The following is a 57671-nucleotide window of genomic DNA, read 5'->3' as shown; positions in this document are numbered from 1 at the left end:
GGTTGTCTCTGTGGTTGCATGCGCTCGGCGCGGACGTGACCGGGCTTGCATTGAACCCGGCCTCCGAGCCCAATCACTGGGGCTTACTGAACCTGCCGATCCGGGCTCGCCACATCGACGTACGGGACGAAGAAGCGGTACGACGGATCTTCGACGCGGACAAGCCTGAGATGGTTTTTCATCTGGCTGCCCAACCGCTGGTCCTTCGGTCCTACCGTGAGCCGGTGACAACATGGGCCACCAATGTTTTGGGCACTGTGCACGTACTTGAGGCGGCTCGTCACACGCCAGGAGCGCGAGCGGTCGTCGTGGTGACAACCGACAAGTGTTATGAGAATCGCGAATCGCCCAGGCCCTACCGCGAACATGATCGGCTGGGAGGGCACGACCCGTACAGCGCATCAAAGGCCGGCGCCGAGTTGGTTGCGTCGAGTTATCGGACCGCATTCCTCCAGGAGACCGGCGCCCCGCTCTTGGCGACCGCGCGAGGAGGCAATGTGATTGGCGGAGGTGACTGGTCAGAAGACCGGTTGATTCCCGATCTGGTGCGTTCGGCGGTCGCAGGTGATCCACTCACGGTTCGATCACCACATGCCGTTCGGCCTTGGCAGCACGTATTGGACTGTCTGAGTGGATATTTGTTGTTGGGTCAGCGGCTTCTGCATGGCGACACCACTTGTGCCGAGGCGTGGAACTTCGGACCTGACACAGAAGAGAATCTCACGGTCGAACAGATACTAGAGCACCTCCTGTCGACCTGGCCACAACTTCGATGGCAGGTGGCCGCCACCGCGCATCCGCACGAAGCGACCTTGCTGCAACTCGACATCTCGAAAGCAAAGACGCATCTGGACTGGCGCCCCGTGTGGAACATCGGAGAATCCGTTCGCCACACGGCCAATTGGTATCGGCACCTGATCGAGTACGGCGAGGTGACCAGTATCCGTGAGTTGGCCGAATATACCGAGGACGCAGCCGATCGAGGCCTGAACTGGGCGATGTCATGAACCTGGTCGAGACCGGACTGCCCGGTCTGACCGTTGTGCAGTCCGCGCCGCACCGTGATTTCCGCGGGTCATTCACTCGTCTGTTCTGCGTCGAAGAACTTCAACCGCTGCTCGGCAGCCGACAGATAGTTCAGGTCAACCACTCTGTGACGACCAACGTCGGGACCGTACGCGGCCTACATTTCCAGTCGCCACCGCACGCGGAGATGAAGATGGTTCGCTGTGTGCGTGGGCGGGTCTGGGATGTTGCGGTCGACCTGCGATCAGGTTCCCCGACATTCTTGGAATGGCACGCAGAAGAACTGAGTCACGACGACGCGCGGATGATGGTCGTGCCAGAAGGCTTTGCCCACGGCTTCCAGGCCTTGGAGCCGGAAAGTGAAGTGCTGTATCTGACCACGGCCGCCTATTGTCCCGGCTCCGAAGGCGGACTTCGTCACGACGACACCCGGCTCGCCATTGCCTGGCCGCTGCCGATTCATGCCGTCTCACCGCGGGATCTGGCCCATCCACTGATTAATCCGGATTTCGGCGGAGTCGTACTGTGAACGGGTTTGCGGCACGTGTCGTCGCTGTGCGGCGAAGAACTCAGCCGACCCGTTTCAAGTAGCCATCCGGTGCCACCGTTATGAGCAACTTGTGTTGGATACTTTTGTCGATCTCGAACTCCGGGTGGTTTGTGAGGTATTGCCGCACTGCGGTTCTGGGGTTGTTACCGGGAGACCACGGGCGGTCCGGAAAAGTGTCAGCTGACACATCGTCGATGATGGTGTCGAAAACCACGCAGTAACTTCCTACCGACGTCAGGGGCGCATAGGCCTCCAGCTCGGCAAGCACGTGTGTGTGCGTGTGGTTGCTGTCCAGACACACGAGCACATGCTGGTAGCCGGCGGTGATTTCGTGCACTTGCCCGATCACCTCGGGGGCAACGCTGGAACCTTGGATCATCCGGATGCGCGATGCCATAGGGTGCGCGGCGATCGCCTCGCGGTTGTGAGCCCGGACATCGATGTCAATTCCCAGGACCTTACGTCGAGGTTTCGCGGGGTCGAGCGTGGTACCGGACTCGATGGCGTCGGCCAAGTCCAGTAACGCCAACATCGACGCGCTGAAGATGAGCGATCCCCCGTGGGCGATGCCGGTTTCGATGATCAGATCCGGGCGAACCTGCCAAATCAACTCCTGCATGGCGACAATGTCCTGTGGATACTGGATTATCGGCCGGGACATCCAGGCGAAGTTGTAGGAATATCTGGATAGCAACGACGTCTGCATAAATTCAGCGGCGCGGTCGTTGAGGGCGTCGTCGCGTGACATCGCCTCGATTCGAGCTACCACTTCTTCGGCGAACTCAGTCATTGCCCACCCCGACCACGTTGAATCGACCTCCGGTGATCTTGCGAATCTCATCCAGATAGTTGAGATTCATGGCGCAAATGTCTGATCCCGGCTCGAGCGCATCCATCCCCTCTTCGGGAGACATCACTTGCACGCCGGCTGCCGGAATGAACCCGCCGCGTTTGGCTGGACTGATGTCTATCAGGACGGACACCGCATTGCCGCAGCGTTCCCGCAGCAGCGAATAGATCACGCCTTTTGATGAAGCACCCCATACGGCTGGAGGTAACGGCGATTCGGTTCGCGTAGTGGGGGCGGTCTTCAGAAAATCTGCAGGGAAGTCCACACGATCTGTGGGGATCCTTTTCGGAGCCTGCAGTGTGCCCAGGTCCGCGACGACATACAGATATTGGCCGCCGAACAGATGTCCACCTTCGATCACTCGGCCGAACATCCGCGAAAAGTCGTCGAGGCGGAAATAATTGACGTGTTCATAGAAGATGTCAAACCAGGTTCTGGTCCGCATGATCCATTCGAAGCATGGCACTTCGATGTAAATCAGCCCTCCGCGATTGGCCTGCCCCAAGCGGTCGAGGAAACCAACGGGATCATGGACATGCTCCAACACATGACGAAGGATGATGCCGTTGGCCGACGGCGCCATGCCCTCGCCGAAATAGCAGCGTTGAACGGCCGGATTTTCGCCTTCATAAGTCGGATCACAGCCGGTGATCGAGCAGCCGCGAAGCTGGAGTAGCTCAAGGAAATAAGCCTTGCCGCAACCCACCTCGACCAACCCGTCGGTCCCGATGGTGCGCTCGACGATTGTGGCGACGCGCTCCAGATGCCGTCTGAACGCCGGACTGTGCGCCTGCTCGTTCTGGTAGTCGGCGCCATAGGTCATCAATTCCGGACGGAAGGCCTCGTTGTAGACGAGTCCGGTAACCTCGTCTTGCACCAGGCGAATATCTCCCCGTGGGCAGGCACGTGCATCCTTCTCCGAGCCGTACAGTCGGTTCTGGAAGATCGGAAATTCCGACTGCGTGTAAAGCGTTGTCGGCGTATCCATTACGCACCCTTCCTGGCATTGGCCGGCAGCGGCAGGTGCAGACGCCGGCGAGTGCTCGGGAGGCCATGGGAACTTGTATCGATTTTCGTTCTCTTCTCCGAGTGCTCGATCGACCGGCGTGTTAGCCTCCGCCTTGCGGGTGTGGGGCTTACCCACGCATACCTCGTGCGAACGCAGCGCAGGAAGGGTTCCGTGAATACTAGGACTCTTGGACGGACAGAGTCGTCGAAATGACGGCATTATGTCTTCCACGCCGTCAGGGCGGACCGCTTCGACCGAACGAGTTGGCCCATGCCGCGGTCATCGGCGCGCTCTCGGCGGTGGTGGTGATCATCGCCGTCGTCGTCCCTTTCACGCAGTCGTTGGGAGTGTTGGGTGTCGCGCTTCCCGGGCTGCTCGCTTATCGGTACCGCCTCCGTGCGGTGCTCGCTGCGACGTTCGTCGGTGCGATGATCACCTTCCTGGTCGCCGGGCTCGGCGGTGTGTTTGCGATCCTGAACTGCGCCTCGGTCGGCGGGTTGACCGGATCCGTCAGACGAAGAGGCGGTGGCACGCCGACTCTGCTTCTGATGTCGTTGCCGATCGGCATCCTCGTCTCCACCGGCTGGGTTGCGATCTTCGCGGTTTCGGTCGAACTGCGACACTTGATGTTTCGGGTGATCACCGCGACGGTGAACGGTCTGGCGACAGTCCTCGGCTGGATGGGACTCGACGAGGTGGGTACCGGGTTGCAGCACGGCCTTGCCGAGGGACTGCGCTATTGGCCGGTACTGCTCCTCGGTTATCTCGTTCTCGCGTATGTCTTCGCGTGTTTCGTCGCCTGGTCCGTGTTGTCCAAGCTCCTGGAGCGCCTGCGCGACATCTCGCCGAACGTGTCGAAGTTGGACATCCTCCAGGATCAACCGATTCGAGCCGACCAACGTCCGATAGCTCCGGTACCGGTGCGATTGGACAACGTGCGGTTCCGTTATCCAGGTGCTGAAGAAGACGCATTGCGCGAGGTCAGCTTGGATCTCCGGCCCGGAGAGCATGTCGCCGTCACGGGTGCGAACGGCTCTGGCAAGTCCACGTTGACGCTGATTCTCGCCGGCAGGGAACCGACGTCCGGCACTGTTCACCGCTCCGGTGCGGTGGGTCTGGGTCAGCCGGCCGGCACCGCAATTGTGTTACAGCATGCCAAGAGCCAGGTTTTGGGTACCAGGGTTGTCGACGATGTGGTGTGGGGACTGCCACCAGACGCCGATGTCGACGTCAACCGACTGCTGGCGGAGGTCGGCCTCGAGAATCATGCCGGCCACGAGACGGCAAGCTTGTCGGGTGGCGAACTACAGCGCCTCGCGCTCGCAGCCGCGTTGGCTCGGGAACCGGCCCTGTTGGTCGCCGACGAGGTAACCGCGATGATCGACGAGGAGGGCCGCGAAGCCATCCTGCGTGTGATGTCCGGTCTGACCGAGCGGCACAAGACCACTCTTGTGCACATCACGCACGACAACGATGCTGCCGCATCGGCGGATCGAACGATCGTCCTGGGCGATGGTCTGGAGACGACCGATTCGCTCGACACCTCGATGACCACGTCTGGGGCCGTTGTGGTGCAACACAGCTCGAGTACACCGGTCATCGAACTCGTGTGCGTCGGGCATGAGTACGGCATGGGCACGCCATGGGCGAAGACCGCATTGCGGGACATCAGCTTCGCGGTGGAACAGGGTGAGGGCGTACTGATCCAAGGTGGCAACTCCTCGGGTAAGTCGACACTGGCGTGGATCATGGCCGGCTTGACGATTCCCACGTCCGGCGTCTGCATGATCGACGGCGCCCCCGGCTATGAGCATGTCGGAGCGGTGGCGCTGTCGTTCCAGGCCGCTCGTCTGCAACTGATACGCAGCCGCGTTGGAGCGGAAGTAGCGTCGTCTGGCGGTTTTTCAGACCAAGATGAAACCCGTGTGGCTGAAGCGCTGGCAGCAGTCGGATTGGATCCCTCGATTGCCCAGCGGAGGTCAGACCAACTCAGTGGGGGCCAGCTGCGTCGAGTGGTGCTGGCCGGGCTGCTCGCTCGTTCTCCGCGGGCGTTGGTCCTCGACGAACCTCTGGCAAGCTTGGACGCCGCCAGTCAGCGTGGCCTGCTGCAGCTGCTGGCTCGACTGCGACGTGACCTGGGTCTGACAGTCGTCGTCGCCTCGCATGGCTCCGCTGGTCTGGAGGACGTCTGTCCCCGAACCCTGTATCTGCGCGAGGGTACGGTGGACGAAGTCTCGACGAGGGCGGGGAAATCGGGATGACAACCACATCGGATTCGACCACAGCCCGGGCACGACGTGGTTCTCGTCGGGTGCGATTACTGGTTCCGGTTCCTGGGACATCGGCTATCCACGAGTTGTGGGCAGGCACCAAACTCCTTGTTGTCTTCGCGTTCTCGGTGCTGTTGTGGTTTTATCCGGGTTGGCTGACGATCGGTCTCGGCTGGGCGCTGGTGCTCGCAGCCGCCTGGATCGCCCACATTCCGCGCGGCGTTTTGCCGCCGCGGCCGCGGCGGGTGTGGATCTTCTTTGCGCTGGCCTTCGTTTTCTCGACGCTGGCCGGAGGAAGTCCGGTCATCTCCTTGGGAGACATCGACCTCGAGCTCGGTGGCGCGTTGCATTTCCTGCGGGCCATCAGCGTGGTGTTCTTGCTGTTCGGTTTCGCGGCGATGGTCTCGTGGACCACGAATGTCGCTGAAATCGTTCCCGCGATGACCACATTGGCCCGCCCATTCGGATGGATTGGGCTGCCGATCCATGAGTGGGTGGTCGCGTTCGCGCTCGGGTTGCGTTCTTTCCCGATGCTGATCGATGAATTCCAGGTTCTCTACGCCGCCTACCGGCTACGGCCGAAACCGAAGCAGTCGAGTCGTAGGGCTCGCGGTCGGCAGCAGGCCGGCGACGTCATCGACCTGATAGCCGCGGCCATAGCCATGACCATGCGACGGGCCGACGAGATGGGTGATGCGATCACTGCTCGTGGCGGCACGGGCCAATTGGCTGCAGCTCCAGGACGACCGAAGATGGCGGACTGGGTGACCCTGGCGATTGTTGCTGCAGCCGGTGGTGCTGCTGTGACTGTCGAGACGATTTTCCACGTTTCCTGACCAACCGCAGCGTCGACGGTGGTCGACGGGACAGCCGATGCGAAGACAGCCAGTGTGCCGCCCGAAACACGGACAGCTCATCGAAACATCTTTTATGACTTGGCATCTGGCTTGGCAACGGGGAGTAACGCAATACCAGTTGCCTGGTACCTGATCAGAACCCTACTGAGGCGTCAAAAACGCCAACAGTCCGGTACCAACGCAGGTAGTGTTCGGGGCCGTGTGGGGTGTGCTGTTCGGGATGGCGATCATGTTCGCTGTCAATCCGGTGCTCCTCGCCGTGATCGTTCTGATGATCTCGCGCCCACGACCGGTGCAGAACCTCGCCGCGTACTGGCTCGGCAGCTTGATCGTCAGCCTCGCGGGTCTGCTGATTCCATTGATGGTGCTGCACATCGCGCCCGCTTTTCGGTCTTTCTCGGAGAACCTGACGACCTCGGGCAAAAACCCCACGGCACAACTGGTCCAGTTCGGTATGGGCGTCGCCATGTTGGCGGTCGCAGGAGTGGTGTCGGTGCGGGCCGTACGGGAGAGATCCCGCCAACCGGTACCCGCCGGTCGCACCGCGGACGGGACGCAGGAGGCGGCGGCGCCCGCTCAGATGATGTCACCGTTCGGCACGTCGCCCGATACGGCGCCGGCTGACGGGTCGCCGTTTCGCCGTCTCGTCGGTCGCCTCCAAGGCGCCTGGGAAGGCGGAGCCTTGTGGGTCGCGTTCGCGTTCGGCCTCGCCGGACTCCCGCCGCCAATGCTGGTTCTCTTCGTTCTCACCCCCATTGCGACCTCCGGATACCCGGTCGGTGTGCAGATTCTCGCCGTCATTCTGTTCGTGATCGGCATGTTCGCCGTTGTAGAGGTCACCCTGGTCAGCTATTTCCTCGCTCCGGCGAGGACCGTTGCAGTACTACGACCGCTACATGATTGGGCATTGGCTCATCGTCGGCATATGTTGATAGCGATTTTCTCGGTGGCCGGAGTGGTGCAGGTGATCAACGGACTCACGTGAGTAGCTCTCAGTGCCGCAACAAGACTCAGGCCCAGGTTCCACGGCGGCGGTGAGAGATCGCACGGATCTCGTATACGGCTTTCGCGACCGAGGGCCGGAAGAACCGGTTGACCTTCTCGAAGCGCTGGAAGTTATCGAACGCCATCCGGAAGCCACGTTCGGTCCCCCGGTACGACTCGAATACACGGTCCAGAGCCGACGGATCCCAGTGCTCGTCACGCGATGCCGCGCTCAACGCGTCGTACACCGTGGCAATCCAATCTGTACCGAAGGGCTCTGCCACCGGGCCGCAATATCGCTGACGATGGAGATCGGTACTCAAAAATGCCTCGATAGCGGCGTCCTCGCGACGGCCGAGGTCAATGTTCAGGGCCGTCGAGATCCGCTTCATCTCCCGCTGCCAGTCCTCCAGAAAATTGGCGTACTCCACAAACACCCTTGGTACGCCACGTGTTCCCGCCTCAGCCAGCAGACTGCCTTTGAGCCATAGAGCGCCGGCCAGTTCCGGCGAAGTACGGTTCAACGCCGCCAGCGAGGCGACAACTTCCTCCGGGTGGCGCACGGCGATGACGGCCGACACATCAAATCCGGCCAGATGAGCGCCCTCGAACCAAAGTTCGGTCAGCGAAGTGATATTCAAATCCTTGACGACCAGGAACGGTGCGCCCGTCAACGGTTCCAGAAACGCCTTGATCTCGTCGAGGCACGCGTCCTTCTCATCGACGTCGATCGTGCCAGGCTCCTGCAATCGCAGTGTCGGGTCGAACCATGCCGACCTGTGGCGACGTAGGATGGTGAAATTGATTCGGTGAGAGCCAAACGGTTCCCAATAGCCGCGGGGATTGCTGGAGTCCGACCCTACCAACTTGGGCGGCAACCCACCCCCGCACAACGACAGAACCCGGGTGAGCGCAGAAGTACCAGAACGGTTCACGCCCAACACGAACAGGACAAGTGGGCGGGCTGAACGGATCGCTTGCCCGTCCGCCGGTGTCATGCGCAGAACTTCGCCATCGCTGTTGCATTCAACGTAGGGCCGTCGTGTTCACCCATGAGCACCTCCAGCGGTGGACCGGTCGTGCCGGCGAGACATTCCGGCCAATAGAATTTCGAGGTCAAGTGACCGCGGCGACATTGAATCACGCGAGCCTCACACGTGTGGCGGCATCGGCGTGATTGTCAAAGTGGAGTTCTGATTTCCCCTCCTTGCCGGGTGCGACTGGCAACCGCGACGGTCGGCCCCAATCCTCGCCGGGTCCGGAACTGTATATCGATGTCTGGATCGGCGTGGTGGGCAAGCGCACGCAACGCCGACGGACTGTAGGCACGTAGTGAACTGATGACACCATCGTGTTGCAACGGCGAGAGCCGTATGAACGGCAAAGCCATCGCCAGCAATCCGATGTGGAGCGGCGCCGGGGGTCTGGGAAGGTCGACGATCAACAACTTCGTGGCTGCCCTGGTTCCGGAGTCGAATACCCGTGCGGCAAGCTCAGGTGGCAGGTGATGCAAGGACAGCGCAAACACCGCGAGGTCGTAATGGCCCTCGGGCACATCGATTGCAGTGGCGTCCATTTCACATATCTTGGCCCGCGGATGAGAGCCGAGATCGCCCGCAGCGGCGATGGCCACAAACGTGGGGTCGATGTCAGTGACCGTGACCTCCGCGGTGGGGTGCTTCTGAAGTAACTTGCGCGACAGTCCGCCAAGGCCGGCACCGAGTTCGAGGATTTTGGGAGCGTGTACACCGGCCACTTCCCGGAGCGCGAACCGGGCGCACTTCTCGTGAACGCCGATCCGCCGCCGTCGCCCGGCGCGGTCGAGTGAATCCATCACCGTGCGCTTCAGATCCGCCACATCGTCGCGGTCCAAGTACTCCAGCCGCTTGGTCTGCAGCCGTCGATCCAACCACGAAGCCGCGGGTCCCCCTCGGGGCATGCTCGCAATGTCATCGGTACCACTCGACACGTAGAACATGATGGATCATCAGAGCGTCACGTGGGTTCACACTCGCAAACTCAAAGCAGTTGCAGTCAACGTGGGTGGCTCAACGTCGGCTGTGAATCCATGCCGATGCAGGTTTTCCGCACCGCATCGCCGAAGACTCGTTAGGCTACCCACAATTCAGTGAATTCATCTCGTCTAACGGCGCCCGCGCACAAACATAGGGGCTGCTCGAGCGAACAGCTGAGGACGAAGGGAGTTGTGGTGCCCGGGCAGACACATCGTGTGCGTCAGGCCTTGATCGAGCGGCGCGCCGCCAAAGCGACTGCAAGACCGGACAATCGGCTGGCATTGGCCGATGAAGCACTGTTGGCAGAGCATCAGGCCGCGGGCATGAACGTGGTCATACAGGTGACCTGGCTTTACGAACATGCCATCGACTCAGATGAGCTGCGTCGGTTCCACCGTAATCTCGGCCTTGGGTTGTTGGGGCGCCGTATCGAGCAACCAGCACTACCAATTGCCCGCCACCGTTGGGTCGTGGATCGGGGACCTTCGGATGCCGACTTCATCGAGCACATCCGTCCCCGCGCCGAATTCAGCGACTGGGTCGACGAACGCTCGCAGCTGCCGATCGACGCTGTGGCGGGGCCCGGCTGGCATCTCGGCGTCGTTCCTCTCGACGATGGATCGACCGCGGTGAGCCTCGTTTTGTCGCACAACCTGATCGATGGCTTGGGGTTGGCACTGGTGATCATCGAAGCGGCCCTGGGCAAGACACGCGACCTTGGATACCCGGCGCCGCAGTCACGGACTCGGCTGCGTGGAGTTGTCCAGGATGCGCGGCAGACAGCGCGAGATGTGCCCGAGGTGGCCCGAGCACTGACAACGGCCGTCAAGTTGGCCCGAAGTCAGTCCCGTGCTGCAAACAGAAGTAACCCCACCTCGGCGGCAAAGCCGGACGCCCTCAGCGAGATTGGGCGCGACGACGTTGTGCTCGTACCTGCCATCACGGTCTACGTCGATCTCGATGACTGGGATGCCCGGGCCGAAGCGCTTGGCGGAGCGAGTCACACGCTGGCCGCGGCCTTCGCTGCCAAACTCGGGGAGCGTGCGGGGCGCAGGCGCGCCGCCGACGGTGCCGTCACGCTGCAGATCCCGATCAGTGACCGCACCGAGGAAGACACGCGCGCGATGGCGCTGTCCTATGCGCGCGTCACCATCGACCCCTCGCCTCTCACCACAGACCTCCGCGACGCGCGGGCCGCCATCAAACAGACGCTCAGGACGATGAAGGACACACCGGACGAGTCCAGACAGCTGCTGTGGATACCGTCATTCGTACCGAAGCGGTCGCTCAAACGGATGGCCGCCAGGGTGCCGGCCGATCCTGATCAGTCAGTGTTCTGTTCATATCTCGGCGATCTCGATTCGGTTATCGGCTGCCCCGACGGCACCGTCGCCGAGGTGGAGAACGCACGAGCAACTGGCCAACGCGAGTCGCGACATCTGTTGGAGCGTATCGGTGGTCGAATGTTCATCTTGTCCGGGCGTATCAACGGCAAGATCTTCATCAGTGTCGGCTCCTACCAGCCTGGCGCAGTGAACACGAAGTCGGCCCTGCGTGATTTGGTGCAGGCCACACTCGACGATTTCGAGTTGACGGGCGTAATCGAGTGATGCCCGAAGGCTGACAACTTCGCCGGGTTCGTGCGCAGCCTGGCGCGATGTCAGAAGTTGTGGCAGGTGTTGAATGCCTGTTCGATGGTGCCGAGGTACGGTTGAAACATCGGCGCATTCGCCACGTCTTGTGCTGTTTGTACCCGGCCTTCCGGTGGCGCAGCAAGAAATTCACGGAGGCCGCGCTGCAAGATCGGCGACTTGCTGAATGCGTTGGCGACTTGCGGATCCTGGGCATTGAGCGCCGATACCAACTGGGGATAGCTGCACGTCGTGTTGATTGCGGCGTCCAAGTTGGGCGCCGCCGATGCGATGCCCGATCCCCCGGCCAACAACAGTGCCAGTCCTCCGAGTCCGACGGACAATCTGGTCAACGACAGACGGAACATGGTCAATTTTCCTCTCTCCCATTGGTTGTGCTTTTCACCGGTACGACAACAGTGTGAAATCACACCTCCTGCTTGATCAGTGGGCTGGCGGACGTCGTGACCGGCCCCAGCACCGCACTTGCCGGTCGCTGCCGAACTCGCAGCGGCCACCAGAACCACCGGCCCAACAATGCCGCGATCGCCGGCGTCATGAATGCACGTACCACCAAGGTGTCGAACAACAACCCCAATCCGATGGTGGACCCGACCTGCCCGATGATGCGCAGGTCACTGACCACCATCGACAACATGGTGAACGCGAACACCAGGCCGGCAGTGGTCACCACCTTCCCGGTGCCGCCCATCGCCCGGACGATGCCCGTGTTGATGCCTGCGCCGACTTCCTCTTTCATTCGCGACACCAGCAACAGGTTGTAATCAGATCCCACGGCCAACAGCACGATCACCGACATCGCCAGCACCAGCCAGTGCAGCTCGATGCCCAGAATGTGTTGCCAGACGAGCACCGAGAGCCCGAACGCCGCACCCAGCGAAAGAGCCACCGTTCCAACGATCACCAACGCGGCCACGAAGCTTCGCGTGACAACCAGCATGATCCCGAAGATCAGACACAGCGCTGCGACACCAGCGATCAAGAGGTCATATCTCGACCCGTCACGCAGGTCCTTGTAGGTTGCGGCAGTACCGGCCAGGCGGATCGAGGCGTTCTCCAAGGGTGTCATCTTGATTGCCTCCTCCGCGGCCGTCCGCACGGCATCGACCCTGGAGATACCCTCGGGCGTCCCGGGATCACCACGGTGGGTGAGGATCAATCGCACCGCCTTGCCGTCCGGCGAGAAGAACAAGCTCATCGCGCGTTGGAAGTCTTTGTTCTCGAACACCTCTGGCGGAAGGTAGAACGAGTCGTCATTCTGTGCGGCGTCGTAGATTTTTCCCATCGAGGTGGCATTGGACGTGGTGTCGTCCATAATGGCGATCATCCCGGACATGGTGCTGTGCATCGTCAGCATCATGGTCCGCATCGATTTCATGATCGCGATCATCGGCGGCAACTGCGTGACCAGCTGTGCCTGCAACCCGTCGACCCGGACGAGGTTGTCGAGAAGCTTGTGGAGTTGAAGGCTGAGCTTGTCGGTGCCGTCGAGGGCGTCGAACACCGATCGGATCGCGAAGCAGACCGGAATGTTGTAGCAGTGGCCCTCCCAGTACAGGTAGTTGCGCAGTGGCCGGTAGAAGTCGTCGAAACTCGCCACTGTCGCCATCAGCTGATCGGTGAGTTCTGCAGTCTCGCCGGTCAGTTCGACTGTGTTGTGGGTGATCGAGCCCATCAACCGCATCAGGTTGTAGGTGCCCTCCATCTGCGTGATCATCTTCTGCATGTCGTCGGCCTGCTTCACCATGTCGTTCATCCGATCCTTGGCGAACGGCATCACCTGAAGAAGTCCCGCGCTTTGCAGGCTGATCTGAAACGGGATCGACGTGCGTTCGATCGGACTGCCTTCGGGCCGAGTGATGGTCTGCACCGTGGCGATACCCGGCACCTCGAAGATGCGTTTGGCCAGCTTGTGCAGCACCAGAAAGTCGGTGGGGTTGCGCATGTCGTGGTCGGCCTCGAGCATCAGGATGTCGGGCGTCATCCGCGACTCGGGAAAGTGTCGTTCCGCTGCGGCATATCCGACGTTCGCCGGGATGTCTTGGGGCACATACAGTCGGTCGTCGTAACTGGTCTGGTATCCGGGCAGAGCCAGCAGGCCGACGAATGCCACTGCACAGGCGGCGGCCAGGATCGGCACCGGCCAGCGGACCACCGCGGTGCCCACCCCACGCCAGCGCCGGACCATGAGCTTCCGCCTGGGCTCGAACAGCCCGAATCGACTACCGACGGCGATGACCGACGGAACCAGCGTGACAGCCACCGCGACGGCCACGGCCATACCGACAGCCGAAGGAATGCCCATCGTCTCGAAATAAGGCAGGCGGGTGAAACTCAGGCAGTAAATGGCTCCGGCGATCGTCAAACCCGACGCCACGACCACTTTTGCGACACTGCGATACGTGGTGTAGAAAGCGGATTCTGGGTCTTCGCCGGCTTGCCGGGCCTCGTGATAGCGGCCGATGAAAAATATGCCGTAATCCGTTCCGACCGCGATCCCCAGCGATACCAGCAGATTGACCGCAAATGTCGAAAGTCCAAGGACCTGATGGTCGCCGAGGAACGCGACGACGCCCCGGGCCGCCTGCACTTGTATTCCGACCATGGCCAGCAGAAGGACGACGGTGGTGATCGAGCGATACACGAAGAGCAACATCGTGAAAATGACCACCAGGGTCACCAGCGTGATCTTCATGATCGAGGAGTCACCGGCGTGGTTCATATCCGTCACCAGTGGAGCAGGGCCGGTGACATAGGTCGTGACGCCAGACGGTGGCGGTGTTTTGGCCACGATGCCCCGGACCGCTTCCACAGATTCATTTGCCAACGCTTGACCCTGGTTGCCGGCCAGGTTCAGCTGCACATAGGCGCTGCGGCCGTCTGCACTCTCGACACCCGAGGCGGTGAGCGAGTCGCCCCAATAGTCCTGTACGTGCTGCACATGGACGGTGTCTGCCCTCAGGTGACGAATGAGTTCGTCGTAATAGCGGTGCGCGTCTTCACCAAGGGGGTGCTCCCCCTCCAAGACGATCATCGCGACGCTGTCGGAATCGGATTCGGCGAACACGTCCCCCATGCGCTGCATCGCCTGAAACGACGGAGCGTCCTTGGGCACCAACGGTACGGAGCTTTCCCGCCCCACCTGTTCCAGCGACGGAACCGCAAAGGTGACCACGGCGATGAGTGCCAGCCAGCCGAGGATGATCGGCACGGCGAGCCGATAGATCATCGCTGCCATGCCGCTCAGCGCTCTTGCCTCTGCAGGATGGACCGCACGAGCTGACCACGGCCGGGTGTCCGCCGTGCTGCGCTGAGCGGGCGTGGGTGCACCCGTTGCGGCCACCAGAACCATCGTCCGAGCAGCGCCGCGATCGCCGGCGTCATGAACGCCCGCACCACCAACGTGTCGAACAGCAATCCGACACCGATGGTCGCGCCCAACTGGCCGATCGTGACCAGGTCGCTGACCACCATCGCCAACATGGTGAATGCGAATACCAGGCCGGCGGCAGTCACCACCTTGCCGCTACCGCCCATGGCCCGGATGATGCCGGTGTTGATGCCGGCGCCGATCTCCTCCTTCATCCGTGACACCAGCAGCAGGTTGTAATCCGAGCCCACTGCCAACAACACGATCACCGACATGGCCAGCACCACCCAGTTCAACGGCATACCGAGGATGTGCTGCCAGATGAGCACCGAGAGCCCGAATGCCGCGCCCAGCGAGAGCGCCACGGTACCCACGATCACCAGCGCCGCGATCAAGCTCCGCGTGACGATCAGCATGATCCCGAAAATGAGACACAGTGCCGCGACAGCCGCGATCAGCAGATCGTAGGTCGAGGCTTCCACCAGATCTTTCACCGATGCTGCGGTGCCGGTGAGATAGATGCCGGCGTTCTGGAGCGGTGTGCCCTTGAGCGCTTCCTGCGCTGCGGTTTCGATCGGGTCCACCAACGACATGCCTTCGGTCGTCGCCGGGTCGCCGCGTTGGGAAATCAGCATGCGGGCCGCCTTCCCGTCCGGCGACAGGAAGATATCCATCACACGTTGAAAGTCCTTGTTGTCGAAGACTTCTGGAGGGAGGTAGAAGGAGTCGTCGTTCTGCGCGGCGTCGAATGCCTTGCCCATCGCGGTGGCGTTGTCGGACGTCGCCTCCATCTGCTCCATGATTCCGGACATGGTGCTGTGCATCGTCAGCATCATCGTGCGCGTGGATTCCATGGTCGAGATCATCACGGGGAACTGGGCCGCCAATTGGGGCAGGATTTCATCGAGCTGATCGAGATTGGCAACCAGATCGACCATCTTGACGGTGATCTGGTCAATGCCGTCGAGTGTGTCGAAGACCGATCGAATCGACGAACAGATGGGGATCGTGTAACAGTGCGGTTCCCAGTACAAGTAGTTGCGGATGGGCCGGAAGAAGTCGTCGAAATTGGCGACGTGGTCACGCAATTGGTTCGTTGTCTCTTGCAGCTCATGAGTGTCGGCGACCATCCGATGGGTCGTGTCGACCATCTCTTCGGTCAGCGCCTGCATGCGCTTGACGATTGCGATCGTCTTGGTCATGTCGTCGGCCTGGACCAGCAGATCGTTCATCCGGTTCTTCTGAAACGGCATCAGATGCGTCTGCGAGGCATTGCTCATGCTGAGCATGAACGGGATCGTGGAATGCTTGAGTGGCTCACCACCGGGTCGAGTCGGTGCCTGAACCGTCGACACGCCCGGCACCGACAACACGCCCTTCGCCAGTTTGTTCAGCACCAGAAAATCGACCGGGTTCCGCATGTCGTGGTCGGCCTCGATCAACAAGATGTCGGGCGCCATCATCAATGACTGCGGGAAATGCCGTGTGGCCGCTGCGTAGCCGACATTGGCCGGGATGTCCTGGGGTATGTACTTCTGATCGTTGTAGCTGGGCTTGTAGGCGGGAAGCGCCAACAGGCCGATGAGCGAAACGGCGCAGGTGGCAATGAGAATGGGACCCGGCCACCGAACGACCGCTGTTCCCACCTTTCGCCAGCGACGGACCGTGATCTTCCGCTTGGGCTCGAACAACCCGAAGCGGCTTCCTACCGCGATGACCGCGGGTACCAAGGTGACGGCTACCAAAACCGCAGCCACCATGCCGACCGCGGTGGGGACGCCGAGAGTCTGATAGACGGGTAGCCGGGTGAAATGCAAACAGAGGATTGCTCCGGCAATCGTCAATCCGGAACCCACGACCACCTTCGCGACGCTTCGGAACGTCGTGTAGAACGCCGCCTCTTTGTCCTCGCCGGCCTGTCGCGCCTCTTGGTAGCGTCCGGTGAAGAATATGCCGTAATCCGTTCCGGCCGCGATCGCGAGCGCGACCAACAGATTGACGACGAACGTGGTTATTCCGATGACCCCGAGACTGCCCAGCAGTGCGACGACCCCGCGAGCCACCGTCAGTTCGATACCCACGACCACCAGCATCAAAATGACGGAGACGATCGATCGGTAGACGAGCAGCAACATCACGAAGATCACCGTGAGGCTCAACGAGGTGACCAGTGCCACCGTCCGGTTGCCGGCCGGACCCAGATCCGCAGCGAATGCCGCCGGTCCGGTCACATAGGCCTCGACCCCTGACGGCGCCGGGATACGGTCGACGATTTCCCGCACGGCCGCAACGGATTTGACCGCTGACATCTCCTGGTTGCCGATCAGGGTCACCTGCACATAGGTCGCCTTGCCGTCGAGGCTCTGCGCGGCGCCCTGGGTCATCGGGTCGCCCCAGAAATCCTGGACATGCTCGACGTGGGTGGTGTCGGCTTTCAACTGACGAACCATCTCGTCGTAATAGCCGTGGGCCTCGTCGCCGAGGGGTTGTTCACCCTCCAGGACGATCATCGCGACCGCACCCGAACCGGCTTCACCGAACAGCTCGCCCATGCGCTGCATCGCCTCGAACGAGGGTGCAGCGGTGGGATCCATGGCTACCGCATGCTCTTTCTCCACCTGTTCGAGCGACGGGACCGCGACGCTCAACAAGACTGTGATCGCCAGCCAGCCAAGGATGATCGGTATGGACAGCGTGCGAACCAGGCGCGCGATGACCGGCCGGCGTCCGCCGATCGGCAGCGGCTCCGTCACCGGTTCGCTGTCGGTGCTCATGCGGCCTTCAGCTGGCAGAAGGTGAACGCGCTGACGCCGGACCGGACTTTCTCATCCTTCACCTCGTCGCCGACCAGGATGCGACACCCGATCGACTCTGTGTTTCCCTGTGCGGTCACGTTTCCCATCGCCGTGGCATCCGAGATCGGGAATTCCAGTGACCAGGGCAGTATCGCCTCCCTGATGAGTTGCGGCTCGGCATCGGCGTCGAAGTAGCTGATGGTCGCCACCGTCCCCGGGGGTCCGAATACCTCGTACACCAGATGCTTGGGGTCGTGCGGGCGCTTCTCCTCGCGCTCGGTACTGGTGTAGGTCGGACGGCTGTGGCTGCCGAAGACACCATGCAACCGCGAGACCGTGAATCCACCTGCGACAGCGACCACCACGAGCACCAGCGGAATCCACAGCCGCTTCAGAATCCTGAAAATCGCGAGTTCCTCCGCCTGTCTCCGTGCCGGCACCACGAGAGGTGCGCGAACATGCATCTACAGATCGGATGCGAACTCGGCGCAATGCCCAAGCCTGGGACGCGGTGGCAATCCAGGCCCGACCATGCGCACACCGCCGCGAACGCGTGGTGCGCCATGGTGAGCGCGACCCGATCCCGACGAGTAAATCACGCCGGTGCGTCAATAAAGGCGCAAACGACAGAGTTCGTCGGAATCGCCTCGACGCCTTGATAATCACCCGGTAGCGACGGGTGCTGGCACACCCTCCACGCACGCACCACCACATGATTCGGCCCCACGATTGCCGGTGGTGATTACCGGCCCAGCGCCCGTCGTACATATGCAGCAGGTTGTGAATCTGGCGAATGGACCACGAAGAGAGCCATTGCTGCACAACCGGTCGGCATGACCGAGAGATCCATAATGAATCTAACTGACCTTCATAAATGCCGGCGGCCGCGTCGTCCGTATGTGTTCGTCGCGTTGCGGCCGTGTTTGCCGTCCGCGACCTGACCGCAGTTCACCTCGATGTCGGCGCGACGTCGAGGTCGGCGCTACATCCCGACACTTGCTACGGCAGGAACCGGGCAATCTGCGGCGACGGCAGTCGCTGTGCGGCCCTGGCCTGGCGGAATCCGGCGGCACCGCCCACGGCGGTCAACAACACCATTCCACCCAATCCGGGCAGCACTGCGAAGAGAAGATCGGTGGTATCGGCGGTACGCAGGTAATCGGCGTAGCCCACTCGGAAGGACTCGGGCATTGCCGGTGCCGTAAGGGGCTGGGCCGCAGGAGGTTCCGATCTGGGCACCGCCACCCTGGGCGCATTCGGGGCCGAGGGTGCACTGATCGGAGGTGCGGACGGCGCGGGTGGCGTGATGACCGGAGCCGGCGGCACGACCACCGGTGCCGGCGCAGCGGGTGCGGCCGGCACTGCCGGCCCGACGGGTGATGCCGGCGCCGGAGCCTTCGGCGGGGACGAGCGGATCACTATTTTCCGACTGCTCGGCGCGGTGGGTACCGGAGCCAGGTTGGGAGCCCTGCCGATGTTGCCGTTGCGAGGTATCCCGGCTGCCCCGCCACCGCCGGAGGTGACGGCACCCCCGGTGGTTACGGCCGCCGATGGAACCTCCCCCACGGATACGACTGCGGTAGGAGCCTGCCCGTCACCCACGACGCCTGCGGACTGCGAAACCGGCCCGGAGGTGGCCGCACGAGCTGCCGGCCCGGCCACTTCGCCGGCACCGACCTTGGCGGTCACTCCGGCCGACCGTGTCGATGCCGGTGGCCCGCCGATGCGGCCCTTGCGTTGCGCACCGACCTGGGCCCGACGATCGGACTTCTTCTTCTTGTGCTTGTGGTCGAAGATATGGAGGACATCGACGTCGATGCCGAACAGGCCGGCGGAAGCCACTGCCGTGCCGGCCACTCCGGGGCCGGCCACCATGGCTCCACAAGCAATTGCACAGCCGGCAGCGGTGGTACGCATCCATGACCGGTCCACGACGGGATCCCCCCGGAAGAGATAGCGGCTCAGCGGCCGCGTTCACTGAAACAGGTTCCTATTTTGGCATACGGATTGTGACATACCGGTTGCGGCGTACGGGGCGCCGGGTGTTTGCTGGCATGCTTCGCCGGTAGCGGCCTTGCCAATTCGACCAACCGTGCTGCCAGCGGCGATACCCTTTTATCCGTGGTGGTCGAGGTCCGCCGCTCGGTGTGCATGCCCGAGGTGGCGCTGAACAACCGCGTACCGGCCCGCACTCGGCACTACGCCGAGAGCGTGTCGAGCCGACTGCGGGTGTTGAACATCGCGGCCTGGATCGCGGCGGCGGTGTCCGGCGGATTCGGAATTTTCCAACTTGTCCTCGGCGGGCCGATGTGGCGTTTCGGCTTCGTCAATCTCGTGACCGCCGCGTTGTTCCTGTTGGTGCCACTGCTCTACCGGTTCGGCGAATTGCTCGCGCCGCTGGCGTTCTTTCTGGTGGCCTTCACATCGGTGTCGGTCATGTGTTTTGCCATGGGGACCGGTTCGGGTCTGCAGTTCTACTTCGTCGTTGCAGCGTCCCTGGTGGTGCTGGTGTTGGGAATCGAGCGGATCGCGTTGGCGGCGACGCTGGCCGCCGTTGCCGTGGCGGCCACGATCACGCTGGAAATGCTGACCCCCCGCGACCGCGGACTCGGACCGCCATGGGCCATGACCGCCGGCTTCGTTCTGTCCGCCGTGTCCGCTGCCGTCATGGTGTTTGCCACGGTGTGGGTGGCGATGCGGGAGGTGGCGCGGGCCGAACACGCGATGGAAGCCGAATATCAGCGTTCCGAGCAACTGCTGGCCAACATCCTGCCGACCACGATCGCCCGGCGACTCAAGGACCCGTCGCGCACCATCATCGCCGACAAGTACGACGATGCCTCGATCCTGTTCGCCGACATGGCCGGCTATACGGAGCGGGCCAGCGATATCTCGCCGACCGATCTGGTGCGCTTCCTGGACCGCCTGTACACCGACCTCGATGCGCTGGTGGATCGCCACGGTCTGGAGAAGGTCAAGACGAGCGGCGACTCCTACATGGTGGTGTCCGGCGTGCCCAAGGCGCGCACCGATCACATCGAGGCGCTGGCATGTCTGGCGCTCGACCTGGCCGACGCGGTGGCCGATCTCAAGGATCCGCGCGGTCGGGCGGTGCCGTTGCGGATCGGTCTGGCCGCCGGGCCGGTGGTCGCCGGAGTGGTCGGCGCCCGAAAGTTCTTCTACGACGTCTGGGGCGACGCGGTCAACGTCGCCTCCCGCATGGAGAGCACCGATGTGGCCGGCCGAATTCAGGTGCCGCAGAACGTCTATGACCGGATCAACCACGCGTTCGTGCTTGAGGAACGTGGCGATGTGGAGATCAAGGGCAAAGGACTCATGCACACCTGGTATCTGGTCGGACGTCGCGACGACGAGGCGCTACGCGGTGGGCTCGACGGCACGAGCCAGGCGCGGACCGCCTCCATCGTGCCGCCGGCGACGGGTTAAACCTTGCGGTTCTCCGACTTGATCAACCACGCCAGCTTCTCCAGTCCGTCGATCAACTGGTGCAGGATGTCGGCGGTGCTCGGGTCGTGTGCATCGACGGGATCGTGTACCGCCCGCAAGGTGCCGACGGTCGCATAGATCCGGGTGGCGATCAGATCGACCACCTCATCGGTGCTGCGTTCGTAGCCCGGGAACTCCGGGAGCGTGGTGGTGGCTGCGACCGTGTCCGTGCGGCCGTCGGGAACAGCGTCCAGCGCGCGCATCCGCTCGGCGACGGTGTCAGCGCCTTCCCGGGCGAAATCGACGACTTCATCGAGCTGCAGATGCAGATCGCGGAAGTTGGTGCCGACGACGTTCCAATGGGCCTGCTTCCCTTGCAGACCCAATTCGATCAGGTCGACAAGCACTTGTTGCAGGGCCGCACTCAGCTCGGGTTCGGCCTGGTGACCCCGGATATCGGTTTCAGTTCGACGTGTACTCATGCCATTGATAACGTCACCCATTTTGGAATCATTCCAAATTAGACGACGTCCTGGTCCTGCTGGCTGAGCAGCCGGGCGTACCCCGCGCCCATGCCCAACAGCGCCAATCCGACCACGATGAACACCGCCACCCGGAACATCCCGTCGAGGGTGCCGAGATCGAAGAGGAACAATTTGGCAGTCGCGGCCGCGACCAGCGTCATGCCGCCGCCGATGAGCAGTGATCGCTGTGTTCTGGGTTGTCGTGCCGCGTACCCGAGCAGTCCGGCCGCCGCAGCGATCCAGCAGATGGTCGCGGCCATGTGGCCACCGAAGAAACCGGCCTCGACACCGCCGATGGCCACCCCGGCGGTCACGGTGAAGACGGTGACCGCATACCCCGCCACTACCGCCGCGGCTGCCCACGCCAACCGGATGACGTCACGGTCGGCCCACTCACCTTTCGAGAATGCCCAGCCGAGCGCAGCCACGGCAGCGATCACCAGCAGGCTGCCCAGCAACACCGAAACCATGTGTCCCCCAGATAGTCTCGTGGCTTCGATCAGCTTTTCCGGCCCGGCAGAGTCCAGGTAGATGACGCCGCCGACGGCAGTCAGTCCGACAGCGATCCACCGCGTGACACCGTCGTGGCGGCCGCCGATCGCAACCACCGTCGCCATGGCCAGCACCACCGGACCTGACACCTGGCCGTCGAACGCCACCAACACCGCGATCAGGGCGGCGACCGCGGCCAGCACCGACCACACGTGCCGAACCGCCGCGCTCACGCCGGGCAACCGGTCGCCCAGCGCCACGATGGCCACCAAGGCGGCGGCCAGCGCTGCGATCATGAGGGCCGCAATAACCCGGTCAACAGCTGCCGAGACGCACAGCAACGGCAGGACACCACCGGCAGTCCACACCGCCGTGGCCGCCGGTCTGGTGCTCCAGCGCAGTAGCAACAGCCCACCGCCCAACGCCAGCACCGCCGCAACCGCGCACGCCAGCGCGAGCAGCAGATCGTCGCGACCACCGACAGCGGTCGCCACCAATGCGACCATCAGCGGCCAGGTGGCGGCGACCGTCCGCGCGGCGTGCAACCACAGCCAGTCCCGGCCCCACGGCACCGGCAGCGCGGCCGCCGACAAGGCCAGCATGAATCCGACGAGCAACAGCGTCACCCCATCGGTGATGGCAGGGGCCAACGCGATCAGCGGCACCAGTACCAACAGGGCGAGGTTCTGGGCGTTCCACCGGCGGGCCAGCATCAGGCCCGCGCCACCGACCGCCGCAGCCAAGGCCAGCCCCATCGGCGCCGGCACCCAGTGGTAGATCGACGTCACCGCGATGACGTCCATGTAGGCCGCAGCAATGCCGGTGGCCGCCAACGCGATTGCACCGGTTCGTCCACCTGGACGGCGGTGAAGCGCCCACCCGGCGCCCACCAGACCGGCGGCCAGGACCGTGCCTGCAGCCACGCGGAACTCGGGGCGCAGGATGCCCGCCTGGGCGGCCAGCACCAGCAGCAACACCACGCCCGTGAGCGTCACGGTCACGCCCACCGCCGCGAGCGCCTTGCCGATCCAGCCTTCCGAACGATCGGGAGGTGGCACCGGTGCCGGCGGCCGCACCGCCACAGCGCGGACAGGCGCGGGCGGCGCAGTGGGCACCGGCGTCTGGTCGAGCATCCGGCCCAATTCCCCCAGATCGGTGGCGACCCGGTTCAGGTATGCCGAGATCGCGGCCAGATCCGACGACATGCGGGCGATCACCACGCGATTTGGTTCGCTCATGCGCTCATCCTGGCAACAAACTCTGTCGCCGTGATGAGTAGGACTACTCGTCGAGGCCGTGTTCGATGGCGTAGCGCGCCAGCTCGACTCGGTTGGCAACCTGCAACTTACGGAACGTCGCCTGGACATGGTTCTCCACCGTGCGGTGGCTCAGTGACAGCCGGGTGGCGATCTGCTTGGCCGTCAACCCTTTTGCCACATACCGCAGCACCTCGGTTTCGCGTTCGGTCAGGCTGGGTGTGGCCGGACCGTCGTCCGGCCGTTGGGCGATGCGTCGATACTCGCCGAGGACCAGTCCGGCCAGACCCGGGGTGAACACGGCACGCCCTTCGGCGGTGGCGCGTACCGCCGCGGTCAACTCCGCTTTGGACGCACTCTTCACCAGATAGCCGGTGGCCCCGGCCTTGACCGCCTCCAGGACGTCGTCGCGCTCGTCGGAGGCCGACAACACCAGAACCCGTGACGACGGTGAGACCGTGAGCACCTCGGCGGTGGCGGTCGCACCGCTGCCGTCGCACAGGCTCATGTCCATCACCACGACATCCGGCCGTACCACCTCGGCTCGCCTGCGCGCCGCACCCACCCCGTCGGCGGTGGCGACGACCTCGAACCCGTCGTCGGCCAGATCGCGCGCCACCGCGTCGCGCCAGATCGGATGATCGTCGACCACCATCACGGTCAGTGCACCCTCGGCCATCACTGTCCCTTCTCGCGCTTATCGAAGGCGGCACGATCCCCCGCCGACCGCGGTAACGTCAGCTCCCATTCGGTGCCGCACCCCGCGGCAGTGCTCAGCTGCGCCTCACCGCCCAACCAATCCATCCGGCCCACAATAGATTTCGCAATCCCCACATGGCCTTCCCGGACCGCCTCGTCCAACCGTCCGTCGGCGATGCCGACACCGTCGTCGCGGATGCTCACCGCCACCGAGTCGCCCAGATCTTCCAGCAACACGAAGATCCGCGCGTCGGGACCGGCATGGGCGACGGCGTTGTCCAGGGCATTGCGCGCGGCGGCGAACAACTCCTGAGCCGCTTCGCGGGCGAGCAGTACTGGTTCTGCGGGCAGGCTCACCGCAATCCGATCCGATGCACGCGACCGCAGGAGCGCCCCGATGTCGGCGGTCGAACCGGATTCGACGTCTGGGTCGGGAGCGCTGACCAGCCGGCGCAGAGCGCGTTCCTGCTCGGCCGCCAGCTCGGCCAATTGTGCTGTGTCCCCACCGATTTCGCGACCCTTCCGAGCTACGAGGGCCAACACCTGGATGGCGCCGTCGTGGACCCGTCGCGACAACCGCTCGCGCTCTTCCAACGAAGCCGCCAATCGCGCTGCCCGCTGCAACTCGGCATGTGCCCGGCGGGCGGTCTGGGCCGCCATTCCGACCGCCAGACCCACCGCCAATTCGATGACGATCGTCGCGTTGCGGCCCAGATTGATGCTGATGTACCCCTTCAACGCGGCCGCTGCCGCCATCACGGCGAGCCCGGCCGACATTCCACCGACCGGGCCGAACTGCAGCGCCGCCGAGATCGTCGCATTGGTGGCCCACAGCGTGGTCGGCCAAGACTGGTTGTCGGCGATCCACGGGTCGGCCGCCACCAGTTCGGTGGACAGCATGAGCACCAGCACCACGACGACCTCGGCGACCACCCACCACGGGCGTCGGCCGAACCCCTGCAGGTAGGCCAACGCGCAGGCGATGCTCCACAGGATCAACGCCGCGCACAGCACTCCGGCGAGGACCGGACGCGCCAGATCGTCGTTGATCGCGATCTGGAATCCCACGGCGTACAGGCAACTCAACAGCCGAAAGATCTGCGCGGCACGCCACAGCGGCGTGACCGGGTCCGGGCTTCGCGGCATTTGCCCAGGCTAACTCGGTCCCTGCGCCACGGGCCGCTGCGGATTCGATGTCCACTCGGACCACGACCCGGGATACAGCGCAGCGTCGACTCCGGCGGCAGCCAGGGCGGCCACCGCCAGCGCCGCGGTGACACCTGACCCGCAGTACGCGCCGACAGCGGCGCTGCCTGCCACACCTCGATCCGCCAACAGGGCCTGCAGTCGGCCCTCCGGGACAAGCCTGCCGTCCTCGGCCAGCAGTTCGGTACTGGGCAGGTTGACCGCCCCGGGGATGTGGCCGGCCACCGGATCGACGGGTTCGACGTCTCCGCGGAACCGTTCCGGCGCGCGGGCATCCAGCAGCACGTCTGCCCCGGCGGGAATCTCCTCGGCCGTCAGGGTGCGGCGGGCCCCGCGGTACAGGTTTTCGTGGCGGACCTCGACATCACCGGCCTCGGGCGTGACCTCGCCCGACTGCACGATGCCACCGGCGGCCGACCAGGCCGCCAGACCGCCGTCGAGAATCTGCACGTCGTCGATGCCGGCCGCGGTCAGCACCCACCAGGCCCGGGCCGAGCCGGCACGGTTCCAATCGTCGTAGACGACGGTGGGCACACCGGTGCGTACTCCCCAGCGCCGGGCTGCTGCCTGCAGGTCGGTCCCGGACGGCAGCGGATGACGTCCGCGGCCGGTGACACGGTGATCACTGAGGTCCTCGTCGAGCGAGACATATACCGCGCCGGGCAGATGACCGTTGAGATATGCCGGCCGGCCGTTCGGTTCCGCGAGGGTCCAGCGGACGTCCAGCAGCGTGACGGGGCTGCCGGAGGCGAGGCGTTCACGAAGTTCGTCCGCCGCGACGAAGACGTCAGCGCGTGCACGAGTCACCCCTCCGACGCTACATCACCTTCGACAGAAACTCCTTTGTGCGTTCATGTTTGGGGTTGCTCATCACCTCGCGCGGCGGGCCGGACTCCACCACGACGCCGCCGTCCATGAACACCAATTTGTCGGCCACTTCACGGGCGAACCCCATCTCGTGGGTCACCACCACCATGGTCATTCCCTCACCGGCGAGCCGCTTGATGACGGTCAGCACCTCCCCGACCAGCTCGGGATCCAACGCCGAGGTCGGCTCGTCGAACAGCATCAGCTTGGGGTTCATCGCCAGTGCCCTGGCGATCGCGACCCGCTGCTGCTGACCGCCTGACAGCTGCGCCGGATAGGCATCGGCCTTGGCCGCCAGTCCCACCTGGTCCAGCAGATCTCTTGCCCGCGCCACGGCGGCGTCCTTTTTCACCTTCTTGACCTGGATGGGCGCCTCGATGATGTTCTCCAGTGCCGTACGGTGCGGGAACAGGTTGAAGTGCTGAAACACCATGCCGATGTCCCGGCGTTGCCGGGCCGCTTCGCGGGGAGCCATTTCGTGGAGCTTGCCCCCGCGTTCGTGATAGCCGACGAGTTCTCCGTCGACGTAGAGTCGGCCGGCATTGACCTGCTCAAGATGATTGATACAGCGCAGGAACGTCGACTTGCCCGAGCCCGACGGGCCCACCATGCACAACACCTCGCCCTTGCCGACGTCGAGGGTGACCCCCTTGAGGACGTGCAGGGCACCGAAGTTCTTGCACACGCGCTCGGCCCGCACCATCGGTTCGGCGGCGGTCACGGCGTCTCTCCCATCTGTGCCCTGGCCAGGGCTTCCAACTGCTTGGACGTCAACTTGCGCGACGCGCCGCGGGCGTAATACCGCTCTAGGTAGTACTGACCGACCATCAGGACGCTGGTGATCGCCAGATACCAGGTGGAGGCCACCAGGAGCAACGGCACGGGCTGAAACAGGGCCACCCCGATATCCTTTGAGCGGCCGTACAACTCGAAGCTGTAGGGAACTGCCGTGACGAGCGAGGTGGTCTTGAGCATGCTGATGAACTCATTGCCCGTCGGCGGGATGATCACCCGCATCGCCTGCGGAAGCACGGTGCGCCGCATGGTTTTTCCCCATGACATGCCCAGCGCCACCGAGGCTTCCGTCTGCCCCTCGGGAACCGAATTGATGCCGCCCCGGATGATCTCGGCCATATAGGCCGCCTCGTTGAGCCCCAGGCCGAGCACCGCCAGCCAGAACACATTCGGATCGGACAGGCTGAACTCGAACAGCCGCGGGCCGAACGGGACGCCGAGCTGAATGTTCTGGTAGATCACCGGGACCAGGCCCCAGAGCACCAACTGCACGTAGATCGGGGTGCCACGGAAGATCCACAGATATGTCCACGACACGGCCTTGAGCACCGGATTGGGCGACAGCCGCATCACGGCGAGGAGCACGCCGAGGACAAGGGCCAACACCATCGAGTAGATGGTCAGTTGCAGCGTGTTCCAGGCGGCTTGCGAGATGCGTTTGTCGAAAAGGTACTTGACGTAGGTATCCCACCCGTAGGCCTCGTTGGTCGCCGCACCGTAGACGAAGAGGGCGAGCAGGATCAGGATGACCGCTGCCGCCACCCACCGCCACGGATGCCGCAGCGGGACAGCGTCGATGGCGGGTGGCGGCGATCCCTCGGTCATCGGCAACTCAGCTGACTGCGCCGTTGATGACCGGTTTGTCGATCATGCCGTTCTCGGCGCCCCAGTTCGCGGCGATCTGCTTGTACGCGCCGCTGTCGATGAGATGCTCAAGGGCCTGTTTGAGGGATTGGGCCAGCGGTGAATTCTTCTGCACCGCCCAGCCGTAGGGCGCGGAGTCGAAGATCTCCCCCGCGGCCTCTAGTTTGCCCTCGCTCTGCTTGATCGCGTAGGTGGTCACCGGCGAGTCGGCGGACATCGCATCAGCCTGGCCCAACATGACCGCGCTGGTGGCCGCAGTCTGATCGTCGAACTTGACGACGTTGATCGCGGGCTTACCCGCTGCGGCACACTTCTGGTTACGGGCCGGCATTTCCTCGGTGTCCTGCACGGTCGCGGTCTGCACGGCGATCTTCTTACCGCACGCGTCGTCCGGGTTGATGCCGGCACCGACCTTCTGCGCCCATGCCGAACCGGCGTTGAAGTAGGTGACGAAGTCGACCTGCTGTTCACGCTCCTTGGAATCGGTGAACGAGGACATCCCGAGGTTGTAGTTGCCACCCTGAACGGACGGGATGATCTTGTCGAACAACGAGGCCCGATATTCCGGCGTGAGTCCCAGTGTGGCGGCGACGGCATTCATCAGATCGACGTCGAAGCCGATGATCTTGCCGCTGGGGTCCTTGAATTCGTTCGGCGGGTACGACGGGTCGGTGCCGACGATGAGCTTCCCGCTCGATTTGATCGGCTCCGGCACGGAGCCGGCAATCGAATCGACCTTGTCCACTTTCGCGGCGGTGGTCTCGGCGGCCGGTCCGCTGGAATCGGTGTTGGTGGCACAACCCGACATCACCAGTGCACCGCTCGCGGCGAGCACCATCGCAGAACGCCAAATCCTGCGCCGACGGGGCTGTCGTCCAACTGTCACGATTGCCTCTTTTCTCAGTCTGCGGCCACGGTCCGTCGCCTCCGAATCGGAGACGTTAACGGCCCCGGGCCGGGTGTGCAGCGCCGGTAACCGAACATTAACGACCACGCATCGGCGCCACAGCCGTACCGTGAAATCCGTGTTCAGGGCCGCACAGTGTGCCACACTTCGGGCATGGAAACCACCGCTGCCCCAAGCCTGTTGCCTCATCTGTGGAAGACGGCATTGGTCACCGGCATCCTCGCCATCGTCCTGGGCATCCTCGTCTTCATCCGTCCCGGAGCGGCAATCTTCGTCACGGCCATATTCTTCGGCGCCTACCTGCTGATCACCGGTATCTCGCAGCTGGTCCTGGCATTCAGCCTCCGCTCGTCGGTCGGGGGCCGGGTACTGCTGTTCATCGGTGGCGCGGCCGCGCTCGTGCTGGCCGTGCTGTGCTTCGTCAACCTGGAGAACTCGGTGCAGTTGCTGGCGATCTGGATCGGCGTCGGCTTCATCTTCCGCGGTGTGGCGACGGCGATGTCGGCCATCGGCGACAGCTCCCTGCCGGGACGCATCTGGGAGATCATCGTCGGCGTCGTCAGCGTCATCGCCGGCATCATCATGTTCGTTGCCCCGTTGGAGGGTCTGGTCGCCCTCACTCAGGTCACCGGCGTCATCCTGGTCGTCGTGGGTGTGCTCGAGGTCATCTCGGCCTTCGGAATTCGCAGCGACGCCAAGAAGCTCGACGCGGCGCTCTCACCGCAGGCGCCCACCGTGACGTAACACACCGTCGAGGCGAGCGGTCGGTGTCCGATTCTCTACTACACTCCGTCGTAGATTGATCTGAGACCTCGAAAGTAGGGCCAGATGGACGCTTTGGACGTGTCACGGTGGCAGTTCGGAATCACCACCGTCTACCACTTCATCTTCGTTCCGCTGACGATCGGATTGGCACCGCTGATCGCCGTCATGCAGACCGCGTGGATGGTGACGGGGAACGACCACTGGTATCGACTGACCCGGTTCTTCGGCAAGCTCTTCCTGATCAACTTCGCCATCGGTGTGGCGACCGGCATCGTGCAGGAATTCCAGTTCGGCATGAACTGGAGCGAATACTCCCGGTTCGTCGGTGACATCTTCGGAGCGCCGTTGGCCTTCGAGGGTCTCGTCGCCTTCTTCGTCGAGTCCACCTTCATCGGTCTGTGGATCTTCGGCTGGACCCGGCTACCGCGTGCCGTCCATCTGTTCTGCATCTGGATGGTGGCCTTCGCGGTCAACGCATCCGCGTACTTCATCATCGCGGCCAACTCATTCATGCAGCATCCGGTCGGAGCCCGGTTCAACCCGGAGTCCGGACGCGCGGAGCTCGTCGATTTCGGCGCCCTGCTGAGCAACAACACCGCCATCTGGGCAGTGCTGCACGTCATCGGCGGGGCGCTGCTGACAGCAGGAACGTTCGTCGCCGCGGTCAGTGCCTGGCTGATGGTGCGTGACCGACGCAGGGCGGTCCGGGCCGACGACGCGGATGCGATCGACGCCGAGACCGCCAATGACTCCGCCGGGATGTACCGGCCGGCAACGATCCTGGGCAGCATGGTGGCGCTGGCGGCCGTGGTGGTGCTGTTCTTCACCGGCGATGTTCAGGGCAAGTTGATGTTCGTCCAGCAGCCGATGAAGATGGCCTCGGCCGAATCCTTGTGTGACACCCAGACCGACCCGAATTTTTCGATCCTGACCGTCGGCACACACAACAACTGCGCCAGTGTGACCCACGTTCTCGAGGTTCCCTACGTCCTGCCCTTCCTGGCCGAAGGCAAGTTCAGCGGTGTCACCCTCGAAGGTGTCAACGACCTGCAGCGGGATTTCGAATCACGTTTCGGCCCAGGCGACTACCGGCCGAACCTGTTCGTCACCTACTGGTCGTTCCGGGCGATGATCGGTCTCATGCTGATCCCGTTGGCCTTCGCGCTGGTGGCGCTGTGGCTCACCCGGGGACGCCGGCTCCCCGACCAGAAATGGTTCGGCCTCGCCGCCCTGATCACCTTGCCGACACCGTTTTTGGCCAACTCCGCCGGCTGGGTGTTCACCGAAATGGGCCGCCAACCCTGGGTGGTGGTCCCCAACCCCACCGGTGACCAGATGGTGCGGTTGACCGTGCAACAAGGCGTTTCGGATCACTCCGCGGGCACGGTGTTCTTCTCGCTCGCCGTGTTCACCCTGCTCTACGGTGTGCTCGCGGTCATCTGGTTCTGGTTGATGCGCCGCTACGTGGTCGAAGGTCCATTGGAACACGACTCCGAGCCCGCGCCGCCCAAGCCGCCCGGGGAAGAGGATTCTGCCCCCTTGTCTTTCGCGTACTGAGAGGACTGATCGCAGATGGGACTCCAAGAACTTTGGTTCCTGCTCATCGCCGCACTGTTCCTCGGCTTCGTGGTGCTGGAGGGCTTCGACTTCGGGGTCGGCATGCTGATGGCCCCACTGGCCGGCGTCGGTGACGGTGATCCGGAAAACCGTAGGCGCGCAGTGCTCAACACGATCGGACCGGTGTGGGATGCCAACGAGGTGTGGCTGATCACGGCCGGCGCAGCCATGTTCGCGGCCTTCCCCAACTGGTACGCGACCTTGTTCTCGGCCCTGTACCTTCCCCTACTGGCGATACTGTTCGGAATGATCCTGCGCATCGTGGGGATAGAGTGGCGCGGCAAGGTCGACGACACCAAGTGGCGTTACTGGGCCGACTTCGGCATCGCGGTCGGATCTTGGCTGCCGGCCATCCTCTGGGGCGTCGCTTTCGCAATCTTGGTGCAAGGCCTGCCGATTGACGCCGATCATCGCGTTCACGCGTCGATCGGAGACGTGCTGAACGCCTACACCGTGCTCGGTGGCCTGGCGACCGCATCATTGTTCGCGTTCTACGGCTCGGTGTTCATTGCGCTGAAAACCTCTGGGACCGTGCGTGACGACGCGTTCCGCTTCGCCAAGATCCTCACCCTGCCGGTGATCCTGCTGGCGGGCGGCTTCGGACTGTGGACGCAGCTGGCTCACGGTAAGCCGTGGACCTGGCTGGCGCTGGGCACCGCCGTCGTCGCGCTGTTGATCGCGGTGGCACTCATGTGGTCACGTGCGCGGGAGGGTTGGGCCTTCGTGGCCACCGTTGTGGTGGTGGCCGCCGTGGTGGTCCTGCTGTTCGGTTCGATGTATCCGCATCTGCTGCCGTCGACGTTGAACCCGGAGTGGGGCATCACCATCTACAACGGTTCGTCGACGCCGTACACCTTGAAGATCATGAGCTGGGCGTCGTTGACCCTACTGCCACTGGTGCTGGTGTACCAGGGTTGGACGTACTGGGTGTTCCGCAAACGTATCTCAGCGGACCGCATTCCGGCCTCCATCGGACTGTCACGGCGGTCGGTCTGAACCTCTGGCGCGCACTGGGCATCCGCGGCGCCACCGGGTCCACCGGCACGTTGCGGCGCTACCTGGTGGCCGCGGTGGCCTGCGGCGTCACCATCAGCGTCAGCACCATCGCCGCGGCCATCGTGCTGGCCCACATCGTCGCCGGGATCATCGTCGAACCGGGCTCGGCCGCCCACCATGGCGGCGCGCTGCTTGCGCTGTCCGCGCTCTGGGGCCTGCGCGGGGTGGCCCACTGGCTGCAAGGGCGGCTCTCACAACGCGGCGCGACCGCGGTGATCGGTGAGATGTCCGGTCAGGTTCTGCGGTCGGTAACCTCCTCTCCCCCACGGCGATTGACGTCCCAGCGGGACAGCGCGGCCACCGTCGTCACCCACGGTCTCGACGGGCTACGCCCCTATTTCACCGGCTATCTGCCCGCGGTGGTGCAGGCCGCGGTGCTCACGCCGGTGGCCGTACTGACCATGGCGTGCTATGACCTGCAGGCGGCGGCAATCGTGATCATCGCCCTACCGTTGATCCCGCTGTTCATGGTGCTGATCGGGCTCGTCACCGCCGACCGTTCGGCGGCCGCGCTCGCCGCCATGGCCACGATGCAGGGCCGGTTACTGGACCTCGTCGCCGGTATCCCGACCCTTCGCGTGCTTGACCGGGCCGCCGGATCAGTCCGTCGCATCACCGAACTGGCGGCGGCACACCGACGTTCGGCGATGGCAACCCTGCGGATCGCCTTTCTGTCCTCGCTCGTGCTGGAACTGCTGGCCACCCTGGGGGTCGCCCTCGTTGCGGTCAGCGTCGGCGTGCGACTGGTCTACGGCGAGATCACATTGACTGCCGGGCTGACTGCCCTACTGCTCGCCCCCGAGGTGTTCTGGCCGCTTCGCCGCGTCGGCGCCGCATTTCACGCCGCACAAGACGGGAAGACCGCGGCACAAGAGGCGTTCAGCCTGTGCGACGCGGGTACCTTGACCCAAGGCAGTGTCCAGTTGCCGGCTTCCGCACCGACAATCGAATTGAGTGGCCACCGACCGGCGATCGAACCCGGTCGCGTGACGGTGCTGACCGGCCCCAACGGCGCCGGTAAATCGACGGCACTGCAGGCGATTCTCGGATTGGCCGCGCATGAGTCGAACTCCGTGCGGGTCGACGGGGTGGCGGTCGACGACCTGGATCTCTCGGCGTGGTGGCGTACGGTCGCCTGGCTGCCGCACCGGCCGGTGCTGATTCCGGGTACCGTCCGCGAGAACCTGGATTTGCTCGGCCCGATAGCCGATCTCGACTTGGCCTGCCGCGACGCCGGATTCGACAGTGTCATCGCCGATCTGCCCGAGGGGCTCGATACCCGGATCGGCCGGGGCGGCGTCGGCCTGTCCCTGGGACAACGGCAACGCCTCGGCTTGGCTCGCGCTCTCGGCTCGTCGGCGCGGGTGCTGCTGCTCGACGAACCCACGGCGCATCTCGACGCCGCCCTGGAAGAACGCGTGCTGGCGGCCATCGTGGCGCGGGCTCGTGCGGGCGCCACCGTCGTGGTGGTCGGACACCGGGATCCGGTACTGCGTATCGGCGACGAGGTGATCACGATTGGGGCTGCGCATGTTTCGCCGTGATCCGTTGCTGCGCCTGACACTGGAATTGTTGCAACCCCGATTGAGCCGGCTGATCCTGGCCAGTGTGCTCGGCGTGCTGTCGCTGGGCAGCGCGTTGGCGTTGGCCGGCGTCTCGGCCTGGTTGATCACCCGGGCCTGGCAGATGCCGCCGATCCTCGACCTTTCCGTGGCCGTGGTGGCGGTGCGGGCCCTGGGCATCTCGCGGGGTGTGCTCGGCTACTGTCAGCGCCTGGCCGCACACGACACCGCGCTGCGGGCGGCGGTGAATGCTCGCACCGGACTGTACCGCCGACTGGCTGACGGCCCCGACGACCAGGCGATGCGGCTGCCCAGTGGCGAACTCGTGGCCCGGGTCGGCAGTTCCGTCGACGAACTCGCGGACGTGGTGGTGCGCTCCGTGCTTCCCATCGTCGTCGCCGGCGTGCTCAGCACCGCCGCCGTCGTCATCATCGCGGTCATCTCGCCGAGCGCCGCTGTGGTACTGGCCGTGTGTCTCGTGGTCGCCGGAGTGGTGGCGCCGGCGATCACCGCGCGCGCGGTGACCGCTGCAGAAACCGTTGCGGTGCAACACAGGACAGACCGCGACGCGGCGGCGATGCTCGCCCTCGAGTACGCGCCCGAACTGCGGGTGAGCGGACGGCTGGACCAGGTGATCGACAACTGGAAACGTCACCACCGCGACTGGGGCACGGCCGTCGACCGCGCCGCCGCGCCCGCAGCGCTGGCCGCGGCCATGCCCAGCATCGCCATCGGTGCCAGCGTGCTGGGCGCTGTCGTGGCAGGCATCGCCCTGGCCACCACCACCGCGCCGACCACCCTGGCCGTGCTGATGTTGTTGCCGTTGTCGGCATTCGAAGCGACGACCGCGCTGCCTGATGCCGCCGTCGGGCTCACGAAGTCACGCATCGCAGCGAGGCGCCTGTTGGAGCTCACCGAAGCCGACGACCGGGTGCGCAGTCGGCCCGCGGCGCCTGCGGTCGAACTACCCGCCGGACGGCGGTTGGCGGTGATCGGACCCAGCGGCTCGGGAAAGACCACGCTGTTGATGGCACTGGCCGAGAAGTTGAACGAAACCCCGGGCCGGGCGGCGTTTTTCGCCGAAGATGCGCATATCTTCGAAACCACGGTCCGCGACAATCTTCTCGTCGTCCGTGGCGACATACCCGATTCCGAATTGCTCTGGGCACTCGAGAAGGTGGGCCTCGCCGATTGGCTGACCCGCCTGCCCGACGGACTGTCAACCGTGCTCGAGGGGGGCCACACCGCATTGTCGGCCGGACAACGACGCCGGCTGCTGTTGGCCCGGGTGTTGTTGTCGGATTTCCCCGTCGTACTGCTCGATGAACCCACCGAGAATCTCGATGCGGCCGACGGCCGGCGAATCCTCACCGAAATCCTCACGCCGGGCGGATGGTTCGCGCCCGATCGGACTGTCGTCGTCGCCACCCACCACTTACCGGACGCACTCGACTGCCCCGTCGTGCGCTGTCCACAACCGCGCTCTGCCGCAGGCGGGTAGCCTCGCAGACATGACCGACGAGCGAGCCACCCCGCCCGGGTCTGACGAGCCGCAGCCCAGCGGGCCGGCCCCAACGCCGCCGTACCCCTACGGAGCACCTGTCGGGTCCTATCCGCCGGGTTATCCGGCGCCGGCGCCGTACGGGGCCTATCCCCCGGGTTACCCGCCGCCGGCCCCTCGTCGGCCGGCGAACGGACTCGGCATCGCGGCGCTCATCGTCGCGGTGATCGCCCTGGTGCTGGTGTGGTCGGTCATCGGTGGCCTGATGTTCGGTATCACCGCGGTGATCCTCGGATTCCTCGGCCGCGGCCGCTGCCGGCGCGGTGAAGCCACCAACAACGGGGTGGCCGTCTCCGGGATCGTGCTCGGCGCCATCGCCTGCGTGCTGTCGCTGGTGTTCGTCGGTATCTGGGTGTACTTCGGGCAACGGTGGTTCGACGAGGTCGGCGGTAACGACTACATCCAGTGCCTGCAGCAGGCCGGCGACGACACCCAGGCCCAGCAGATGTGTGAAAACGAGTTCGAGCGACGGGTCGAGGACACGTTCGGCGTCACGCCGACCCCGACCCGCTGAGCCCGCTCACGACCCGCCGGTGCCCGGGAAATACTTGACGATTCCCTCCTGAACCACCGTCGCCAGCAGGCGGCCCGACACATCGAAGAAATGTCCGGTGCTCAACCCACGAGATTCTGCGGCCACCGGCGATGTCGTGGAGTACAACACCCACTCGTCGAATTTGATCGGCCGGTGAAACCACACCGAGTGATTCATCGTCACCGCGAAGATCCGGTCATGCCCCCACGACAACCCGTGCGTGGTGATGATCGGATCGAGGATCGTCGTGTCCGATGAATACACCAACGCCGCGCCGTGCAGTACGGGATCGCTGGGCATCACGCCTTCGGTCTTGAGCCACACCCGGTTGTGATCGAGCTTGCCGCCCTTGTCGCGCATGATCCAGGCGGGATCATTGGTGTACCGCCACTCGATCGGTCGCAGCGCCTCGACGAACAGCGGCACGGTCTTCTCATAACCGCGCAGCAGCTCGTCGATCCTGGGCAGCGTGTCCGGATGCGGAACCTCGGGCGCCGGCACGCTGTGCTCCAACCCCCGGCCGGCGTTCATGTAGGAGATCATCACCGTGGTGAGCAGATTGCCGTCCTGCATCACATCCACCCGACGGTTGGCGAACCTGCGCTCGTCACGCAACCGGACGATGTGGAACTCCAGATCTTTCTCCGGGTCACCACCGGCGATGAAATGGGCATTCAGCGCGCTCGGTGCGAGCTTGTGCTCCAACGTGCGGCCACCGGCGACGAACGCCTGCGCAACCATCTGCCCACCGAACGTGCGAACCGGGTTCTTGCTCGGATGCGAGCCGATGAACAGATTGTCGTCGACGCGGTTGAGGTCGAGAACAGCCAGCAGCTCCTCGAAATCCGAAGGTGTCAAGGGAGCCCTTTCGAGATGTCGGCCGTCGACCGATACAGACGACTACGGACAATTCCAGACCGCTACACGTCATCCTCGCCGATGCGGTGCACGTGGATCAGATTCGTGGAGCCTACTGTGCCCGGCGGAGCTCCCGCGACGATGACCACGAGTTCACCACGCTTGTAGCGGCCGAGATCCAGCAGCGATTTGTCGACCTGCCGGATCATGTCGTCGGTCCCCTTCATCTGGGGCACGATGAACGTCTCGGTGCCCCAGGTCAGCGCCAGCTGGCTACGCACCTCGGGCAGGGCGGTGAAGGCCAGCACCGGCAGCGGGGTGTGCAACCGAGCCAGGCGACGCACCGTGTCGCCGGACTGGGTGAACGCCACCAGCGCCTTGGCATCGAGCCGCTCACCGATATCGCGGGCCGCGTAGGAGATCACCCCACGCTTCGTACGGGGAGTGTGGGTCAACGGCGGCACGCTCACCGAGTTGTCCTCGACGGCCTTGATGATGCGGGCCATCGTCTTGACGGCTTCCAGCGGATACTTGCCGACCGAGGTCTCACCCGACAGCATCACCGCATCCGCACCGTCGAGGACGGCGTTGGCGACGTCGGAAGCCTCCGCGCGGGTGGGCCGGGAACTGTCGATCATCGACTCCAGCATCTGGGTGGCGACGATGACGGGTTTGGCGTTCTCCCTAGCCATCTGGATGGCACGCTTCTGGACCAGCGGCACCTCTTCCAGCGGCAGCTCGACACCGAGATCGCCGCGGGCCACCATGATCGCATCGAAAGCCAGCACGATGGCCTCGAGATTCTCGACCGCCTCCGGCTTCTCGAGCTTGGCGATCACCGGCACCCGCCGACCGACCCGGTCCATCACCTCGTGCACCAGTTCGATGTCGGCCGGTGAACGCACGAAGGACAACGCGACCAGATCCACACCGAGACGGAGGGCGAATTCCAGATCCTCGATGTCCTTCTCCGACAGTGCCGGTGCCGTCACGTTCATACCGGGCAGTGACATGCCCTTGTTGTTGCTGACCGGACCGCCCTCGGTGACCGTGCAGATCACGTCGTTGCCGTCGATCTGCTCGACCACCAGGCCGACGTTGCCGTCGTCGACCAGTACCCGGTCCCCGGCCCGGGCGTCCTCGGCCAGCCGCTTGTAGGTGGTCGACACCCGATCGTGGTTGCCCTCGCACTCGTCGACGGTGATTCGCACCGTCTCACCGGTAGCCCAGTACGTGGGCCCCTCGGCGAAGCGACCCAGCCGGATCTTGGGACCCTGCAGATCCGCCAGGATCCCGACAGCGTGGCCGGTGGCATCCGATGCCGCACGGACGCGCTTGTAGGCAGCCTCGTGGTCGGTGTAGTCGCCATGGCTGAAGTTCAGCCGCGCGACGTCCATTCCTGCCTCGACCAGGGCTCGTACGGTGTCATCCGTACTGGTCGCCGGGCCAAGCGTACAAACGATCTTTCCGCGTCTGCTCACGTCATGTCAGCATAGTCGTGATCGATTCAGACGACTGACAGAGGCAGCGCGTTCGGCCGCACCGGCGCGGGCAGATCCGACTCGCCCATGAGGTAGGCGTCCACCGCATGGGCCGCGCTGCGACCCTCCGCAATGGCCCACACCACCAGTGACGCGCCGCGATGCGCATCGCCGCACACGAAGACGCCCGGCGCGTCGGTCTGCCAGTCCGAACCGCACGACACCGTCCCACGGGGACTCAGCGTCAGGTTCAACCCGTCGAGCAGCGCCATGTGCTCGACGCCTTCGAAACCGATGGCCAGCAAAGCCAGGTCACACGGAATCTGCAGCGATTCGCCCACCGGGGTGATCTCACGACGTCCCGCGGCATCGCGGGTCACCCGGACCTCGGCTATCTCGATGGCCCGCACATGACCGCTGTCGTCGCCGATGAAGCGTTGCACCGCCACCTCGAATCGGCGGGCCCCGCCTTCGGCGTGCGCCGGCGAGGTACGCAGCACCAGCGGCCAGGTCGGCCACGGCGACAGGCTGTCGTCGCGGGATTCCGGTGGCTCGGTGTTGTAGTCCAGCTGGGTCACCGAGGCCGCACCCTGACGGTGTGCAGTACCCAAGCAGTCGGCACCGGTGTCACCGCCGCCGATGATCACCACGTGCTTGCCCGCCGCCGAGATCGGTGACATCCCGTCGCCCTCGCACTCCCGGTTGGCCGGCACCAAGTGCTCCATGGCGAGATGCACACCGTCGAGTTCCCGCCCGGGCACCTGGTTGTCACGTCCACGGAGGGCGCCGACGGCGAGGACGACCGCCTGGTGACGCTGACGCAGCTGTTCGACGGTGAGATCGACTCCCACCTCGCATTCGGTGACAAACCGGGTGCCCTCGGCCCGCATCTGGGCCAGGCGCTGATTGAGCACCGACTTCTCGAGTTTGTACTCAGGGATGCCATACCGGAGCAGGCCCCCGATACGGTTGTCCCGTTCGTAGACGGTGACCTCGTGGCCGGCGCGGGTGAGCTGTTGTGCGGCAGCCAAACCCGCCGGACCCGAGCCGACCACCGCGACGCTCTTGCCACTGGAGATGGCGGCCGGCGCAGGCTCGATGCTGCCGTTCAACCAGGCATGGTCGGCGATGGTCTGCTCGATGCGTTTGATCGTGACGCTGCCGCCGGTCTGGTCCTCGGCGATCGACAGCACACAGGCGGCCTCGCAGGGCGCCGGGCACAGCCGACCGGTGAACTCCGGAAAATTGTTGGTGGCGTGCAGTCGATCGCTGGCGGCGTCCCAACGACCACGTCGCACGAGATCGTTCCACTCCGGGATCAGGTTGCCCAGCGGGCACCCCGCCTTGCCGGAGTGACAGAACGGGATCCCGCAGTCCATACAGCGACGTGCCTGTTGCGCAACCTCGCCGGCCCGCTCGTTGGGGTCTTCCCTCTCGTACACCTCACGCCAGTCCCCTACCCGCTCCTCGACCGGCCGCTTGGCCGCCTCGAGTTTGGGGACACGAAGAAATCCGGTCGGATCAGCCACGGCTGGCCTCCATGATCGCGCTGTCCACATCACGTCCCTCGGCCTTGGCCATCCGGGTCGCCTGCAGCACACGCTGGTAGTCGGTGGGCATTACTTTGGTGAATTGGGCACTGCGCCTCGGCCAGTCGGCCAGGATGGAAGAAGCCAGGGTGCTGCCGGTGTGACGGACATGGCGGGACACGACATCGTGCAGCCAGGTGAGATCCTCGGCTTCGAGCCGCTGCAGTTGCACCATCTCGGTGTTCACCCGGGCCGCGTCGAGCCCGAGTACATAGGCGACGCCGCCGGACATACCGGCGGCCAGATTACGACCGGTTTTACCCAGGATCACCACCCGGCCACCGGTCATGTACTCACATGCGTGGTCGCCGACGCCTTCGACGACGGCCAGCGCACCCGAGTTGCGGGCGCAGAAGCGCTCACCGACCCGGCCCCGTAGAAACACCTCGCCGGAGGTGGCGCCATAGAGCAGGGTGTTGCCGGCGATGACGTTGTCCTCGGGGAGGAACAGCACGTCGTCGGGCGGACGCACGATCACCCGGCCACCCGACAGTCCCTTGCCCACATAATCATTGGCGTCACCGACCAGGTCGAGCGTGATACCCGGCGGCAGGAAGGCTCCGATCGACTGTCCGGCCGAGCCGGTGAGTGCGACGTGAATGGTGTTGTCGGGCAATCCACCCGCACCGTAGCGTCGGGTCACCTCGGACCCCAGCAAGGTGCCCACCGTGCGGTTGACGTTTCGGATCGGCAGCTCCAGGCGAACCGGGTGGGCGTCTTCGAGCGCACCCTCGGCCAGTTGGATCAGGGTGCGGTCCAGGGCCTGATCCAGCCCGTGGTCCTGGTCGCGGACCCGGCGTCGCTGGGTGATGTTGCCGTGGGCGTCGGTCATCACGGCGAAGAGCGGGCTGAGATCCAGACCGCGGCTCTTCCAGTGCGCCACACCGGGTTCGGTGTCGAGCACCTCAGCGTGACCGACGGCCTCGTCGATGCTGCGGAATCCCAGCTCGGCGAGGTGGCGGCGAATGTCCTCGGCGATGAACGTGAAGAAGTTCTCCACGAACTCGGGCTTGCCGTTGAACCGCGCACGCAACTCGGGGTTCTGGGTGGCCACCCCGACCGGGCAGGTGTCGAGGTGGCAGACCCGCATCATGATGCAGCCCGACACCACCAACGGCGCGGTGGCGAAACCGAATTCCTCGGCACCGAGCAACGCGGCCACCATGACGTCGCGAGCGCTGCGCAGGCCGCCGTCGCACTGCACGGTGATCCGGTCACGCAACCCGTTGAGCACCAACGTCTGCTGGGTGTCGGCCAGGCCGATCTCCCACGGCGCCCCGGCATGCTTGAGTGAGGTCAACGGCGCGGCACCGGTGCCGCCGTCGTAGCCCGAGATCAGCACCACGTCGGCGTGCGCCTTCGACACCCCGGCCGCGACCGTGCCGACTCCGACGCTGCTCACCAGCTTCACGTGGATGCGGGCATCGGCGTTGGCGTTCTTCAGATCATGGATCAGCTGGGCGAGATCCTCGATCGAGTAGATGTCGTGATGCGGGGGTGGTGAGATCAACCCCACCCCGGGCGTGGAGTGCCGGGTCTTGGCAATGTTCGGATACACCTTGTAGCCCGGAAGCTGCCCGCCTTCGCCAGGTTTGGCTCCCTGCGCCATCTTGATCTGGATATCGGTGGCGTTGACGAGATAGTCACTCGTGACGCCGAAGCGCCCTGAGGCGACCTGCTTGACGGCGCTACGCCGACGCGGATCATAGAGCCGGTCGGTGTCCTCTCCCCCTTCACCGCTGTTGGACCGCCCGCCGAGGTTGTTCATGGCGATGGCCATGGTCTCGTGCGCTTCCGCCGAGATGGACCCGTAACTCATCGCCCCGGTGTTGAAACGGGACACGATGGCCTCGACCGGCTCGACCTCCTCCAGCGGCACCGGCGGACGTAGGCCCTTCTTGAACTCGAACAGGCCACGCAGCGTCCCGCCTTCCCGCGACAGCCGGTCGACCTCTTCGGAGTATTTGGCGAAAATGTCGCGGCGTCCGGTTCGGGTCGAATGCTGCAGCAGAAACACCACTTCCGGGGTGAACAGGTGCAGTTCGCCTTCCCGACGGAACGCGTACTCGCCTCCGACCTCCAACCGGCGGTGCACCCGCTCGGTGGGGTTTTCCGGGTAGGCCCGCCGGTGTCGAAGTTTGACCTCTTCGGCCAGGGTGTCCAGCCCGACGCCGCCGAGCTGGCTGGTGGTGCCCGCGAAATACTCGTCGATGACCTCATGGCTCAGGCCAATGGCCTCGAAGACCTGTGCGGCGGTGTAGGACGCGACCGTGGAGATGCCCATCTTGCTCATCACCTTGACCACACCCTTGCCGAGCGCCTTGACGTAATTGCGCACCGCAGTGGCGGGTTCGATGCCGGTCAGCTCACCCTCGCGGATCAGGTCCTCGATCGACTCGAACGCCAGGTACGGGTTGACCGCGGCGGCTCCGAACCCGATCAGCATCGCGATGTGATGGACCTCGCGGGCATCACCGCTTTCCACCACGAGCGCAACCTTCGTGCGCTCCTTGGTCCGAACCAGGTGGTGGTGTACCGCCGACACCGCCAACAGCGATGGGATCGGAGCCCGGGTGTGGTCCGAATCCCGATCCGAGATCACCAGGGTACGAGCACCTTTGGCGATCGCTTCGGTGGCGCGCATCCGTAGATCGTCGACGGCTTCAGCCAGGCTCTCTCCACCGCGCTCGACATCGTAGAGTGCGCGCAGCACGGTGGTCCGCAGCCCGGGGTGCTCGCCGTCGTCATTGATGTGGACGATCTTGCCCAACTCATCGTTGTCCAGAACTGGCCAACGCAGCACGATTTGGCGACATGAAGCCGCCGTGGGCTCCAGCAGGTTCTCCTCAGGCCCCATCACCCGAGCCATGGAGGTCACCACTTCCTCACGGATGGCGTCCAGTGGCGGATTGGTCACCTGCGCGAACAATTCGACAAAATAGTCGTAGAGCAACCGCGATCGCTTGGACAGCACCGCCGTCGGCGTATCGGTGCCCATCGAACCGAGCGGCTCCGCGCCCGAGGCGGCCATCGGCGTCAGCAGGATCCGCAGTTCCTCTTCGGTGTAACCGAAGGCGATCTGGCGACGCACCACCGAGTCGTGGTTCGGCTGCGGGCGGGACCGCTCGGGCAGCGTGCTGAGATCCAGCAGGCCGGCATGCAGCCACTCGCCATAGGGTTCGGCCGCGGCCAACTGTTCTTTGATCTCGTCGTCACCGATGATGCGTCCGGCGGCGGTATCGACCAGGAACATCTTGCCGGGCTGCAGTCGGCCCTTGGCAACGATGTCGCCCGATGGCACGTCGAGCACACCGCTCTCGCTGGCAAGGATGATGCGGTCATCGACCGTGCGCCACCACCGGCCGGGCCGTAAACCGTTGCGGTCCAACACCGCACCCACCACGGTGCCATCTGTGAAGGTGACGCAGGCCGGACCATCCCACGGTTCCATCAACGAGGCGTGGAATTTCCAGAACGCCCGCTCGGCCGCATCCATGGTGGTGGCGTTCTCCCACGCCTCGGGGATCATCATCAGCACGGCGTGCGGCAGGCTGCGACCACCGAGGTGAAGGAGTTCGAGCACCTCGTCGAAGGACGCCGAGTCCGAAGCCTCCGGACTACAGATCGGTGACAGTCGGCTCAGATCACCTGGGATCTGAGCGCTGGCAAGCATCGCTTCACGGGCGTGCATCCGGTTGCGGTTGCCACGCACCGTGTTGATCTCACCGTTGTGGGCGACGAACCGGAACGGGTGCGCCAATGGCCACGACGGAAAAGTATTGGTGGAGAACCGGCTGTGCACGATCGCAATGGCGCTCACGCAGCGGTCGTCGCGCAGGTCCGGAAAATACTGCGGCAGCTGCATCGTCGTCAGCATGCCCTTGTAGACAATCGTCCGGCTCGACAAGGAGGCGAAGTACACCGCGTCCGGACCCGTGGCCTGCTCGGCCCGTTTGCGAAGCGGGTAGACCAAGCGGTCGAGTTCGATGCCGCTCCTTCGGACGCCCTCGATCTCCGGCGAAGCGACGAACAGCTGCGCCATGTGCGGCATGCACCCCAGCGCAGTGAGACCGATCTCGGCCCCTTCGGTATCGACGGGGACCGCGCGCCAGCCCAGCACTTCCAGGCCTTCCTCGACCGCCAACGCCTCGATGCGGGTGCGGGCCCGGCTGCGCGCGTCCTCGTCCTGGGGCAGGAAACAGATCCCGGCGGCGAAGGTGTTGCCACCGTCGACGGCCGGCTCGGGCAGAGCAAAATCGACCACGGCCCGCAGGAATTCGACGGGCAGCTGCAGCAGGATGCCGGCGCCGTCACCGCTGTTGGGTTCGGCCCCGGCGGCACCCCGGTGCTCGAGATGCGCGAGCGCGGTCAGTCCATCGGTGACAATGGCGTGGGAACGGCGGCCTTGAATATCGGTGATCATGGCCACACCGCAAGAATCGGCCTCATTGGTGGGGTCGTAGAGCCCCTGCGCATCTGGCAATGCCGAAAACAGCATTGGATCGCACCTCCGCACGTCCGGAACATCCTGGTCCCGGGACTGCACCGGCCCGAAGTTTCAGTGTATCAGTGCAGGTGGGCTACTACGGAGCGGTTAACGTCGGCACCAATGGGAAGCCGGGCAGGTTTCGGACCACGGTCCAGACCACCAGCGCCACCATGATCGTCACCACCATTGGCACCGGAAAGAGCGTTCGGTCCCGCCGCCATCGCACCAATAGCCACGCCGCCAAGATCGGCAGCCCGAACAATGCGAACACGTTGTCGACGACGGCCGCACCAATGTCACCGTGCAGGACGTCGTGCGTCATCCGCAGGCCGCCACACGCCGGGCAGTCCCACCCGGTGAGCGCCTTGAACGCACATCCGGGGAACAGGAAGCCGGGACGATGCGGGTCGGCAATCCCGATGTAGGCGAGTGCACCGATGCCCAGCGCACCTCCGGTCAGCAGCCCGTACCGGCCGGCGATCATCCCCGTGGGATGGCTAGGTTCCATCGCGCAACGGGCGCCCGAGTGGGTCGCGCACCTTGTCGGTCAGAATCAAGACAGCATCGATGATGCCCCAGATGAACGCGCCGATGCCGCAGGTGATGATCCCCACGATCAACTGGGCGATACCGAATCCGGTCTGGCCGAGATAGATACGCCCGATGCCCACCAGGCCGAACAGACCGAGCAACTGCAGCAGGCCGGCAATCACCTTGGATTTGTCGGAGAAGGGCTCTCCGGTGATCGGGTGGCGACCGTAGGGGGCGTTCGGATCTCCGTACGGCGACGGGTACGGCGGATAACCGGTCGGTGCGTGACCGGGCGGCGGCGGATATCCCGCCTGCGGCGGAAAGCTGGCCGACGACGGAGTGTCCGACGAGTTCGTGGTTTCGGACGGATCGGTCATACAGCCAGGATGCCAGAGACCGGATTCTCACCGGCGGCGACGCAAGGCACCGAAACCGGCGTCTTGGGTCCGCTTCGGGCGGGACAGCCTCATGTGTGGGCGTCGCGTTGTCCTGATTCCTCAGGCGCGCCTTCGGTGTGACACGAGCGCATCGCGGCTGAGCGGTAGGGGATGCCCGCTGTCCCCACTCACTCTGGTCACATCAGTCGCAAGTTTCGGGGCGATAACCGATGTGCCCGGCTACGAGCGACTTTTCAGCGACAATCGCCACACAGGCAACGCAGACCCCACCAATACCATTGTCGCTGCGCGTTTTCGGCTCTCCTGTACCACTGGCCCCATGAGCCTCATCTGCCCAGTGCCCGGTTACGAGCGACTCCGTCGCTGTTAGCTGGACAATCCGAATTACGTGACACGTGAGCTTCATGGGGCTTCAGGGGCGGGAGTATACATTGGTCGTGTAACCAATGATGCCTCTGGTGTCTGTGTGGCGATTGTCGCTGAAAAGTCGCTTGCAGGCGGGCAAAGCGTAGATGCTTCTGCGGGATCCGCTCAGCGGTTCCGACGCAACCAGCGTCGAAGACGGCCTTTGCGCTCCGCATCGGGAATCTGACCAAGCCCTTGCCCCGATGCTGATGTGTCCGGGACTGAATCAGATTCTGACTCGGCCTCTGAATCACTGCTCTCGGCCTCTGCCTCGGCCTCGGACTCGGCGGAATCCTCGTCCTCAGCCGCCTCAGCGCCGACAATGTCGTCAGACTCCCCGACCGACTCGCCGGTAGCAGACTCCCCTTCGATGGTTGCCTCGGCGGTCGACTGCTCGGCTTCATCGTCGCTGGCCGTTGCTAACGCAGGTTCGATGACCTCCCCGTCGTCATCGGCAACGGACTCCTCAGCGGTGTCGTCGACTGCTGACTGGTCCGCAGGTTCTACGTCCTCGATGGCGGCTTCGTCCTCGACCGACTCATCGGCAGCCTCATCGATCGGTTCGGCATCGTCGGCTTCGACATCCTCGACGGGATCGGCGTCTGACGCGTCTAGTTCATCCCCGGTTGAAACCTCTGCCGCGGCTTTGTCTTCAACGTCGGGCTCAGCTTGTGGCTCACGCGATTCATCTTCGGACGTCTGTTCTTCGACAGTCTCGGCGGATTCGGCCTCTGATGTGTCTGACGCGTCCTCGGCGTCAGCGTCGGCTCCAGCTTCGGGCTCGACCGATTCGCCAGCAGCCTCATCGACGCTGTCCTGATCGTCGACGGCGACTGCAGCCTCAGCCTCCGCCTCATCCGACTCGTCCTCGGAGGTCTCATCTTCGACGGCTTCTGCAGATTCGTCCTCTGCCTCGGCTTCGGCCGGCACGTCAGCACCTTCATCGACGGCGTCCTCACCGGCAACGATCGGCTCCTCGGATTCGGCTTCGGATTCGGCTTCTGCCTCCGCTTCGGAATCGGCTTCAACCGCCTCGCCAACAGCCTCATCGACGCTGTCCTGATCGTCGGACTCACCGCCCTCATCGGCGGCCTGTTCCTCGACGGTGTCTGCAGACTCAGCCTCTAACTCTTCTGACTCGTCACCGGCCTCGGCCTCGGCTTCGGCCGGCACGTCAGCACCTTCATCGACGGCGTCCTCACCGGCAACGATCGGCTCCTCGGATTCGGCTTCGGATTCGGCTTCTGCCTCCGCTTCGGAATCGGCTTCAACCGCCTCGCCAACAGCCTCATCGACGCTGTCCTGATCGTCGGACTCACCGCCCTCCTCGGCCGAAACCTCGGCCGCAGGCTCTTCTTCCGCGGCCTCCTCAAGTTCGGCGTCAGCTTCAGTTTCGGGTTCGTCCGCCGCTGAGGTCGCCTCGCTCTCTTCCTCAGCTTCGTCGTCGGCGCGCTCGTCGATGTCTTCCGATGCGGTGTCGCCCTCATCCTCAGGCTCGGCCGCCTCATCTTCATCGGGCTCGGTCGAGATCGCCTTCAGTTCGATGGCGGCGGCGGCTTCGGCGCCGTCGTCTTCACTGGCACCGACCTCGTCAGGATGCATGTGGTCGGCATCTTCGGCGTTCTCGTCGTCATCGTCCTTGCCGGCCACGGTCGCGGCGGCGACCACCCCGGTACCGGCCGCTGCGGCAACGAGTTCCTTGCCGAGTTCGTCTACCGCGGACTCGTCCTCGGCCGCGTCGTCCTCACCCTTGCCCGCCAAGGTCGCCGGGTCTTCCCGGCCCTTGGTGGCCAGCATGATGTAGATGATGGCGCCGATGAACACGAACGTGGAGGTGAAGGTGTTGACCCGGATCCCGGCGAATTCGGTAGCCGGGTCACTGCGCATCAGTTCGACGAGGAAGCGGCCCGCGCAGTAGCCGGCCACGTAGAGCGCGAACAGCCGTCCGTGGCCGAGTTTGAACTTGCGGTCAGCCCAGATCAGCAAAACGAAAACCAGGACGTTCCACAGTAACTCGTAGAGAAAGGTGGGATGGACCACCTTCAGTACCTCGCCGGTGGACACCCCGTTGAGGTAGTCGACGTTGCCGGCAGCGTTCACGCGTTGATAGATCTCCAGGCCCCACGGCAGCGTGGTGTCGCCGCCATACAGCTCCTGGTTGAAGTAGTTGCCAAGCCGGCCGATCGCTTGCGCCAAGATGATTCCGGGCGCAATCGCATCGCCGAAGGCAGGCAGCGGGATACCTCGCGTGCGGCAGCCGATCCACGCGCCGACACCGCCCAACGCGACGGCACCCCAGATGCCCAGGCCGCCTTCCCAGACCTGGAATGCCGCGCCGAGCCCCTTGCCGCCGGGCCCGAAGTACGTCGGCCAGTCGGTCAGGACGTGATAGAGCCGACCGCCGACGAGGCCGAAAGGCACTGCCCACAAAGCGATGTCGTAAATAACGCCGGCTTCACCGCCCCGCGCTTGCCAACGTCGGTCACCAATGATCAGCGCCGCGACGATGCCCACGATGATGCACAGCGCATACGCGCGTATCGGCACCGGGCCCAGATGCCAGACGCCCTGTGACGGGCTGGGCAGATACGCGAGCACGGTAGTGGTCAAGCTGAAATCCTCTGCCTAACGCCGTTGGCCAGTTCTTCGGTGAGGCGACGCACCGCATCAAGTCCGTCGCTGAGAGCCGACACCAGAGCCGACCCGACGATGACGCCGTCGGCGTAGGCACCGATCTCAGCGGCCTGAGCGCCCGAGCGCACACCCAAACCCACGCCGACTGGAATGTCGGACACTTCCTTGACCCGCCGCACCAACTCCGGTGCCGCGTTGGAAACCGCATTACGTGCCCCGGTGACACCCATGGTGGATGCGGCGTAGACGAAACCTCTCGAGGCGCTCACCGTCGCCGCAAGCCGTTCGGGAGTCGAGGACGGCGCCACCACGAAGATCCGGTCCAGATTGTGCGCATCCGACGCCGCGATCCAGTCGTCGGCTTCCTCGGGGATCAGGTCAGGCGTGATCAGACCATATCCACCGGCCGAGGCCAGATCCCGGGCGAAAGTGTCAACACCCTTGCGCAACACCGGATTCCAGTAGGTCATCACCACAGCGCGGCCGCCGGCGTTGCTGATCGCCTCGACCGCGGTCAAGGTGTCGCGTACCCGCACGCCACCGGCGAGGGCGGCAGCCGTCGCGGTGGCAATCGTCGGCCCGTCCATCCCCGGATCTGAGTACGGCAGGCCCACTTCCACCAGATCGCAACCGGATTCGACCATGGCAGTCATCGCCGCGACCGACGTCTGCACATCCGGAAAACCGGTCGGCAGGTAGCCGATCAGAGCGGCGCGGCCCTCGGAACGGCAGCCATCGAACAGCTCTGCCAGCCGGCTCATCCGGCGCTCCCCTCATCGAGCAATCCGAACCACTTGGCCGCAGTTTCGACGTCTTTGTCGCCGCGCCCCGACAGGTTCACCACGATGATCGAACCGGGACCCAGTTCGGGACCGAGCTTGAGGGCACCGGCCACCGCGTGCGCCGACTCGATCGCCGGAATGATGCCCTCCAACCGGCACAGCAGTGAGAACGCATCCATCGCTTCGGTATCGGTGATCGGGCGGTACTCGGCACGGCCGATGTCCTTGAGGAACGCATGCTCGGGTCCGACGCCCGGATAGTCCAGGCCGGCGGAGATGGAGTGCGATTCGATGGTCTGACCGTCCTCGTCCTGCAACAGGTAGGAGAACGACCCCTGGAACGCGCCCGGCGAGCCGCCGGTGAAGGTTGCCGCGTGCCGCCCGGTCTCCACGCCGTCACCGGCTGCCTCGAAACCGACGAGCCGGACCGTCGGATCGTCGATGAACGCGTGGAACGCGCCGATCGCGTTTGAGCCGCCACCCACGCACGCGGCCACCGCATCGGGCAACCGGCCCGCTTGATCGAGAATCTGAGCTCGCGCCTCCATGCCGATGATGCGCTGGAAATCGCGGACCATGAGCGGGAACGGATGCGGGCCTGCCGCCGTCCCGAAGCAGTAATAGGTGTTGTCGGCGTTGGTGACCCAATCGCGGAACGCTTCGTTGATCGCGTCCTTGAGGGTCTTGGAACCGGACTCCACCGACACCACGGTGGCACCGAGCAGCCGCATCCGCGCGACGTTGAGGGCCTGGCGGGCGGTGTCCACCGCACCCATGTAGATGATGCATTCGAGATCCAGCAACGCACACGCGGTCGCGGTGGCCACACCGTGCTGGCCGGCACCCGTCTCGGCGATGACCCGGGTCTTGCCCATCTGCCGCGCCAGCAGCGCCTGCCCCAGGACGTTGTTGATCTTGTGAGAACCGGTGTGGTTCAAGTCTTCTCGTTTGAGGAAGAGGCGCGCGCCGCCGGCCTGCTCGGACAGCCTGGTCGCCTCGTACAGCGGTGACGGCCGGCCGCTGTAGTGCCGCTGCAAACGATCGAGCTCATCGAGGAACGTCTGATCGCCCCGTGACTTCTCGTAGGCCGCGGTGACCTCTTCGATCACGGCCATCAGCGCCTCGGGAACCAACCGGCCGCCATAGGAACCGAAATGGCCGCGGGCGTCGGGGTCGTGAACGGTGGGTTCGGCAACGCCTGCGCTGGAGCGGGGCAACTCGGGGCCCGCGTGATCCGCCATCAATATGTCTTTTCGTACGAGCGGCTCATTGCCTGTTTCAGCGAGCCGGTTTCGGGCAGGACGGGTGCGTACCGGCAGTAACCAGATCGGCAACCGCACTGCGGGGATCCCCGCTGGTCACCACACCCTCACCGACCAGTACGGCATCGGCACCCGCGCCGGCGTAGGCCAGCAGGTCAGCGGTTCCCCGGACGCCGGACTCCGCGACGCGGATGACGTTACTGGGCAAGCCGGGAGCGATCCGGGCGAAGCAGTCGCGGTCGACCTCCAGCGTTTTGAGGTCGCGGGCATTGACACCGATCACGGTGGCCCCGGCGCTCAGCGCGCGGTCGGCCTCCTCTTCGGTGTGCACCTCCACCAGAGCCGTCATCCCGAGGGATTCCGTGCGCTCCAGCAGCGATTCCAACACCGACTGCTCCAGCGCCGCGCCGATCAGCAACAACATGTCGGCGCCGTGCGCCCGGGCCTCGTGGATCTGGTACGGCTTGACGATAAAGTCCTTGCGCAGCACCGGAATCGACACTGCGGCCCGTACCGCGTCCAGGTCGGCCAGCGAGCCGTTGAAGCGGCGCTGCTCGGTGAGCACGCTGACGACTCGCGCGCCGCCGGCCTCGTACGCCTGCGCCAACTCGGCCGGATCGGCGATGTTGGCCAACTCCCCCCGAGACGGGCTGGCCCGCTTCACCTCTGCGATCACGGCAATTCCCGGTTCACGCAACGCCGCCATCACATTGAGCGGAGGGGGTGCGTCCTGGGCCCGCGCCTTGATGTCAGCCAGGCTGATCACGGCCTCGCGGGCGGCTACGTCGGCGCGGACTCCCTCGATGATGGAGTCGAGCACAGTGGCCGAACTCATCGCCCGTCGGTTCCTTTCTGGTGCCTCCGGGCCGGTCCCGGTTGCCCTCCCTCGAAGGGTAGCCGTCGGCCCTCCCTCACCTTTCACCGGCCCTTATTGTCTCTGATCAGTGCCGTCACCGGTCGGATCCTGCCCTTCGTCGAGCGCGTCCCACAGCATTCGCTCCGACATCGGCTCACCACTGTCATCTCGCTTGACCGCATCGCGCCGTGCGGCCGGTGCCGCGTATCGCCCCGCAATCCCACGCTTGGCGCTGTTGGCCGAGCGCATCAGCAGCACCGCACCCGCCAGCGCACACACCGCGGCCACCAGGGTCAGCATCGCGCCGCCGTAGGACCGACTGGTTCCAGTCAGCTGCCATACCGGCACTAACGCCAGGTCAGCGGCCCGAACCCCGACATCCTTGATCGCCCACAAGCTGATTGCCAGGTAACCCATGCCCGCGCTGGCCGCGGCGATCAGCAGCGCCAGCAACCGCAACGGCCAGCCGCGCACGGCCAGCACCGCGACCGCCGCGGCCAGCACCAGCAATGCCAACGGGATCAGTGCCGTCGACCAGGTCGCGCCGGTCAGCGTGGTGGACTTCGGCTGGCCCAGCCCGTCGGCCGAGGCCACCTCGACCCAGGTCATCCGTGATGCCACCCACAACAGCACGGCCCCGACGACAAACAGCGCCTGCGCCACCCTTGTCACGGTTCGGCCAATGTATCGGCGGCGGCGATGGCGTTGAGCACGGCTTTGGCCTTGTTCGCCGACTCGTTGTATTCGTACGGTCCGTTGGAATCGGCCACAACTCCCCCGCCGGCCTGTACGTAGGCCGTGCCATTGCGCATCAGTGCGGTGCGGATGGCGATGGCGAAGTCGGCATTGCCGGCGAAATCCAGATAGCCGAGCACCCCGCCGTACAGGCCCCGTCGGGTCTTCTCGACCTCTTCGATCAACTCCATCGCCCGGACCTTGGGCGCTCCTGACAGGGTGCCCGCCGGGAAGCAGGCCGTCACCGCGTCCACGGCCGTCTTGTCGGCGGCGAGCTCACCGGTCACCGTCGAGACCAGGTGCATCACGTGGCTGTAGCGCTCGATGTGGCTGTAGTCCTCGACGCGGACGGTCCCCGGGCGGCACACCCGGCCCAGGTCATTGCGTCCCAGGTCGACCAACATCAGATGCTCGGCGCGCTCCTTGTCGTCGGCCAGCAGCTCCTTCTCCAGCAGCACATCTTCTTCTTCAGTGGCACCGCGCCACCGGGTCCCGGCAATCGGGTGGGTGGTGGCCCGACCATCTTTCACCGTGACCAACGCCTCCGGGCTCGAGCCGACCACCGAAAAATCAAGGCCGCCATCGACATCGGGCACGTTGAGCAGGTACATGTACGGGCTGGGGTTGGTCACCCGCAGCATGCGGTACACGTCCAGCGGGTCAGCGGCGGTATCCATCTCGAACCGCTGTGACGGCACCACCTGGAAGGCTTCGCCGGCTTCGATGTCGCCGACGAGCTTCTCGACGATCGCGGTGTACTCCTCCACCGTGCGCTGGGATCGGTGCTCGGGCTGGGGCCGGCTGAAGGTCGCCACCGCCGAGGACAGGGGTTGGCCGAGGGCCGCGGTCATCACATCGAGGCGTCGCACCGCGTCCTCGTAGGCCTCGTCGACGCGTTCGTCTGTGCCATTCCAGTTCACCGCGTTCGCGATCAGGGTGATCGTGCCCTCATGGTGGTCCACGGCGGCGATGTCGGTGGCCAGCAGCAGCACCATGTCCGGCAGGCCCAGATCGTCAACCGCCAACTCGGGCAGCCGTTCCAACCGACGCACCATGTCGTAGGCGAAGTACCCGACCAAACCCGAGGACAGCGGTGGCAGATCCGGCACTGCCTCGGTCTGCAGGAGGTCGAGGGTGGCCCGCAAGGCAGCTAACGGATCACCGCCGCTGGGCGCATCCTTGGGGGCGGTGCCCAGCCATACCGCTTCGTCGTCGCGGACAGTCAAAGCGGAAGGTGCGCCGGCGCCGATGAACGACCACCGTGACCACGAGCGGCCATTCTCGGCCGATTCGAGCAGGAATGTGCCCGGGCGGTTGGCAGCAAGCTTGCGATAGGCCGACAGCGGCGTCTCACTGTCGGCCAGCACCTTGCGGGTCACCGGGACCACACGATGCTCAGCGGCCAGCGCCCGGAAATCCTCGCGCGATGTGGTGCGGGTGAGGCTGTCGGGGGTGGTTTGCACAGACCAATCCTCCCAGATGGACCGAGCAGGACTGGCATGCAGACGGCGTAGCGTGAGCGACCATGACACAGATCAGGACCGGTGACACGGTTCCCGACTTCGAACTTCCCGACCAGACCGGCACGATCCGCAGCCTGACCAGCCTGCTCGCCGACGGGCCGGTCGTGCTGTTCTTCTATCCGGCCGCGATGACACCCGGATGCACAAAGGAGGCCTGTCACTTCCGAGATCTGGCCGCCGAGTTCGCCGCCGCCGGGGCGAACCGGGTCGGTATCAGCACCGACCCGGTCACCAAGCAGGCGAAATTCGCCGACATCCAGAATTTCGACTATCCGTTGCTCTCCGATGCCGACGGCAAGGTGGCCGCCCAGTTCGGTGTGAAGCGTGGTCTGCTCGGCAAGCTCATGCCGGTCAAGCGGACCACGTTCGTCATCGACACCGACCGCACGGTCCTGGCGGTGATCTCCAGCGAGATCAGCATGGACACCCACGCCGACAAGGCACTGGAAGTGCTCAAGGCGCATTGACTGCCCTCAGCACCGCCGCCATCGACGCTGCGAGCACCGAATCGCTGCGCCCGCACGCCCATCCGGTGCGACTGGGCGACCGGTATTCCAGGTAGCTGACGGCGGTGCTGCCGATCGACTGTTGGGTCAGGCTCAACACCTCGACCGGATGGCCAATCTCGGCGAGCGCGGCCCGCAGTGCATCCACCGGGCCGATGCCGCGATGGCTGCTGGTGACCGTGCTGCCGTCGAACACCAACGTCAGGTCGGTGACCGCGGCGGCGCCGTCGCCGCCGGTGTGCCAGTCCTTGAGTTGCACCGGCCCGGCCGCATCCAGATAGGTCGCCTCGAACAGGTCGAACAGTTCGGCGGCAGTCACCTCCGCGCCGCTGTCGTCGGTGTACGCCTGGACGTGACGGGCGAAGTCGATCTGCAGCCGACGAGGCAGCTCCAGCCCGTACTCCGCGGCCAGCAGGTAGGCGATGCCACCCTTGCCCGACTGGGAGTTGACCCGGATCACCGCGTCATAGGTGCGGCCGATGTCGGCCGGATCGATCGGCAGATACGGTACCCGCCAATCGATTTCGTTCTCCGGCTGTCCGGTGTCCGCGGCCCGCCGGCGATGTTCGGCGAAACCCTTCTTGATCGCATCCTGGTGGGTTCCGGAGAACGCGGTGTGCACCATGTCCCCGACATAGGGATGGCGTTCGTGGATCGGCATGCGGGTGCAGTGGCTGACCGTGCGCGCGATCTCGTCGATGTCGGAGAAATCGATCATCGGATCCACGCCCTGGGCATGCAGATTCAACGCCAGGGTGGCGATGTCGACGTTGCCGGTGCGTTCGCCGTTGCCGAAGACGCAGCCTTCCACCCGCTGCGCACCGGCCAGCACCGCGAGCTCGGCGCAGGCGATGCCGGTTCCCCGGTCGTTGTGCGGATGGACCGAGAGAATGACGCTGTCGCGGCGGGACAGGTTGCGATGCATGTACTCGATCTGGTCGGCATAGACGTTCGGGGTGGCGATCTCGACGGTGGCCGGCAGGTTCAGGATGACCGGGCGTCCCGGGGTGGCGTGCCACAGCTCGGTGACCGCGTCGCACAACTCCAGCACGTAGTCGGGCTCGGTGAGGTTGAACACCTCCGGGGAGAACTCGAACCGCACGTTCGGCATACCGTCGGTGAACTCGAGGACGTCACGTGCACCGGCGTAGATGAGCTGGCTCAGCTCGCCTCTGGTCTTGCCCAGCACGACATCGCGCCAGGTCGGAGCGGTGGCGGTGTACATGTGGATGACGACGTCGTTGCTGATGCCGCGCACCGAGTCCACGGTTCGTTCGATCAGGTCGCGGCGCGCCGGGACGAATACGACGATGGTGACGTCCGGCGGGGCGATGTCGGACTCGGCCAGCAGTCGGACGAAGTCGAAATCGGTCTGCGAGGCGGACGGATACCCGACCTCGATCTCCTTGTAGCCCATGGCCACCAGCAGCTCGAAAAAGCGGCGCTTGCGGGCGGGATCCATCGGCTCGGCCAGCGCCTGGTTGCCGTCACGCAGATCGACCGGCACCCACAGCGGTGCGGCATTGATCCGCGCCGCGGGCCAATCTCGTTGAACCAGTGGAACTTCGACCCGGTCGTAGACGCTGGCGTAGCGATGGGATGGCATTTGGGAGCGGCGCTGGCGGTTCCAGGCCGGTGCGGTGGCCGGGATTTCCCCGGCCGGGGTGTTGATGGTGGGAAATGCAGAAGTGGTCATGAGGGTGCCTTCGGTCGGATTGGAGTTCGACCGGCGCGACACAGCCCCACGGCAGGAGGCCGGTCGATTCAGGCCCCGCCGCGGCGGCTAAGCAGGAGCACGCGCGTCATGATGGCTAGACTGTACACAACTCCTCAGACAAGTAGACAGGTTGTGATGACCTCCCAAGTTCGGCGTCACCCGCTGGCGGCCCAGACCGCCCAGCTTCTGCTGGCACGCATCCGCCAGGGCGAATGGCCGCTCGGCCATCGTCTTCCCGGGGAGACGACCCTGGCCGCGCAGCTCGGTGTAGGCCGTTCCACCCTGCGCGAAGCCATCCGCGAACTGTCCGGCAAGGGCGTGCTGGAGAGCCGGCAGGGTGCCGGCGTATTCGTCACGGCGCTGGACGCCACCGAAGACTGGGACACCGTGCTGCGCCGGGCCACCATCGTCTCGGTGATCGAGGCCCGTATCGCCATCGAAGCCGAGGCCGCCGCGCTGGCCGCAAATCGACGTACTCCCGCCGATCTGCGCGCGATCCGTCGCACCTTGGCCGCCCGCGGGGTGACCGGTCAGTCGATACCCGACCACGTCGACGCGGACATGGCGTTTCACCGTACGGTGATCGCCGCGGCCCACAACGAAGTGTTGATCCAGTTGTTCGACGCGTTCCTGCCACGCCTGCGGCTGGCCATGATCGACATGCTCAAGATCCGGCCGATCGCCTCCGAACCGTGCGACCACGCCCTGCATCAACAGTTGGCCGACGCGATCGTCGCCCGAGATCCCGAGGCCGCTGCGGCAGCCAGCAGAACCCATTTGAGCTCATTGAAGGAGTCTTTCGCATGACCCCGGTCCTCGATATCGCCGAGGTGACGTTCCGCCGCGACGGCAAGCAGATCATCGACGGCATCTCGCTGACAGTGCAGTCCGGTGAGCACTGGGCACTGCTGGGGCCCAATGGCGCCGGCAAGAGCACACTGCTGGGTTTCTGTGCCGCCGTGACGTTTCCGACCTCAGGCACCGTGCACGTGCTGGGCGGTCAGATGGGCCGCACCGACCTGGCCGTGCTGCGCCGCTCCATCGGCCACGTGAACCCCCGGCATCGGCTGCAGTACCCGCTCACCGTGCGCGAGGTGGTGCTCACCGGCATCACCGCCACCATCGACATCGCCGCGCACTGGACGCCCACCGCCGAGCAGGTGCGCCGCGCCGACGAACTGATCGACACCGTGGGGCTGTCTGCCCGGGCCGACGCAATCTGGCCTACGCTGTCGCAGGGCGAACGCGGCCGCACCTTGATCGCGCGGGCATTGATCGCCGATCCACAGCTGCTTCTGCTCGACGAACCCACTACCGGTCTGGACGTCGCGGCCCGCGAGCAGTTGTTGGAAACGCTTGACACATTGGACGACTCGCACCCCGACATGGCTTCCATCCTGGTGACCCACCACCTCGAGGAACTGCCCACCAGCACCACGCACGCGTTGTTGATCGCCCACGGCCGCACCGTCGCCAGCGGCGCCGCCCACGACGTCGTCAACACCGAGCACGTCAGTGAGGCCTTCGATCACCCCGTGGTGGTGGGATATCAGGACGGCCGATGGAGTGCGCGGGCCAAGGCCAGCTCTCGGGTCTTGTAGTCGCTGTTCAGGCCTCTGCCGGGGTGTTGCGACGCCGACGTGCCTCACGGTGCCTGGTCACCGGTGTGGTGTCGATGACGCGGTTGACCATGGTCGCCAGAAAGCGCGAAGGCTGGAGCTCGGGCGGCACCGTGTCGTGCCGGATGGCGATGTCCGGCAGGGTCGCCAGGGCTTCGTCGACGGCAGCTGTGGCCACGTCGACGATCTCGAACAGCGCGTCTGGCTCGGCCTTCTCGAGGCTGTCGACCTCCTCGTCGGCGGACTCGGCGACCTCGGAGTCATAGTCGATCATCACCAACGCGACCGCGTGATACGCGTCGTCCTCGGTGCCGAGTTTGCCCAGCAGGTCGATCAGCCACTCGGCCTTGTCCGGTTCGGTGGTCAGGATCGTCGAGCGGAGGCCGTAGACGAATCCGAGCGCCGAAAGTGGATGGCGCAGTCGGAGATTCTTGGCGTCACCGTAGCTTTCCTCGACGCGGTTGGCCGCATTTTTGCCGAAGCTGGAATCCATCCGTTTGGTGCTGATCAACAATTCCGGGCCGGTATCCCAGTCGGACATCACCACGTCGACCTGTTTCATGTAGTGCTTGCCCAGCACGCTGGCGCTCGACCCGGCAACACCTTTCATCGACCGTTGCAGCCGCTGCTCGATCAGGTGGCGTTCCTTTTGTGGCAAGGCCTCCAGCAGATTGGCGATCGCGCTGGATGTCTGGTTGGCCTATGAGCTGCGCCGCGCCGGGTTTGATCCCGACGCCGTGTGCCCACGCGCCACC

At 64.7% G+C, this 57671-nt stretch carries 48 protein-coding genes (1 of these 48 running past the window's edge); 17 read left to right on the top strand and 31 right to left on the bottom strand.

Annotated features, from left to right (window positions below):
- Positions 1-1007: the 3' portion of a CDP-glucose 4,6-dehydratase gene (gene rfbG / locus A5740_RS15455; RefSeq protein WP_076195375.1), read on the top strand. The gene continues 88 nt to the left of window position 1, outside the view; 1007 of the gene's 1095 nt are visible here — the last part of the coding sequence; its start codon lies off the left edge, out of view; its stop codon occupies positions 1005-1007.
- Entirely contained in the window at positions 1004-1555 is a 552-nt protein-coding gene (locus A5740_RS15450) for a dTDP-4-dehydrorhamnose 3,5-epimerase family protein (RefSeq protein ID WP_076195358.1), read from the top strand. Before rfbG ends, A5740_RS15450 begins: the two co-directional genes overlap by 4 nt.
- Positions 1556-1595: 40 nt before the next feature.
- Here A5740_RS15450 and A5740_RS15445 read toward each other — a convergent pair whose 3' ends face one another.
- Entirely contained in the window at positions 1596-2366 is a 771-nt protein-coding gene (locus tag A5740_RS15445; protein WP_076195357.1) for a cephalosporin hydroxylase family protein, read from the bottom strand.
- Positions 2359-3414, bottom strand: coding sequence for a class I SAM-dependent methyltransferase (locus A5740_RS15440; RefSeq protein ID WP_076195356.1), 1056 nt, complete (start codon positions 3412-3414; stop codon positions 2359-2361). The genes A5740_RS15445 and A5740_RS15440 overlap by 8 nt, the downstream gene beginning before the upstream one ends.
- A 230-nt stretch (positions 3415-3644) precedes the next feature.
- Between A5740_RS15440 and A5740_RS15435 the strand changes: the two genes are divergently transcribed.
- The 3 genes from A5740_RS15435 (at position 3645) to A5740_RS15425 (ending at position 7547) form a co-directional block, all read left to right on the top strand.
- Positions 3645-5696 carry an ATP-binding cassette domain-containing protein gene (locus A5740_RS15435; protein ID WP_083654151.1) on the top strand — a complete coding sequence of 684 codons (2052 nt, stop codon included), beginning with the start codon at positions 3645-3647 and terminating at the stop codon, positions 5694-5696.
- Positions 5693-6541 (top strand): CbiQ family ECF transporter T component, encoded by an 849-nt coding sequence (locus A5740_RS15430; RefSeq protein ID WP_076195354.1) that lies wholly within the window; start codon positions 5693-5695, stop codon positions 6539-6541. The genes A5740_RS15435 and A5740_RS15430 overlap by 4 nt, the downstream gene beginning before the upstream one ends.
- Positions 6542-6761: 220 nt before the next feature.
- Positions 6762-7547, top strand: a complete 786-nt coding sequence (locus A5740_RS15425) for a GAP family protein (RefSeq protein ID WP_076195374.1) — start codon at positions 6762-6764, stop codon at positions 7545-7547.
- 25 nt (positions 7548-7572) lie between these two features.
- On the opposite strand, the gene A5740_RS15420 is transcribed toward A5740_RS15425, so the two are convergent.
- Positions 7573-8544, bottom strand: coding sequence for a sulfotransferase family protein (locus tag A5740_RS15420; protein ID WP_076195353.1), 972 nt, complete (start codon positions 8542-8544; stop codon positions 7573-7575).
- A gap of 182 nt (positions 8545-8726) precedes the next feature.
- Positions 8727-9524 (bottom strand): class I SAM-dependent methyltransferase, encoded by a 798-nt coding sequence (locus A5740_RS15415; RefSeq protein ID WP_076195352.1) that lies wholly within the window; start codon positions 9522-9524, stop codon positions 8727-8729.
- A 231-nt stretch (positions 9525-9755) separates the two neighbouring features.
- Here A5740_RS15415 and A5740_RS15410 point away from each other — a divergent pair, with 231 nt between their 5' ends.
- Positions 9756-11171, top strand: a complete 1416-nt coding sequence (locus A5740_RS15410) for a hypothetical protein (RefSeq protein ID WP_076195373.1) — start codon at positions 9756-9758, stop codon at positions 11169-11171.
- A 50-nt stretch (positions 11172-11221) separates the two neighbouring features.
- Here the strand turns inward: A5740_RS15410 and A5740_RS15405 are convergent, their stop codons facing one another.
- The 5 genes from A5740_RS15405 to A5740_RS15385 all read right to left on the bottom strand — a co-directional run bounded on the left by A5740_RS15405 (position 11222) and on the right by A5740_RS15385 (position 19253).
- On the bottom strand, positions 11222-11560 hold the full coding sequence (locus A5740_RS15405) for a hemophore-related protein (protein ID WP_076195351.1): 339 nt from the start codon (positions 11558-11560) through the stop codon (positions 11222-11224).
- Between the two features lie 59 nt (positions 11561-11619).
- Positions 11620-14451: an RND family transporter gene (locus A5740_RS15400; RefSeq protein WP_076195350.1), complete on the bottom strand. Its 2832-nt coding sequence runs from the start codon at positions 14449-14451 to the stop codon at positions 11620-11622.
- A gap of 5 nt (positions 14452-14456) precedes the next feature.
- A complete protein-coding gene (locus A5740_RS15395) occupies positions 14457-17357 on the bottom strand; it encodes an RND family transporter (protein ID WP_076195349.1) in 2901 nt (966 codons plus the stop codon).
- Positions 17354-17764, bottom strand: a complete 411-nt coding sequence (locus A5740_RS15390) for an MmpS family transport accessory protein (protein WP_083654155.1) — start codon at positions 17762-17764, stop codon at positions 17354-17356. Before A5740_RS15390 ends, A5740_RS15395 begins: the two co-directional genes overlap by 4 nt.
- A gap of 613 nt (positions 17765-18377) precedes the next feature.
- Positions 18378-19253 (bottom strand): hypothetical protein, encoded by an 876-nt coding sequence (locus tag A5740_RS15385; protein ID WP_254849200.1) that lies wholly within the window; start codon positions 19251-19253, stop codon positions 18378-18380.
- Positions 19254-19529: 276 nt separating this feature from the next.
- On the opposite strand from A5740_RS15385, the gene A5740_RS15380 reads away from it, so the two are divergent.
- On the top strand, positions 19530-20825 hold the full coding sequence (locus A5740_RS15380) for an adenylate/guanylate cyclase domain-containing protein (protein WP_076195371.1): 1296 nt from the start codon (positions 19530-19532) through the stop codon (positions 20823-20825).
- Here A5740_RS15380 and A5740_RS15375 read toward each other — a convergent pair.
- Genes A5740_RS15375 through A5740_RS15340 form a run of 8 tightly spaced genes read right to left on the bottom strand, consistent with a single transcriptional unit; the run spans position 20822 to position 28366 of the window.
- Complete coding sequence (locus tag A5740_RS15375) at positions 20822-21307, bottom strand: Dps family protein (protein ID WP_076195347.1); 486 nt, start codon at positions 21305-21307, stop codon at positions 20822-20824. The two genes, A5740_RS15380 and A5740_RS15375, sit on opposite strands and share 4 nt — an antisense overlap.
- 38 nt (positions 21308-21345) lie before the next feature.
- On the bottom strand, positions 21346-23079 hold the full coding sequence (locus A5740_RS15370) for a DUF2339 domain-containing protein (protein WP_076195346.1): 1734 nt from the start codon (positions 23077-23079) through the stop codon (positions 21346-21348).
- Positions 23080-23122: 43 nt separating this feature from the next.
- Positions 23123-23776 carry a response regulator transcription factor gene (locus A5740_RS15365; protein ID WP_076195345.1) on the bottom strand — a complete coding sequence of 218 codons (654 nt, stop codon included), beginning with the start codon at positions 23774-23776 and terminating at the stop codon, positions 23123-23125.
- Positions 23776-24942 carry a MacS family sensor histidine kinase gene (gene macS / locus A5740_RS15360; protein WP_076195344.1) on the bottom strand — a complete coding sequence of 389 codons (1167 nt, stop codon included), beginning with the start codon at positions 24940-24942 and terminating at the stop codon, positions 23776-23778. The genes A5740_RS15365 and macS overlap by 1 nt, the downstream gene beginning before the upstream one ends.
- 9 nt (positions 24943-24951) lie before the next feature.
- Positions 24952-25809 (bottom strand): sulfurtransferase, encoded by an 858-nt coding sequence (locus A5740_RS15355; protein WP_076195343.1) that lies wholly within the window; start codon positions 25807-25809, stop codon positions 24952-24954.
- Positions 25810-25819: 10 nt separating this feature from the next.
- Positions 25820-26572 (bottom strand): amino acid ABC transporter ATP-binding protein, encoded by a 753-nt coding sequence (locus A5740_RS15350; protein ID WP_076195368.1) that lies wholly within the window; start codon positions 26570-26572, stop codon positions 25820-25822.
- A gap of 14 nt (positions 26573-26586) precedes the next feature.
- Entirely contained in the window at positions 26587-27489 is a 903-nt protein-coding gene (locus A5740_RS15345) for an amino acid ABC transporter permease (RefSeq protein ID WP_076195369.1), read from the bottom strand.
- 7 nt (positions 27490-27496) lie between these two features.
- On the bottom strand, positions 27497-28366 hold the full coding sequence (locus A5740_RS15340) for an ABC transporter substrate-binding protein (RefSeq protein WP_083654149.1): 870 nt from the start codon (positions 28364-28366) through the stop codon (positions 27497-27499).
- A gap of 222 nt (positions 28367-28588) precedes the next feature.
- On the opposite strand from A5740_RS15340, the gene A5740_RS15335 reads away from it, so the two are divergent.
- From A5740_RS15335 to A5740_RS15310, 6 genes are all read left to right on the top strand, one after another.
- Positions 28589-29179, top strand: coding sequence for an HdeD family acid-resistance protein (locus A5740_RS15335; RefSeq protein WP_076195342.1), 591 nt, complete (start codon positions 28589-28591; stop codon positions 29177-29179).
- An 84-nt stretch (positions 29180-29263) separates the two neighbouring features.
- A complete protein-coding gene (locus tag A5740_RS15330) occupies positions 29264-30757 on the top strand; it encodes a cytochrome ubiquinol oxidase subunit I (protein WP_076195341.1) in 1494 nt (497 codons plus the stop codon).
- A 15-nt stretch (positions 30758-30772) separates the two neighbouring features.
- Complete coding sequence (gene cydB, locus A5740_RS15325) at positions 30773-31813, top strand: cytochrome d ubiquinol oxidase subunit II (protein ID WP_076195340.1); 1041 nt, start codon at positions 30773-30775, stop codon at positions 31811-31813.
- Between the two features lie 50 nt (positions 31814-31863).
- Complete coding sequence (cydD, locus tag A5740_RS15320) at positions 31864-33417, top strand: thiol reductant ABC exporter subunit CydD (RefSeq protein ID WP_175616265.1); 1554 nt, start codon at positions 31864-31866, stop codon at positions 33415-33417.
- Positions 33404-34936 carry an ATP-binding cassette domain-containing protein gene (locus A5740_RS15315; protein WP_076195339.1) on the top strand — a complete coding sequence of 511 codons (1533 nt, stop codon included), beginning with the start codon at positions 33404-33406 and terminating at the stop codon, positions 34934-34936. Before cydD ends, A5740_RS15315 begins: the two co-directional genes overlap by 14 nt.
- Before the next feature lie 10 nt (positions 34937-34946).
- Entirely contained in the window at positions 34947-35510 is a 564-nt protein-coding gene (locus A5740_RS15310) for a DUF4190 domain-containing protein (protein ID WP_076195338.1), read from the top strand.
- 6 nt (positions 35511-35516) lie between these two features.
- Here A5740_RS15310 and A5740_RS15305 read toward each other — a convergent pair whose 3' ends face one another.
- The 12 genes from A5740_RS15305 to A5740_RS15250 form a co-directional block, all read right to left on the bottom strand.
- Positions 35517-36389, bottom strand: coding sequence for an acyl-CoA thioesterase II (locus tag A5740_RS15305; RefSeq protein WP_076195337.1), 873 nt, complete (start codon positions 36387-36389; stop codon positions 35517-35519).
- 62 nt (positions 36390-36451) lie between these two features.
- The gene (pyk, locus tag A5740_RS15300) at positions 36452-37870 is read right to left on the bottom strand and encodes a pyruvate kinase (RefSeq protein ID WP_076195336.1); all 1419 of its coding nucleotides are present in this window, start codon (positions 37868-37870) and stop codon (positions 36452-36454) included.
- Between the two features lie 26 nt (positions 37871-37896).
- A complete protein-coding gene (locus tag A5740_RS15295) occupies positions 37897-39399 on the bottom strand; it encodes a glutamate synthase subunit beta (RefSeq protein WP_076195335.1) in 1503 nt (500 codons plus the stop codon).
- The gene (gene gltB, locus A5740_RS15290; protein WP_076195334.1) at positions 39392-43957 is read right to left on the bottom strand and encodes a glutamate synthase large subunit; all 4566 of its coding nucleotides are present in this window, start codon (positions 43955-43957) and stop codon (positions 39392-39394) included. The genes A5740_RS15295 and gltB overlap by 8 nt, the downstream gene beginning before the upstream one ends.
- A gap of 85 nt (positions 43958-44042) precedes the next feature.
- Positions 44043-44456, bottom strand: a complete 414-nt coding sequence (locus A5740_RS15285) for a DUF2752 domain-containing protein (RefSeq protein WP_076195333.1) — start codon at positions 44454-44456, stop codon at positions 44043-44045.
- Positions 44446-44856 (bottom strand): NINE protein, encoded by a 411-nt coding sequence (locus A5740_RS15280; protein ID WP_076195332.1) that lies wholly within the window; start codon positions 44854-44856, stop codon positions 44446-44448. The genes A5740_RS15285 and A5740_RS15280 overlap by 11 nt, the downstream gene beginning before the upstream one ends.
- 552 nt (positions 44857-45408) lie before the next feature.
- On the bottom strand, positions 45409-47892 hold the full coding sequence (lgt, locus tag A5740_RS15275) for a prolipoprotein diacylglyceryl transferase (protein ID WP_139335148.1): 2484 nt from the start codon (positions 47890-47892) through the stop codon (positions 45409-45411).
- Positions 47889-48677 (bottom strand): tryptophan synthase subunit alpha, encoded by a 789-nt coding sequence (trpA, locus tag A5740_RS15270; RefSeq protein ID WP_076195331.1) that lies wholly within the window; start codon positions 48675-48677, stop codon positions 47889-47891. The genes lgt and trpA overlap by 4 nt, the downstream gene beginning before the upstream one ends.
- On the bottom strand, positions 48674-49939 hold the full coding sequence (trpB, locus tag A5740_RS15265) for a tryptophan synthase subunit beta (protein WP_076195330.1): 1266 nt from the start codon (positions 49937-49939) through the stop codon (positions 48674-48676). Before trpB ends, trpA begins: the two co-directional genes overlap by 4 nt.
- Before the next feature lie 37 nt (positions 49940-49976).
- Positions 49977-50795, bottom strand: coding sequence for an indole-3-glycerol phosphate synthase TrpC (gene trpC, locus A5740_RS15260; protein WP_076195329.1), 819 nt, complete (start codon positions 50793-50795; stop codon positions 49977-49979).
- 93 nt (positions 50796-50888) lie between these two features.
- Positions 50889-51488 (bottom strand): TIGR02234 family membrane protein, encoded by a 600-nt coding sequence (locus A5740_RS15255; protein WP_076195328.1) that lies wholly within the window; start codon positions 51486-51488, stop codon positions 50889-50891.
- Positions 51485-53014 carry an anthranilate synthase component I gene (locus tag A5740_RS15250; protein ID WP_076195327.1) on the bottom strand — a complete coding sequence of 510 codons (1530 nt, stop codon included), beginning with the start codon at positions 53012-53014 and terminating at the stop codon, positions 51485-51487. The genes A5740_RS15255 and A5740_RS15250 overlap by 4 nt, the downstream gene beginning before the upstream one ends.
- Before the next feature lie 71 nt (positions 53015-53085).
- Between A5740_RS15250 and A5740_RS15245 the strand changes: the two genes are divergently transcribed.
- Complete coding sequence (locus A5740_RS15245; protein WP_175616264.1) at positions 53086-53541, top strand: peroxiredoxin; 456 nt, start codon at positions 53086-53088, stop codon at positions 53539-53541.
- On the opposite strand, the gene A5740_RS15240 is transcribed toward A5740_RS15245, so the two are convergent.
- The gene (locus A5740_RS15240; protein ID WP_083654153.1) at positions 53528-55276 is read right to left on the bottom strand and encodes a 2-isopropylmalate synthase; all 1749 of its coding nucleotides are present in this window, start codon (positions 55274-55276) and stop codon (positions 53528-53530) included. The two genes, A5740_RS15245 and A5740_RS15240, sit on opposite strands and share 14 nt — an antisense overlap.
- Before the next feature lie 156 nt (positions 55277-55432).
- On the opposite strand from A5740_RS15240, the gene A5740_RS15235 reads away from it, so the two are divergent.
- Together A5740_RS15235 and A5740_RS15230 are read left to right on the top strand one after the other, a co-directional pair.
- A complete protein-coding gene (locus tag A5740_RS15235) occupies positions 55433-56104 on the top strand; it encodes a FadR/GntR family transcriptional regulator (protein ID WP_076195325.1) in 672 nt (223 codons plus the stop codon).
- Positions 56101-56898 carry an ABC transporter ATP-binding protein gene (locus A5740_RS15230; protein ID WP_076195324.1) on the top strand — a complete coding sequence of 266 codons (798 nt, stop codon included), beginning with the start codon at positions 56101-56103 and terminating at the stop codon, positions 56896-56898. Before A5740_RS15235 ends, A5740_RS15230 begins: the two co-directional genes overlap by 4 nt.
- Before the next feature lie 7 nt (positions 56899-56905).
- On the opposite strand, the gene A5740_RS15225 is transcribed toward A5740_RS15230, so the two are convergent.
- Entirely contained in the window at positions 56906-57478 is a 573-nt protein-coding gene (locus A5740_RS15225; protein ID WP_254849199.1) for a hypothetical protein, read from the bottom strand.
- 7 nt (positions 57479-57485) lie between these two features.
- On the opposite strand from A5740_RS15225, the gene A5740_RS29110 reads away from it, so the two are divergent.
- Positions 57486-57671 (top strand): hypothetical protein (locus A5740_RS29110; RefSeq protein ID WP_254849198.1); only part of this gene is annotated, 186 nt, incomplete at its 3' end.

The sequence above is a fragment of the Mycobacterium sp. GA-1841 genome (assembly GCF_001954135.1).
GTDB lineage: Bacteria > Actinomycetota > Actinomycetes > Mycobacteriales > Mycobacteriaceae > Mycobacterium.
This window is presented reverse-complemented; position numbering and strand designations above follow the sequence as displayed.

What these genes read in the sequence shown, in the direction of transcription:
- A5740_RS15450 (WP_076195358.1), top strand. Translation starts at nt 1,004, where the DNA reads ATGAACCTGGTCGAGACCGGACTGCCCGGTCTGACCGTTGTGCAGTCC.
- A5740_RS15445 (WP_076195357.1), bottom strand. Translation starts at nt 2,366, where the DNA reads ATGACTGAGTTCGCCGAAGAAGTGGTAGCTCGAATCGAGGCGATGTCA.
- A5740_RS15440 (WP_076195356.1), bottom strand. Translation starts at nt 3,414, where the DNA reads ATGGATACGCCGACAACGCTTTACACGCAGTCGGAATTTCCGATCTTC.
- A5740_RS15435 (WP_083654151.1), top strand. Translation starts at nt 3,645, where the DNA reads ATGACGGCATTATGTCTTCCACGCCGTCAGGGCGGACCGCTTCGACCG.
- A5740_RS15430 (WP_076195354.1), top strand. Translation starts at nt 5,693, where the DNA reads ATGACAACCACATCGGATTCGACCACAGCCCGGGCACGACGTGGTTCT.
- A5740_RS15420 (WP_076195353.1), bottom strand. Translation starts at nt 8,544, where the DNA reads ATGACACCGGCGGACGGGCAAGCGATCCGTTCAGCCCGCCCACTTGTC.
- A5740_RS15415 (WP_076195352.1), bottom strand. Translation starts at nt 9,524, where the DNA reads ATGTTCTACGTGTCGAGTGGTACCGATGACATTGCGAGCATGCCCCGA.
- A5740_RS15405 (WP_076195351.1), bottom strand. Translation starts at nt 11,560, where the DNA reads ATGTTCCGTCTGTCGTTGACCAGATTGTCCGTCGGACTCGGAGGACTG.
- A5740_RS15400 (WP_076195350.1), bottom strand. Translation starts at nt 14,451, where the DNA reads ATGGCAGCGATGATCTATCGGCTCGCCGTGCCGATCATCCTCGGCTGG.
- A5740_RS15395 (WP_076195349.1), bottom strand. Translation starts at nt 17,357, where the DNA reads ATGAGCACCGACAGCGAACCGGTGACGGAGCCGCTGCCGATCGGCGGA.
- A5740_RS15385 (WP_254849200.1), bottom strand. Translation starts at nt 19,253, where the DNA reads ATGGTGGCCGGCCCCGGAGTGGCCGGCACGGCAGTGGCTTCCGCCGGC.
- A5740_RS15380 (WP_076195371.1), top strand. Translation starts at nt 19,530, where the DNA reads ATGCCCGAGGTGGCGCTGAACAACCGCGTACCGGCCCGCACTCGGCAC.
- A5740_RS15375 (WP_076195347.1), bottom strand. Translation starts at nt 21,307, where the DNA reads ATGAGTACACGTCGAACTGAAACCGATATCCGGGGTCACCAGGCCGAA.
- A5740_RS15370 (WP_076195346.1), bottom strand. Translation starts at nt 23,079, where the DNA reads ATGAGCGAACCAAATCGCGTGGTGATCGCCCGCATGTCGTCGGATCTG.
- A5740_RS15365 (WP_076195345.1), bottom strand. Translation starts at nt 23,776, where the DNA reads ATGGCCGAGGGTGCACTGACCGTGATGGTGGTCGACGATCATCCGATC.
- macS (WP_076195344.1), bottom strand. Translation starts at nt 24,942, where the DNA reads ATGCCGCGAAGCCCGGACCCGGTCACGCCGCTGTGGCGTGCCGCGCAG.
- A5740_RS15350 (WP_076195368.1), bottom strand. Translation starts at nt 26,572, where the DNA reads ATGGTGCGGGCCGAGCGCGTGTGCAAGAACTTCGGTGCCCTGCACGTC.
- A5740_RS15345 (WP_076195369.1), bottom strand. Translation starts at nt 27,489, where the DNA reads ATGACCGAGGGATCGCCGCCACCCGCCATCGACGCTGTCCCGCTGCGG.
- A5740_RS15340 (WP_083654149.1), bottom strand. Translation starts at nt 28,366, where the DNA reads ATGGTGCTCGCCGCGAGCGGTGCACTGGTGATGTCGGGTTGTGCCACC.
- A5740_RS15335 (WP_076195342.1), top strand. Translation starts at nt 28,589, where the DNA reads ATGGAAACCACCGCTGCCCCAAGCCTGTTGCCTCATCTGTGGAAGACG.
- A5740_RS15330 (WP_076195341.1), top strand. Translation starts at nt 29,264, where the DNA reads ATGGACGCTTTGGACGTGTCACGGTGGCAGTTCGGAATCACCACCGTC.
- cydB (WP_076195340.1), top strand. Translation starts at nt 30,773, where the DNA reads ATGGGACTCCAAGAACTTTGGTTCCTGCTCATCGCCGCACTGTTCCTC.
- A5740_RS15315 (WP_076195339.1), top strand. Translation starts at nt 33,404, where the DNA reads ATGTTTCGCCGTGATCCGTTGCTGCGCCTGACACTGGAATTGTTGCAA.
- A5740_RS15310 (WP_076195338.1), top strand. Translation starts at nt 34,947, where the DNA reads ATGACCGACGAGCGAGCCACCCCGCCCGGGTCTGACGAGCCGCAGCCC.
- gltB (WP_076195334.1), bottom strand. Translation starts at nt 43,957, where the DNA reads ATGCTGTTTTCGGCATTGCCAGATGCGCAGGGGCTCTACGACCCCACC.
- A5740_RS15285 (WP_076195333.1), bottom strand. Translation starts at nt 44,456, where the DNA reads ATGGAACCTAGCCATCCCACGGGGATGATCGCCGGCCGGTACGGGCTG.
- A5740_RS15280 (WP_076195332.1), bottom strand. Translation starts at nt 44,856, where the DNA reads ATGACCGATCCGTCCGAAACCACGAACTCGTCGGACACTCCGTCGTCG.
- trpA (WP_076195331.1), bottom strand. Translation starts at nt 48,677, where the DNA reads ATGAGCCGGCTGGCAGAGCTGTTCGATGGCTGCCGTTCCGAGGGCCGC.
- trpB (WP_076195330.1), bottom strand. Translation starts at nt 49,939, where the DNA reads ATGGCGGATCACGCGGGCCCCGAGTTGCCCCGCTCCAGCGCAGGCGTT.
- trpC (WP_076195329.1), bottom strand. Translation starts at nt 50,795, where the DNA reads ATGAGTTCGGCCACTGTGCTCGACTCCATCATCGAGGGAGTCCGCGCC.
- A5740_RS15240 (WP_083654153.1), bottom strand. Translation starts at nt 55,276, where the DNA reads ATGACCACTTCTGCATTTCCCACCATCAACACCCCGGCCGGGGAAATC.
- A5740_RS15235 (WP_076195325.1), top strand. Translation starts at nt 55,433, where the DNA reads ATGACCTCCCAAGTTCGGCGTCACCCGCTGGCGGCCCAGACCGCCCAG.
- A5740_RS15230 (WP_076195324.1), top strand. Translation starts at nt 56,101, where the DNA reads ATGACCCCGGTCCTCGATATCGCCGAGGTGACGTTCCGCCGCGACGGC.
- A5740_RS15225 (WP_254849199.1), bottom strand. Translation starts at nt 57,478, where the DNA reads ATGAAACAGGTCGACGTGGTGATGTCCGACTGGGATACCGGCCCGGAA.